This is a genomic window from Archangium sp., from assembly GCF_036277355.1.
Taxonomy (GTDB): domain Bacteria; phylum Myxococcota; class Myxococcia; order Myxococcales; family Myxococcaceae; genus Archangium.
The window spans coordinates 1-57,671 of sequence record NZ_DASUNC010000048.1; the positions used below are offsets into that span (position 1 = coordinate 1).

Below are 57,671 nucleotides of genomic sequence, written 5' to 3' on the forward strand. Positions count from 1 at the left end.
GTGCTCGGGGTTGCTGGCCGTCATGGGCTCGGGGGAGAGCACGAGGAGCCAGCCCAGCTTTCCCACCGGCTCGATGCGCACGGGCGCGGGCAGCGGCGGCAGCTTCCCCAGGCGGCGCGACAGGTACGTCAGCCAGCCCACCCGGACCTCTCTCTTCCTCTTCTTGATGAGGCGAACCATCTCGGTCGAACTGGCCATGGCGTAGTCGGGATCCCACGCCGTGACCGCACTGGTGAGCACCTCGGCCAGCACGGGCGAGCGGACCAATCGCTCCCAGACCGTGCTCTTGCAGAGTGGGGCGAACAGGCACGAATTGCCCCCCCACGGGGAGTATTCGCCACAATTCAGGTGGACGTGGATGGCATCCTTCTTGGCATTCCACACCATCTGATGGAAGCCCAGTTCCTCGATGACTTCCTTGCCGACGTCGGTGCGGTTCCCGCCCTTGAGGAAGAATGCCTCCAACTCCTTCATCTCCGGGCGCACGGGCCAGCCCGGCAGCTCGCGGGGAAAGCCCCGGCCCGCCCGGTACCATTGAGCGAACGCCGGGTCACACCGCGCCAACATGTGGAAGAAGAGCTCCGCGCGACGGGCGCACTCCAGCGCCGTCTCCTTGCGCGGTCCCCAGTACGCCCCGGCATAGAAGTCCTCCTGCATGCGCGCTCCTCCCTACTGCGCTGGCCGTGTATGGCGGACGGTGATGTTGGCCAATTTGTCATCTCTCTCGAAGAGCTTGCGAAGGAACTCCGCGACCTTGGCATCGGCAACGTGCCAGGTCACCGGCATCCCCACCTGCTGGGCCATCTGCGATTGTCTCCTGGCCTGATCCATCATCTGCTTGAACTTGCCGGAATTCATGTACCAGGTCTTGGGCGAGCCATCCGCCTCGAAGAAGGAGCAGTAGCCGGGGCCCTTGGCCTCCAGCAATTCCCCCAGCTTGATGCCATCGAACTCCAGGTTGCCCACCAGGTACACCCACCACGCGGGCCGCCCCGTCACCTGCTCCTGGTAGTCCTGGGAGCGCTTGGACTCGTTGGTGGGCTTCTTGTACGTCCACCTGCCGGGGCTCCGCGCCGGAGCCTTCTGGGACGCCTTCCCCGACTTGCCGCTCGCGCCGCCAGTGTTGCCGCCCCGGCCCTTCCCCGCCATGTGGAGGATGGAGAAGGCACTCAGGTCCACGCCCACCGTGCCCGCCGCGCCCGCCACCACGGCTTCGCCCAACACCAGCTCTCCCCTGGCCGTGAGCGACAGTCCTGGCAGGTCCGCTCCCAGTCCGCCCATGCGGCCCACCGTGGCCCGTGCGCCTCCGAGCAGCAGGAGCAGGTGCGTGGACAGGCGCGCTGCCTCGCGTATCTGGTCCTCCCTCGACATGGCGCCGTAACGCGCGAAGTACTCGGGCGAGGTGGCCATCAGGTACGCCACCGTCGTGGGCAACTGGCCCAGGTCCTCCAGCGTGCGGATGGGGTTGAGGACGGAGTGCGCCAGCGCCAGCGTCATCTCTCCCAAGGCGTCCTGGGCCCCATCCAACGCGGCGTTGAGTGGATCCCTCCCCAGGCCCAGCTCCGCCAGGGGCTCGCTGTCCTCGCGCCGCAGCGCCTCGGTCACCGGGTAGTAGAGTCCCCCGTGTGAGAAGTAGAAACCGCCCACCACGAGGCGGCCCACCGTCCACTCGCCCTCCACCAGTTGCAGAGGGCCCCGGCGTTGAAGGGGCGTGCCATCGAGCGCGGCCACCAGGTAGCCGTCCGGACGCACCATCACCAGCCGCTCGAAGCGCTCGGCGCGCCACTTCAAGTCGGCGTACTCCACGCGCTCGCCCCCCTCGAGCACCTCGCGCAGCAGCCAGCTCAGCGCCAGGCGCGGGGCGAAGCTCCGCTGTGTCACGGGCGTCTTCGCCAACCGGCCCAGGAGTTGGCGCGCCTGCTCCAGGTAGAGCGCCGCGCCCGCCGGGTGCCGCGCCTCTTCCCCGAGGCCGCTGGCCTCCTGCACCACCTGGAAGAAGTCCTTCGTCTGGAAGAACTCCTCCGTCTGCTCGGGGAATCCCCCCGCGGAGCCCTCCGGCGCTCCAGGCGCGGCAGTGGCAGCGAGTTGCCGGGGTTCGGAATCGCTACGCAGCGCGGTGGGCCGCGAGTGGAGCCCGAAGCCGCTCGTCAGGCTCGCGCGCGGAGGGGCCGTGGCGCACCCGCCGACCAGGACGAGTACAGCCACATGCAGGAGCACCGTGGCGCTCCAGCGGCCCGGCCCACCGCTCGCCCAGTGGTAGACGTCTATCATTGATATACTCCAATGTACGCACACATGAAACCTGACTGGTAGACGTCTACCAGTGAAGTCCCCAGAGACGACCTTTCACACCTCGGCTGGGCCCGGCTCAACACAGGCCGGCGCACCGCGGAGCCGATGCAGCTGGAGGATCCAGCCTCAGCGCGACAGGGGCTGACGCACCACGCGGTGCTCGCCGCGCAGCAGCGCCAACCACCGCTCCCCGGCCTCCACCGAGGGCCCTCCCGGCTCGGTCACGGCGAGCGGCAGGTGCGTCTCCCGGGTGACGGGGTCCAACGAGGTGGGATCCAGATCCAACGTGCCGCCTCCCGCGAGCCCCACGCGCACCCAGGCATGAGGCCGGCCCGGGCCTCCGTCCACGACGAGCAGCCCGTGCACCAGCGCCACCTTCCGTCCCCGCGCCGCCGCCCGGGCCGCGAAACGCAGCGCATGGGCCAGACACCCGCCCGCCTCGCCCTCGCCCCGCTCGCTCCAGTCCGCGGCCCCCGGGCCCTTCTCCGGAAACGCCGCGTGCACCGCCTCCGCGAGCGCCCGCGCCTCCGCCGCTCGCCAGTCCGTCAGCCAACCCGGCCGCACCACGAGGGGCCAGGACGGTGAGAAGGCGAGCGGGCCCGACGTCCCCTCCACGGGCACGCCGTCCGCGAAGAGCTCCGGTGGCGCCCTCAGCCGCACACCCGGTGCCACCGCGGTGAAGCGCGACTCGCCCACCTCCAACGCCGCCATCCGCCCGCGCTCGTCGTAGCGCGCGGTGAAGGGCTGGCCGAACATCGTCCCCTCCACCCTGTCTCCCCGCACGGCCGTGACGCAGTGCGGCCCCTCGCGGCCCGACAGCTCCTCCCGCCCCGTCACGCAGCCGGGGGCACGGGGGCCGCGCCACAGCCACAGCGCCTGCGGGATGCTCGCACGCCCCACCACCGTCTCCCCCGGCCCCACCTCCAGGGAGACCTCCTTCACCCGCTCGCCCACGTGCTCGCCCCGGGTGTGCAGGTGACGCGAGGTATAGGTGAAGCGCTTCACCTCCGGTGCCAGGGAGAGGGTGACGGTGCCCACCGGCACCCCCTTCCAGGCGAAGACGAAACGCGCGGTCTCCCGGGGAGGGAGCGGCGGAGCGCCCCCCGCTGGCAGGGCGAGCAGGAGAGCGGAGACGAGCGAGAGCACGCCCCCAGTCTGCGCCGATTTGAGGACCCCGGCGAGAATGCACGATACGGTGGGACTCCGTTCACCCATGGTCGCCAAAAAGTATCTCCTCACTTTCATGGTCGTCGGGGGGCTCACGCTCGCCATCGGCCAGGGCACCCTCCTCAAGCTCGTCACCGGCCAGCCCGCGGACTGGAGGGGCTGGGCGGTGCTGCTGCTGGGCACCCCGCCGCTGCTGCTCCTGGCGAGCTACTTCTTCTGGTACAAGTGGGCCGGAGAGCGCGCCGCGCAGCGCACCCGGCTGCTCACCCGGTTGGCCGAGGGAGACCTCACCAACAACGCCTACAGCGGCGTGGAGGATCAGCGCGAGGTGCGCCGGCTGCTCTTCTCGCTGCGCCGCGCGCTCAGCCAGGTGCAGCGGGTGACGAGCAACGTGCGCCGCACCTGCCAGGGCGTGTCCGAGGAGGTGCGGGTGCTGCTGGAGGCCGCGCGCCGCCAGGGCGGAGCCGTGGAGCGCTCGCAGGAGTCGGTGAACAGCATGGGCCAGAGCCTCCACGCCGCGGGCAAGCGCGTGGCCCAGCTGGAGACCTTCGCCCAGGAGACGAACAGCTCGCTGGTGGAGATGACCGAGCGGCTCGGGCAGGTGGCCGAGGCGCTGCTCTCGCTGGACGAGTTCTCCCACCGCACCACGCAGCAGGTGCAGGCCATGAGCGAGCGGCTGCACCACATCGCCTCGTCGGGTGACGAGCTGGCGCGCTTCGCCAGCGAGGCGGAGGCCTTCGTCCAGGTGGTGCACACGGGCATCGACGCGGTGCGCCACCGCGCCTCGGAGACCAACCAGATGGCGCACGCGGTGACGGCCACCGCCGAGCGGGGCGAGCTGCTCGTCAACGACTGCGTGCAGGGCATGTACCGGGTGGAGGAGACGGTCCGCAAGGCCGCCGAGCTGGTGGACTCGCTCGGCGTCCGCTCCACGCAGATCGGCCGCATCGTGGACGTCATCCAGGAGATCGCGGACCAGACGAACCTGCTGGCGCTCAACGCGGCCATCATCGCCGCGCAGGCCGGTGAGCAGGGCCGCCCCTTCGGCGTGGTGGCCGATGAGATCCGCGGACTGGCCGAGCGCACCGCGCGCTCCACGCGGGAGATCGCCACCATGGTGGGTGGCATCCGGCGGGAGGTGGACACGACGGTGTCCCTGGTGAAGGAAGGGCGCGAGCAGGCCAGCACGGGCGTGCAGCTGGGAGACCGGGCGGCCGAGGCGCTGAGGGAGATCCGCACCATCACCCAGCGCACCTTCTCGGCGGTGGAGGCGACGCTGGCCGAGACGAAGCGGCTGGAGGCGCAGGGCTCCACGGTGGTGGAGGCCAGCCACCGGGTGGCGCGGCGCGTGGACGACGTGACGCGGGCGGCCATGGAGCAGTCGGGGCACGGGCGCGAGCTGGTGCACCAGACGCAGCAGATGGCGAAGCTGGCGCAGGAGGCCTCGCAGAAGGCGGAGGGCCAGGCGCGCACGGGCCGGGACTTGTCCAGCGCGGTGGTGCGGTTGAGCACGGCCATCGAGGAGATCCGCGCGGCGCACAACGTGCTGATGCGCGGGGACGCGGCCATCGGCGAGGAGGTGGCGCGGGTGCGCGAGGACGCGCTGCAGGTCATCCGCATCGGCGACGGACTGAGCCGCACGGTGGAGCAGCTGGCGCACGAGGCGGCCAGCCTGGATGGCGAGGTGTTCCGCTTCCGCCTCCCGGAGCCGAAGGCGGGCGGCACGCTGCACGTGGGCGTCCACCAGACGTCCCTGCTCAACGCGGTGGGGCGGTTGGATCCCCTCTTCAGCGTGGAGATCCAACTCGCGGAGCTGTGCGCCTGCGTCTTCTCCAACCTGCTGCGGCTGGAGGACGGCGTGCTGGTGCCGGAGCTGGCCGAGCGCTGGGAGACGGACCCCTCGGCGCGCCGCTACCGCTTCCACCTGCGCCAGGACGTCACCTTCCATGACGGGACGCCCCTGACGGCCCGCATCGTGAAGCGCCACCTCGAGCGGCTCCTGGACCCGGCGGAGAAGTCGCCGGACCTCGGGCTGCTGGGAGACGTGGAGGGCGCCCGCGCGTTCGCGGAGGGCCACATCCGCGAGGTGGCGGGCCTCGAGGTGCTGAACGACCAGACGCTGGAGATCCGGCTGGAGGAGCCCAAGGCCTTCTTCCTCCAGCTGCTGGCGCAGTCCTCCACGGGCGTGGCGAAGCTGGACTCCCACGGACAGGTGGTGGGAACGGGTCCCTTCCGGCAGGTGGAGATCGGACAGGAGCGCATCGTGCTCGAGCGCAACCCCACCTACTGGCGCGAGGGGCTGCCGCTGCTGGACCGGCTGGAGTTCCACCTTCTGGACTCGCGCGAGGACTGCATCACCGCGCTGCGCCAGGAGAAGGTGGAGTTCGTCTCCTACCTGCACGCCACGCACGTGAGGGAGCCCGAGCAGGAGGGGCTCCAGGTGGCCACGGGTGTCACGCCGTCCACGTCCCTGCTGGGCTTCGGCCTGCACGAGCCGCCGTTCAACGACGCGCGGGTGCGCAAGGCGCTCCGGGCGGGGCTGGACGTACAGGCCCTGGTGGACCACTTCTACAAGGGGGCCCGGCTGGCGAACACGCTGACCCCCCCGGAGCTGCTGGGCGAAGGAGTCGTGCTGCCCGAGCCGCACCAGAACCTCGATCTGGCCGAGCGGCTGCTGCACGAGGCCGGGGTGCGGCGGTTGCGCGTGACGCTGTACCAGACGGCGGGGCGGGACACGTCGGCCGAGGACAAGCTCCTCTTCCGGCCGATGGTGGAGGCGGGGCTGGTGGAGCTCGAGCACGTGGACCTGGAGGCGGAGGCGTTCTCGGCCCGGCGGCGCGAGGGGCGGCTGCCCGTCTTCCGGTTGCACTGGATCTCCGACTTCCCGGACCCGGACAACTTCCTCTACTTCCTGCTCAACTCGCGGGCGCAGAAGCTGTACGTGCTGAACTACCGCAACGAGGAGCTGGACAAGCTCACGGCGGAGGCGCGCATCACCATCGACCCCGAGCGGCGCAAGCAGCTCTACCGGCGCGCGGAGAAGCTCACCCACGAGGACTGTGCCGTCATTCCCCTCTTCCACCCGCGCGTGCACGCGGCGGCGAGCGGCCGGGTGCAGGGACTGCGGCTGCACCAGACGCCGCCCCAGGTGCGCTACGAGGAGCTGTGGCTGGACAAGTCGGGGGAGGCGGACCCGGAATGAACCTCCCGGCCCGCGGGGCCGGCTCAGAGCACCTTGCGGAAGGCGTACAGGAACCGCTCGAAGAGCTTCTGCCAGAGGGGGCGGCGGCGGAACTCGGCCAGGTCCACCTCGCGGCAGCTCCGGCAGTCGCCGCGGAAGGACTCCTCCAGGCTGCGCCCCAGCCGCGGGTCCGCGAAGACGGCGTTCACCTCGTGGTTGAAGAGCAGCGAGCGCCGCTCGAGGTTGAACGAGCCGATGGTGCCCCACACCCCGTCCACCACGGCCGTCTTCGCGTGGAGCACGCAACGCTCCCACTCGAAGATGCGGACGCCCGCGGTGAGCAGCTTCTCGTAGAAGGCGCGCGTGGCGTGCACCAGCCAGGGATGGTCGCTCTTCGCGTTGAGCAGCAGGCTCACCTCCACCCCGCGCTGGGCCGCCTCGCGCAGCACGGCCACCAGCTTCCGGTCCGGAATGAAGTAGGCCGCCGCCACCAGCACGCTGCGCCGCGCGCGGGAGATGGCATGCAGGTAGGCGCGGTGGATGCCGCGGCGGCTGGAGAGCACCGCCAGGCTCACGTCTCCGCGCCGGCGCAACCTGGCCGCGCGCCTCTGCCTCCGCGTCTCCCGCCAGGAGCGGAACCTGTCCTGGAAGGCCATGCGCCAGGTGGCCACGAAGCGGCGCTCCAGCTCGTACACCGCCGGCCCTTCCACGCGCAGCACGTCGTCGCGCCACGCACCGCCCTCCCCCTCGGGCGCCCAGTGCGCGGAGATGTTCACCCCGCCGATGAAGGCCACCTCGCCGTCCACCGCGAGAATCTTCCGGTGATCCCTCCGCAACAGGTGGCGCAGGCCACGGCCAAAACTGCTGATGGGCTTGAAGGGGCGGATGTCCACGCCGCGCGCGCGCAGGGCCTCGAAGAAACCGCGCCGGCTCGTCCAGGAGCCCAGCGCGTCGTAGAGCACCTTCACGTGCACGCCCCGCTCGGCCGCCTCCGCCAGCGCCTCGCCGAACAGCTCCCCCACCGCGTCGGAGATGAACATGTACGTCTCGAGGTGGACGTAGCGGCGCGCGCTCCGGATGGCCGTCAGCATCGCCGGGTAGGCCTCCACCCCGTCGCGCAGCAGCTGGCAGCCATTGCCCCGGAGCACCGCGTGCGAGCGCGGCAGGTAGTACCGGGCGAGCAGCGCGGAGGAGACGTGGGGACTCCACACCGGCTCATGGGCGGGCAGGCAGCCAGCCTCCTGCCTGGGTGCTTCCTCCGCCGGGTCCTCTGACACCGAGCCGATGCCCACCTCCTGCTCACGCATGGTGGGCCAAGGGTGGGAATGACCCCGCCGTCCGGCAACCGGTCCGCCCGGGGCCCGGGGCAATCCCCCGAGCGCCCCGGACGTCACCCGCCGGACATGCGGCTACAGCCCCAGGTTCGCGCGGCGGACCTCCGCCATGCGGGCGCAGCGCTGGTCGTACTCACCCGGGAAGTACTCGCGCGTGTGGTCCAACGTGGCCGAGGCCGCCTGCCAGTTGTTCTGGTTGACGTACCCCTCCACCTCCAGCATCAGCTTGGCGCAGACACGGTCCAGCTCCGTCTGCGTGTCCTTCACGCGCTCGCGCGCCTCGTAATAGAGGTCCGGCTTGGGCTCGGGGTGGGCCTCCAGCAGCAGCCACGCCTCGCGGAAGGACTTCCACGCCTCGTAGCGGTTGCGCGCACCCACCTCCTTGTTCTCCATGTTCTTGGCGCCGCGCTTGTACGCCTTGCGCGCCTCCTCGACGAGCTGCTCGGGCGGCATCTCCGGCAACAGCACCTTCTCCAGCCAGATGTTCCAGATGCGCCACTCGTCCTCGCCGGGCGGGTTCTTCGTGTTGTCGAAGGTGATGCGGTTGACCTCGCCCTTCTTCAGCTGCGCCGAGGAGATCATCATCTCCAGCACGCGATCCTGGCTGGCCAGCGTGTCCGGAGGCACCTTGCCCAGGTCCACGCCGTTGATCGTCACCACCACCTCGCCCTCGGAGATGCCCTGCGCCTGGAAGTGCACGATGGCCAGGGCCCGGGTGGCGGCGGTGTACTCCCACTCGAAGATCTTCTGGTCCTTGTTCTCCCACATGACGCCATCGCCGTAACCGAAGGAGTCATCGATGGGCGCGGCGCCGATGACGGTGGGCTCGGGGCCGCGCGCCACCTTGGACTCGCCGCCGAGCACCAGCCAGTACACCAGGCCCACCAGGCCCAGCGCCGTCACCACCCCCAGGGCGATGATGCCGTTGCGCACGAGGAGACTCGCGTCCGCCCAGAAGAGCCGGGCCTGCGCCACCAGGCCCGGAGACTCACGCCGGATGCGGGCACGCTCGGCGGCGGACAGCCCGCCTCCCCCCTGACCCGCCGGAGCGGAACGGGCCACCGCGTTGGCCGTCGTGGGACGACGGGGCGGGGCCGCGGGAGCCGACGCCGGAGCACGCGCCAGGGCGCCGGGCCCGGCGGCCGGAGCATTGGGACGGGTGGAGGTGCGCAGGGCCTGGATGGGGCGGGTGGTGTTGAGCCGCGCCTCCTCCAGCTCCTCCTCGTTGGCGCCCTCGGGCGCCAGGGCGGCGCCCCGGTTGCGCTGGCGCGCCACGTTGTCCACGGACACGATGCGCGTGCTGTCGGCGCTCACCCCGCCCGCGTCCGTGACGATGTCCGCCGCCACCGGCCGGAAGACGAAGACCACCGGCCCGAGCGACAGCTGATCGCCCTCCGCCAGCGGCTGCTTCTCCTTCACCAGCTTGCCATTGAGCTGCGTGCCGTTGGAGCTGCCCAGGTCCTCGACGAAGTACTGGCCCCCTTCGACGAAGATGCGGCAGTGGCGGCGGGAGATGCCCGCGTCGTACAGGACGACGTCACACTCGGTGACGCGGCCGATGAGGACGGAGTCCTGCTCGAACTCGAACTCCTTCCCGGCCTCCTTGCCCTCGGCGATCGTCAGCTGAAAGCTCATGAAAACCTCAGACTCCTAGCACGGCCTTCGCCGCACGGGCCACGGCCGCACGGGCCGTAGCGGGCTCGAGCACCTCGGCCTCGCCGCCGAACGATAGCACCCACTGGGTCAACCAGCGCTCGTTGTCACCCGCCACCCGGACCTCGACGCCTCCATCCGCGAGCAGGCGAGCGTCCTCGCCGAAGCGCTCCCGGACGTACGGGGCCACCAGCTTGGAGAAGCGCACCCGGACGGCCGCGTTGGTCCGCGCCGGGTTGGGCACCTCGGCCCGGGCTCCCTCGCGCGGCTGGAAAGTTGCGTCGGTGACGGCCAGGTTCTGCATCCGGTCCACCCGGAAGAGCCGATCGTCCTGGCGGTTGAGGTCCCACGCCTGGAGGTACCACTGGCCCCGGTGGCTGAGCAGCTCGTGCGGCCGCACCCGGCGCGACTCGAGCCCGCCCCGGCCCGGGGTGGCGTAGTCGAAGGACACCTCGCGCCGCTCGTGGATGGCCATGGTCAGCGGCCCCAGCGCCTGCGGAGCCTCCAGCGCGGCGTCGATCTTCCGGTACATCTCCCGGAAGCGCTCGCCCGCGCCCGGAGGCAGCACGCCCTCCAGCTTCTCCACCGCGCTGCGCAGCGCATCGCCCGCCGCCGGACGCAGCAGCTCCGCCGAGGCGGCCAGCGCCGAGGCCTCGCCCACCGTCAGCCGCGGCGGCGCGGACAGGCGCTGGTCGAGGTCCACGTAGACGCGGTCGTTCTCGACGTAGATGTCGATGTAGTCGTCCGGGTTGAAGGGAGGCCGGCCCACGCAGGTGAGCAGATCCAGGTCCTCCAGCAGGTGCTCCCGGCTGACGTTGAGGGCGCGCGCCAGCTCCTCCACGGAGATGCCGGGGCGCGAGGAGACGAAGGGAACGAGGAACAGCAGACGGCGAAGACGCTCGTGCACGCTCATGCCGCCACCTCCTCACGGGGCGAGTGCTTCTCGAGAATCCGCGAGGCCATGTCCTTCACCCGCTGCCGGGCATCCTCGGGCGCCTCCACGCGGCACTCCGCCCCCAGCTGCAGGCAGAAGCGCAGCAGTCCATCCAGGAACGTCACCGGCAGCTCCACCCGCACGCCCTCGCCGTCCTCGGCCGGGGCCACGGTGGCACCCGGGAAGAGCGAGGGGCCACGGGTCAGCAGCTCGCCGGTGAGGCGCAGGCGCGCGTTCACGCTCTCGTGGAAGCGGTGCTGCCAGGGGTAGCTGGCCACGTGGTTGTCGAAGGCGAAGCCCTCGGGCACCTCGAAGTCCGGGGTGCGCGGCCGGGCGGTGTTCGCCTTGAGCGAGCGGATGCGGTGCACGTGGAAGGTGCGCACGCCCTGGCGCAGGTGGCAGTAGCCCACCAGCGTCCAGATGCCCCGGCGCAGCACCAGTCCATACGGGTCCACCTTGCGGTCCGTGAGGTCCGGCCGCTTGGGCGAGGCGTAGGACATCTGCACCCACTTGTGCGAGGCGCACGCCTCCCAGAGCGACTCCAGGTGCGCGGCGAGCTGCGGCCCGTCCTGCTCCGAGCCCAGCTCCATGCGCACGCGCGGGGTGGGCAGCGCGTTGCCCGCGAAGAAGCCGATCTTCCGCAGCGCGTGCGACAGGTCGTCGCGGCCGGGGAAGGCCCCGGACGTCAGCGCGGCGCTGCCCGCGGCGTAGAGGACGGCCAGCTCCTCCTTGGTGAGGTCCACCTCGGGCAGGTAGTAGGCGTCGCGGTCGACGATGTAGCCGTCCTTCCGCTCGTCATCTCCCTGGGTGTAGGTGAGGGGGAAGCCCAGCTCGAGCAGCTCCGCCTTGTCGCGCTCGAACTTGCGTTCGGCGGCGTCATCGGAGATGCCCATGTAGTCGGCGGGGAAGTGCTCACGCAGCTCCGCCCAGGAGATCGGTTCCCGAGCATCCAGGAACAGCGCGACGAGATCGAGGAGGCGTTCGGTACGGTCCATCGGAAGGTTTTCGACAATGCGCAAAAGCGTCAGGCCGGGTCAAGGCAGGGAGCCGTGACAACGGACGAACGTCCGCTCACGCTCCGTGTGATCGTGGATCTACCCGGAGGAACAGGACCTGAACAGCTTTTTGCTGAACGCACGTCCAGGTGTGCTCATGAACGAGCGGAACCGACCCGTGGGTGGGCGAGCAGGCGTTCGCGGCAACCGGGCTCGCGAACGGCGGGCAACTGGGATATTCCTTGGAATCGACGGCGTTATGCCTGATCGGGGCGGGCTCGTCTGGCCGCACGCACTGCGAGGACCCACATGACGCGCTCCACCCTCATCAAGAAGGCATGGCTCGGGCTGGCGCTGGTGGGACTGGCCTGCATCGCGGCGGTGCCCACGCAGGCGCAGGCCGAGCCGCTGTACTTCGCCCTGGAGGTCCGGCGCGAGGGACGGCTGGTGGCCCAGCCCAAGCTGCTCGGAGAGACGGGCCGCACGGTGCGCGCCGAGCGCCGCAAGCCGGGCGCGAGCCAGCCGGACTACCGCCTGGTGCTCACCCCCACGGCCGAGGGGGAGACGTTCCACCTGGAGCTGGACTTGATGCTGCCGGAGCTCAAGGGGCACTCGGAGCTGGCGCTGCTGCACGGGCAGGAGCGCCGGGTGCAGCTGGGCCGCTACCCGGGCGACCTGGAGGTCTCGCTGCTGCTCATGAAGGTGGACTCGCCCGAGTTCCGCGCGCTGATGGACCTGAGCGAGGACGCCGCCGTGGGTGGCTCCGGCCGTCCCATCTAGGCGGCCCCTACAGCACCGCCAGGTCATCGCGGTGCACGGCCTCGTCGAGGTACCGGTAGCCGAGCACGGACTCGATATCGGCGCTCTTGAGGCCAGCGATGCGCCGCAGCTCCCCATCCTCATAGGCGCTGAGGCCGCGGGCGAACACCTGCCCCTGCTCGTCGACGAGGTCCACGGGGTCCCCCCGGCCGAAGTCCCCCTCCACCCCGCGGATGCCCGAGGGCAGCAGGCTGCGCTTCCCACCGACCACGGCGTCGCGCGCCCCGGTGTCCACCACCAGCTTCCCCTTCGGCTTGAGCGCATGGGCGATCCACGCCATGCGGGCGCTGCGCCGGGAGCCGGAGGTCTCGAAGAGGGTGCCCACGGGCTCGCCGGACAGCACGGAGCGCAGGCGGCCGGGCACGGCCCCCGAGGTGATGAGGCAGCGCACGCCGAGCTCGGTGACGCGGGCGGCGGCGCGAATCTTGGTGGCCATCCCCCCGGTGCCCACGAGCGAGCCGGAGCCGCCGGCCAGGGCGAGCAGCTCGGGGGTGACGGCGTCCACCTGGGGGAGCAGGCGGGCGTTGGGGTCCTTGCGGGGGTCGGCGGTGTAGAGGCCCTCCACGTCCGAGAGGACGACGAGCACATCCGCCTCCACCACGCCCGCCACCAGGGCGGCCAGGGTGTCGTTGTCACCGAACTTGAGCTCGTCCACGGAGACGGTGTCGTTCTCGTTGATGACGGGCACCACCTGGGCCTCGATGAGGCGCTCCAGCGCGTGCTTCACGTTGAGGTAGCGCCGCCGGTCCTGCACGTCCCCATGGGTGAGGAGCACCTGGGCCACCCGCCGGTCCGCCTTGCCGAAGGCCTCCTCGTACGCCTGCATCAGCCGGCTCTGGCCCACCGCCGCGCAGGCCTGCTTGCCGGGAATGTCCTTGGGACGCGCGGGCAGCCCCAGCCGCTCCACCCCCAGGGCGATGGCCCCACTGGACACCACCACCAGCTCCCGGCCCTGGGCCGCCCACAACAGGTCCTCGCCCAGCGCCTCGAAGTGGGCCCGGTTGAAGCGCCCCGTGGCACTCGTGAGGGCGTTGGTCCCGATCTTCACCACCACGCGCCGAGCGGCGCGCACCGCGTCTCGTCCGGAAGAGGTCACACCTCCAGGTTATGCCATCCCAGGTGTCAGGAGGGACCCCCGAATCCGGTCCATCCCGGAAGGAGCCGCCGCCCAGGCGTGTTGTATGAGGTCGGGCATTCGGGAACCCCGGAGGTGAATCCGGAGCCGAAGGCACCTATCCTCAAGAAGTGACAAGGGACAGGTCGACGGCGTGGCGCGGGCGCCCTTCCCTCCGCGCGGGAGAAGGACACTTTTGAAGGAAATCTACGGAAACACCCTCGGACTCAAGGCCAGCGAGCAGAGCCGGTTGCGCAACACCTACCGCCGCCGCGTCTCGCCGCATGAGATCGTCTCCCCCGAGCTCGCCCGTCACCTCACCGAGCTCTCCCGCGAAACCCACCGCCAGATCGGCGTCCTGCTCAACCGCAAGGGCGAGATCGAGTACGTGGTGGTCGGCAACGCCCACAAGCTGGAGCTGCCCGACATCGGCCGTGCCCGCGCCGGACAGGTGCGTCTGCGCGGTCTGCGCCTGGTGCACACCCACCTCAAGAGCGAGCCGCTCACCAAGGACGACCTGACGGACCTCGCGCTGCTGCGCCTGGACATGGTCGCCGCCGTGGGCGTGGGCGACTCCGGTCTGCCCGGCGTGCTGCACTACGCGCACCTGGTGCCCGAGAACGGCACCGGGGACTTCTGGAGCGTCACCACCCTGCCGGACATCCACGACGGCCAGCCGGATGTGCTCGACACGCTGGAAGCCCTCGAGGAGGAGCTCAACCGCAAGGCCGCCGCGCGCACCGTCTCGGGCCGCGACAAGGCCATCCTCGTGGCCGTGTGCCTCAACGGCAACCGCGCCCAGGCCGAGGCCAGCCTCGCCGAGCTCAAGGAGCTCGCGCGCACCGCGGGCGTCGAGGTCATCGACAGCGTCCTCCAGATGCGCCGCGAGGCCGACCCCCGCTACCTCATCGGCCGCGGCAAGCTCGAGGACCTCAACCTGCGCTCCATGCAGGCCATGGCGGACGTCCTCATCTTCGACAAGGACCTCACCCCCTCCCAGGGCCGCCACATCAGCGAGGCCACCAGCCTCAAGGTGATCGACCGCAGCCAGCTCATCCTCGACATCTTCGCCCAGCGGGCGCAGAGCGCCGAGGGCAAGCTCCAGGTCGAGCTGGCCCAGCTCAAGTACCGCCTGCCCCGCCTGGTGCAGAGCGACACCTCCCTGAGCCGTCTGGCCGGTGGTATCGGCGGACGCGGCCCCGGTGAGACGAAGCTCGAAATCGACCGCCGCCGCGCGCGCGATCGCATCAACCACCTGGAGAAGCGCATCGACGCCCTCTCCCGGGAGCGCGAGGTCCGCCGGGCGCAGCGCAACCGCCGGGAGCTGCCCGTCATCTCCATCGTGGGCTACACCAACGCGGGCAAGTCCACGCTCCTCAACGCCATCACCGGCTCCGAGGTGCTCGCGGAGAACAAGCTGTTCGCCACGTTGGACCCCACCAGCCGCCGGCTGCGCTTCCCCCAGGAGCGCGAGGTCATCATCACCGACACGGTGGGTTTCATCCGGGATCTGCCCAAGGACCTGGTGGCCGCCTTCCGCGCCACGCTCGAGGAGCTGTACGACGCGGACCTGCTGCTGCACGTGGTGGACGCGAGCGATCCGTCCCGCGACGAGCAGGTGCAGGCCGTGGAGAACATCCTCGACTCGCTGGAGCTGCTGCAGAAGCCGCGCCTCATGGTGTGGAACAAGGCGGACCTGCTCGGCCCGGACCAGGTGGGCTCGCTGCTGCGCACCGCCGGGGGCGTGGCCATCAGCGCCGCGAGCCGCGAGGGCCTGGCCGCCCTGCTGGCCAAGGCGGACACCACCCTCTTCGCCGAGGGCGCCTCGCGCAACCTCGGCGTCGTCACCGAGGACGCGTCGCACACCCGTGGAACCCACGGGTTGGCCGTCCTCCCCTCGGAGGAGCCGCTCGAGGCCCCCGAGGAGGCCGAGGAGGCCGAGGAGGCCGAGCAGAACCTCGGGGCGGCGTAGCACCGGGGCCAGGGGTTGCGGGCAGGCACCGGGGCCTTCTACAGTCCCGGTGCCGTGCTCATGCCCTCCCTCTTGTCTTCGTCCCTGCTGGCGCAGGTCGTCATCCCCGGCGTCGGAGCGAGCCTCGAAAAGCCCGCCTCGTCGGTGGACCCCAACTACTTCGAGCTGCTCGAGCGCAACAGCCACATCGTCTACCCGGCCCTGGCCATGGTGGTGCTGGGGCTCATCACCGCCGCCATCCTCCAGGCCGCCAGGGCCCAGGACATGGATGGGGCCGTGAAGGCCGAGTTCAAGAAGCTCATCGTCGACGAGCTGCGCCGCTACCCGGCCGGCCTGGAGACGCCCGCCCTCGCGGCGGCCACCGGCCTGGACCGCAGCAAGCTGGTGCGGCTGTTGGACCAGATGCAGCAGGATGGCGTGCTCATCTCGCACACCACCACCCAGCGCCAGACCGTGTGGCGCGTGAAGGGCATCGGCGGCGCCGCCTCCTGAGCGCCGCCCCGCTCCCTCACACCAGCTCGGACTTGGGCTGGCGCGTCATCAGCTCCACCACCGCCGCGCGGGCGCTCTTGCCCTCGTAGGCGATGGCGTACACCTGATCGCAGATGGGCAGCTCCACCCCCACCTTGCGCGACAGGTCGCGCGCGCTCTTCGCCGTCTTCACGCCCTCGGCCACCTGCTTCATGTCGCCCAGAATCTCCTCGAGCGAGCGGCCCCGGCCCAGCTCCATGCCCACGTGCCGGTTGCGGCTGAGCTCGCCGGTGCAGGTGAGCACCAGGTCCCCCATGCCGGACAGCCCCGAGAGCGTGAGCGGATTGCCGCCCTTGCGCACCGCCAGGCGCGTAATCTCCGCCAGGCCGCGGGTGATGATGGCCGCGCGGGCGTTGTGGCCCATGCCCAGCCCATCCGCGATGCCGGCGGCGATGGCGATGACGTTCTTCAGCGCGCCGCCGTACTGCACCCCCACCACGTCATTGGAGGTGTAGGAGCGGAACGTCTCCGTCTGCAGCGCCTTCTGGCAGCGCACGGCCACCTTGTCCCAGTGCGAGGCGATGGTGACGACGGTGGGCATGCGCTGGGCCAGCTCCTTGGCGAAGCTGGGGCCGGAGAGCACGGCGATGTAGGGGTGGTGCTCCTCCGGCAGGCAGTCCTCGAGCAGCTCCGTCATGGTGAGGAGCGTCTCGTTTTCGATTCCCTTGGCCACCGTGACGATGGGCGCGTGCCTGGGCAGGTAGGGCAGCGCGTGGGAGACGACCTCGCGCGTGGCATGGCTGGGGGTGGCCAGCACCACCAGCTCCGCGCCCTCCAGCGCCGTCTTCAGGTCCGTGGTGGCCTGGACGCGAGGGGAGATGGGGATGCCGGGGAGGTAACCGGAATTCTCGTGGCGGGTGTTGATGGCGTCGGCGAGGGCGGCGTCCCGGCCCCACAGGCCCACCTGCTCGCAATTGACGGCGAGCACGTTGGCGAGGGCGGTACCGAAGGAGCCGGAGCCGATGACACTGGCGCGCATGGGACGATTCTCCCGGGGAACGAGGGGAGGCGCAGCTTAGACCACACCCCACCCGGGAACGAGGCCTCCCCTCAGGCAGGCGGGCGGCGCAGCGTCCGCCAGCGGGCAGGCCAGCACTTCCCCGTGGCCACGTGGGGGGCGGGCCTCTACCATCCGCCGCTTCACGGGTATGCGCACACAAGGGAGCCAGGGATGAGGGTCGGATGGGGCGCGGGAGTGGTGCTGGCACTGGCGCTCGGCGCATGCCGCTCACGGAGCGCGGGCACGCCGGACGCGGGCGCGCTGCCTCCCCCGGGCGCCCTCACCTGCGAGGGCCTCGTCACCCCCGAGATTCGCGACGCCCTGCCCGGCTTCACCTTCAAGGAGGAGCGGACGTGCCCCACCTGCGGGCCCCTCTGCACCTTCCGCTCCCCGGAGCCGGAGCAGAAGGACGTCACCGTCTCCATCGCCTACGACTGCCACCAGCTCCCCGACGAGCAGGACGTGCGCACCCTGCTCGCCCCCACCCTGCGCGCCGGGGGCATGGAGATCCCCGCGCTCGGCAAGGCCGCCGCCCGCCGCGAGCCCGTGCCCGGCATGATGCAAGTCGTGGCCTGGGACGATGACACCCCGTGCGGCGTCGTCGTCACCTGGCTGGGCAAGAACAGGGATCGCGCCCCCGAGCTCGCCCGCACCACGCTCTTCGGCATCACCCGCGAGCGCCTCGAGCAGGCCGCCACGCCGCCCGCCATCGGCGGCTCCACGCCGGACGCCGGCCCGGAGTCCGACGCGGGCGCCCCGTAACGCGCCGCGTCCCCCAACGAAGTCGAGCACCCGGCTCCCAGGGGAGGTAAAGGAGAGCGGCCGTGCCGAGCCCGCAACCCTCCGTCATCCTCAGCTTCCGGCGCACCTTCGCGCTGCTCATCGTCCTGGTGGTGCTGCCCTCGGCCGGACTCTCCGGCTTCGGCGTGGTGGCCATCATCAACGAGCGCGCCGCCGTGGAGAAGCGGCTGGAGGCCGCCTGGCAGGGCACGCTCGAGACGCTCACCGAGGACCTGCCCGCGATGCTGCGGGCCTCGCGCTTCGAGCTCGTGGACGGCCAGCCCCGCGTGATGGCCTCCCGGGGGCGGCTCCTGTCCACCCCCGTCTTCTTCCGCGTGGAGGGCAAGCAGGTGAGCTCCCCCGACACGGAGCTCGCCGCCGCCCTGCAGGCCACCCCGTTCTCCGCCGGAGACTTCCCCTCCGGCACCTCGTACTTCTCCCTCATGGTGGGCGGACGCGCCGCGCTCTTCGCCGCCGAGCGCCTGGGCGACGTGGTGTACGGCGTCCGGCTCTCCCAGGAGGCCCTGGAGTCCCTGCTCGCCGAGCGCGCCGAGGTCCAGGTGACGTCCAGCGAGCCCGTGCGCTTCGTCCTGCTCGCCCGCCAGGAGGCCACCGGCGAGGGCCTCATGGGCAAGCTCGCCCTGGAGGTGGCCCAGGCCCGCGCCAACGCGCTCGGGCCCCAGGTGCTCGCCGAGCAGGTGCTGCCCCCTCCCCTCCAGGACTTCCGGCTCGCCGTGGTGCCCACCGGGGAGGATCCCGTCGCCCGCGCCTCCACCCGCAACCGCGTGGTGTACGTGGTGCTGCTCGGCCTCTTCTACGTCACCCTCACCTTCGGCGTCGTCTACACCGGCCGCGTCCTCTACCGCGAGGCCCGGCTCTCGCGCATGAAGACGGACTTCGTCTCCCTGGTGAGCCACGAGCTGCGCACCCCCGTCACCTCCATCCGCATGTTCATCGAGACGCTCGCCCTGGGCCGCGTGAAGGACCCCGCCCAGACGCAGCAGGTGCTGCAGATGCTCACCCAGGAGACGGAGCGGCTGAGCACCCTCGTCGAGCGCGTGCTGGACTGGGCCCGCATCGAGAGCGGCCGCAAGGTGTACCACCCGGAAGTCCTGCCCGTGCCCACCGTGGTGGACGCCGCCGTGTCCGCCTTCCGCGCCCAGCGCCTGGAGGGCGATCTGCGGCTCTCCGTGGACCTGCCCGAGCAGCTCCCCCCGGTGCAGGTGGACAAGGAGGCCATCTCCGGTGCCCTGCTCAACCTCCTGCACAATGCCTACAAGTACAGCAAGGAGGACAAGCGCATCTCCCTCACCGTCCGCGCCCGCCGCAAGTGGGTGGACCTCACCGTGGAGGACCACGGCGTGGGCATCGCGCCGCGGGACAGGCGGCGCATCTTCGAGCGCTTCTATCGAGTCGACAATCTGCTCACCCGCGAGACGGAGGGCAGTGGGTTGGGACTGGCCATCGCCAAGCACATCGTGGAGGCTCACGGCGGGCGCATCACCCTGAAGAGCGCGCTGGGCAAGGGCAGCCGCTTCACCATCCACCTCCCGGTGGGGAAGTCATGAGCGACAAGCCAACACGCATCCTGGTGGTGGAGGACGACCTGGCCATCCTCACCGGCCTGTCCATGAACCTCAACTTCGAGGGCTACGAGGTCCTCCAGGCCCAGGACGGCCGCCAGGGTCTGGCCCGCGCCCTCGACGAGTCGCCGGACCTGTTGGTGCTCGACGTCATGCTGCCCGAGCTCAACGGCTTCGAGCTCCTCAAGGAGCTGCGCCAGCGCGGCCGCGACATCCCCGTGGTGGTGCTCAGCGCCAAGGGCGCGGAGATGGATAAAATCCTCGGCCTCAACCTGGGCGCGGACGACTACGTGGTGAAGCCCTTCGGCCTCCAGGAGCTGCTCGCGCGCATCAAGGCCGTGCTGCGCCGCCGCTACCCCGCCCAGGGACAGCCCCCCACCGTGGGCTTCGGCGACGTGCAGGTGGACCTGAGCGCCAAGACCGTCACCCGCGGCGGACAGCCCGTGGAGCTCACCGCCCAGGAGTTCAAGCTGCTGGCCCACTTCCTCGCGCACCCCGGCCGCACCTTCAGCCGCGAGGAGCTGCTCAGCGCCGCCTGGGGCTACGGCTACGAGGGCAGCGCCCGCACCGTGGACAACTTCATGCGCCAGCTCCGGCTCAAGCTGGAGCCGGACCCCGAGGAGCCCAGGCACTTCCTCACCGTGCGCGGGCTCGGCTACCGCTTCGAGCGCTGAGGCCCCCCATGCTCCGCCGACGCTCCCTCTTGCCGTGGCGGGCCTGGCTCGGCGCCCTGGGCTTGTGGGCCGCCCTCCCGGGAAGCGCCCGCGCGACGGAGACGGATCAGTACTTCGCCATCGACAAGCCGCCTCGCGACTCCCTGGACGTCCTCAACGAGAAGATCAACCGGGACATCCTCGGCGCCCTGGCGCTCGTCAACCGGCGCGCGAGCTGGGACCAGTACTCGTGCCAGGACGTCGCCCACCGCGTCTACCAGCGCTTCCGCATCTCGGGCCTCCATAAAATCGAGCTCTGGGCGGAGAACTCCCCCCGCATCGACCGCGTGCCCTCCAAGAAGGACCATGCGCGCTTCGAGAAGCACTTCTCCCTCTACCGCAACGAGCGCCTCTGGGACTGGGGCCTCTCCTTCGGCATCAAGGCGACCTTCACCGTCGCCGGTGTCCACATGGGCGCCGACAAGCTCTCCCACTTCTTCCAGTCCGGATGGAAGTACCACCAGCGCTACCGTGAGCTGATGCGGGAGGGCGTCCCCGAACGCGAGGCGCTCGAGCAACTGGTCCGCTACGGCGCGCGGACGGAGCACGGCACCCTGGGCTTCGTGACGACGGGCGTCTTCTCGTTCGCCGATCTCGAGGCCAACTACCAGGGCTTCCTCTTCTACCGGAGCCTCTGCCAGGACGAGGACCCCCGGCTGCTGAAGACGCCCGAGGGATGGCGGCTGACGCGGCCCTTCGACTGGCGCGAGTACGTCTCGCCCCAGCTCGACGAGACCGTCAACAACTCCGCGTTCGTCCCCCAGCGCTGGGAAGAGGTCCGCGCCAACCTGCGGCGGGACTACTGCCCCCGGCTCGACAGCGAGAGCTTCCTGGAGCACTACCGCGCCTCCGCGCGCTACCCGCGGAAACCCGATGACTTCAACCTCCGCTACGTCCGGGAGTTGATCGCCCGGGGAGAGCTCCCTCGTCAGCAGGACTTCTCCATCTGGGCGGCCTGTGGCCGGAGCCCGCCGGACTTCTCCCCGCTGGCTCCAGAGCGCACGCCGGAGGCGCTCCCCGTCCCAGCACCCCGCTACGAGGCCCCGCGTTTCGACGAGGCCCTCCTGCGGCCCGTGTTCGAGCTCGGCGGAGGTGGATTCCGGAACGTCGGCTCCGCGTGGAACGCCCTGCTCCGCACCCGCTTCCTGCTCCACGAGACCGTGGTGCCGGAGGATACGTGGGACGCCGTGCGGACCCCGGAGTACCTGCTCTGGGCCTCGCTCGACGGGCACCTCGCCCTGGGCTCCGGCCCGGCGGGCGTCACCATTCCGTATGCCGACCTCCGCTTCACCCCCGTCCAACGCCGCTTCGAGCTGAACAACGCGGCCACCGGCGAGGAGCTGGCCGTCGGGGTGGTCCTGCTCCCCATGCGTTTCACGCGCTTTCTCGCGCTCGACCGGAGCTTCGGCGCCGAGTCCTCCGTCATCGGCGTGCGCGGACGGCTGGGACGGCGCTTCGGTGAACGGCAGCGGGCGGGCGTGTTCGCGGCCCTCGCCCTGAATTCGCCCGGCTACAAGGCGGCGCTCCACCCGTCCGACGGGCACGCCTTCCAGGGAGTGCATGCCACCACCCTGGCGGTGGAGACCGGCGCGGAGCTGCGGCTCGGAACGCAGCTCCGGCTCGGACTCGTCCTCGGCGGCAGCGCGGGGCTCGGCCTCGGGTGGGACCTCGGCGGCGATGGGTTCTCCGCCCCCTCGGACCTCGGGGCCTACGCCGAGGCCCAGGTGGACGTGACGCGCTTCTCCCGCTTCTTCGTCCGCGGCCAGCTCGAGGCCTTCCACGAGCCCGGGCGGGACCGGCTCCTGTCCACCCCCATGCTGCTCGGCGGCGCCACCTTCAGGTACTGAGCCTCACCCCTCCACCACGCCGATGTGCCGCGCGTCCTCGGGGTCGAACGGCTTGCCGTCGAAGCGGCCGTACCGCTCGCGGGGCGTGAGCCCACAGGCCTGCATCGCCGCGTCCAGCTCCTCGGCGGTGAAGGGCCTCAGCTTGAGACGGCGGATGCCGAGCGGCGCCCCGGGCTGCCGGCGCTCGCGCAGGTGGAAGGCGAACACCGGCCGGCGCGGCTCGAGCGCGGCACCGGGCTCCTCGTCCTCGCGGGGAGCGGCGGGCTCGGGCGCCGGGTTGAGCACGTCGTAGACGAAGATGCCTCCCGGCAGCAGGTGGTGGCGCACCGTGGACAGGAAGGCCTCGAGGTCCTCCCGCGAGCCCATCATCCCCAGGGCATGTTGGGGAGCGAGCACCACGGGGAAGCGCTCGGGCAGGCGCAGCGAGCGCGGGTCGGCGTGGAGGAAGCGCACGCGGGCGGCCACCTCCGGCGTCTCCGAGCCCCGGAGCTCCTCGGCGGCCTGCACCATGCGCTCGGACGGGTCCACGCCGAGCACGGACAGGCCCGCCCCGGCCAGCGCCCAGGCCACGCGCCCATTGGCCGCGCCCAGCACCAGCACGGGGCCCCCGTGCTCGGCCGCCTGGCGCGTGTAGAAGGGAATGTCGGGTTCCTGCCCGACGAGGGAGAGCGGCGTGCGGCCGCGCGTGTCGTTTCCGGCCATCATCTCCCGGACTAGCACGGTTGGAGGCGCAGCGGGGTCAGGACGCTGCCATTCCTGGGCACCCGCGTACCCAGGGGCTGTCCGGGAGCCGACGCATGGCCCCGTCTCCGAGTCGGACCGGGCTGGCACCCGGCTTGCGATGGCTCGGGACGAGGGGTGCCGCGTGGGTACCCGGATTCCTCGGAACAGGTGGGCAGCGACATGAAGGGCGGATGGCGGTGGGCGGCGGCGCTCGTCGTGACGAGCGCGATGTGGACGGGCTGCACGCAGACGACCAGCGGACATGACGAGTCCGAGCGGAACAACCCCGGACTGGACTCGCCCCGGGAGGACGAGAATGGCTCGACGCCACCCGCTGGCCCGGGCACGGGTGGCGGAGGAAGCCCCGGCACGGGCACCCCGACACCCGACCCGGTTCCGACGACTCCGCCGGGTCCGGTGACTCCGCCGGGTCCGGTGACTCCGCCGGGCCCGGTGACTCCACCGGCGCCAACGCCCGCGCCCGAGGAGGCCATCCAGTTCACCTCCCCCCCGGGCTGGCGCTTCTACGGCACCCAGCACGGCGGGCCCCGGCGCGTCTACGGCATCTCCGCGGACGAGGGCGGCAACGTCTGGGTCGCTGGCGGCGAGGACGGCCTCTTCATGCTCCGTCCAGGCGCCGACACGCTCCAGCGCTTCACCATGGCCGACGGGCTGCGCCCCTACGGCTTCATGCCGGACGGCAGCGAGCCCCCGGGCGAGAAGTACCTGAAGGTCATCTCCGTGGCGGGCGGCCCCGCCGGCACCGTCTTCGTGGGCTACGAGGGCCGGCCCGGCACGGGCAACAACCACTGCGAGAGCAACTGGGACGGCCCCAGCCCGGACCCCTCCCGCTACAAGAGCGGTGACGCGGACAAGGTGACGCTGCGCGCGGACGGCACGCTCGAGGTCGTCCACTACGACATCTTCTCCGGCCCCGGCGTGGTGCGCGACGAGCTGCGCGGCCGCGAGAAGATCTGCAACATCCTCCGCATCGCCTACGACAAGAACACGAACAGCGTCTGGTTCGGCGGCAACCACGGCTTCTCCCGCGGCGACGCCCGCTACACCGGCAACAACACCTGCAACGGCCAGCTCTCCTGCTCGGGCGTCATGGAGCACGTGCACCCGCACATCAACGCGCTCAACGAGCAGGGCAACGTCGTCCTCCTCACCGACGCCTACTACGGCGTGGCCGTCCACCCCAGCGGGGATGTCTTCTTCGGCGGCTCCAACCGCTCCACCCGCTTCCGCTACGGCTCCAACGGCAACAACTACTGGCGCGCCCAGAGCATGAGCGAGGACCATGCCTATGCCTGGAACCGCTTCGACCTCTGGCCGGACAAGGTGGGCGAGCCCAACATGTCCCGCCCCGCCGACCGCGTGGACGACCACGTGTCCGGCATGGCCGTGGCCGGCGATGACACCGTCTGGGTCAGCTCCTTCACCAAGGGGCTCGCGCGGATGAACGCCGAGGGCGGTGACGTCCAGTACCTCAACGTCGGCGTGCCGCACCTGTCCACCGTGGCCGTGGACCCCACTGATGGCAGCGTGTGGACCGGCGCCCGCTGGCTCGGCTCCGTCTTCCGCGTGAAGGACGGCAAGGTGCTCACCTACGGCTGCTCCGACTTCGGACGCCGGCTGTGCATGAGCACCGTCGCCGACATCCAGGTGGACCGGAGCAACGGGCGCCGCATCCTCGTCGGCTTCATGGGCAGCGACGAGTACCACGTCCCCGGTGCCATCGGCATCTACTCGGGGAATTGAGGCACCGGGTGGGAGCACGGTTCCCCTCCTGGAGCACGGAGGGGAACCTGGTGTCTTCGATACCCTCACCCCGGGGGGCTTGCCCCCCCTTTGAACGACGGGGGGCTCCTCTCCCGGGGGGAGAGGGGAAGTTGGAGGGGAAGTGGGGGGGTTCAGATCAGGCGCAGGTGAACGACCAGCGGCAGTTGTTGGAGAGGCACTCCCGGTCGTACGCGCACGCCGCTCCACGCGACTTCTTGTTCTGGCACTTGCCCGAGTTCGTTCCCCAACCGCAGTACTGGTTGCTCGCGCAGTGGGAATCGCTGTCACACAGGCACGAGCCCGTGGGGTTGATGTAGCAGTCCGCGCTGCACCGGTCCGTCGTGCACTCGTTGTCCGACTTGCAGCTCTGCCCATACGTCTTGGACCGCGGCGTGAAGCACCACCCCACCGCGTCCGCGCAGCCGCCGCACGCCCCCGACAAGCACTGCCCATCCCGGCTGCACGAGTCCCAGTTGCCCTTCTTCGGCACGCAGTCGTTGTCACCCGGGTTGGCCGGAATCTCGTCCTGGCAGTAGCTCGTCGCGCCGCAGTCCCCATCATCGTTGCACACGCAGCGCCCATCGAACGTCGAGCACAGCACCGAGGTGCACTGGTCGCTGATGCACTCCGCGTCGAAACGGCAGCCCTCGTTCAGCGTCTTCGAGTCCGGCGCGTACGCCATGCCGCACACCGTGGGGTAGCGCGCCTCGCGCACGGACTTGTCCTCGTAGGGGGCAATCCCGCTCGTGTCGATGTCCGAGGCCGGATCCGCCATGCCCGCGCGCGGCCCGTTCGCCCGCTCCCACATCCGCAGGAACGTCTCCGCCGAGCTCGACAGCCCCGCCGTGTTCGCCCCCAGCCGACCCAGGTCCCTCAACAGGTCCGGCAGCAGGCCCACGTGCGCCAGGCCGTACTCGTCGAAGTCCGTGCCCAGCCGCCCCGGCCCGTACACCTCCTGCTGGTGCGCCTGATCATCCGCCTCGGCCTGGAAGCCCGCCGAGCACGCTCCGTGCGGCCCGAAGCGCGGCCGCGTCTGCTGGATGAAGCCGTTGAAGTCCGCGCCAAACGCCATGGGCACCTTCAATCCCTGGCGGCCATACTCGTACGCCTGCGCCACCGAGCGGCTCGAGCCCTGGCAGTTGTTGGCGATGCCGGACTTCGTGTACGCGCGCGTCTCGTCATGCGCCGTGCGCAGGCCGAACATGCCGCCCGTCTGCCGCACGTACTGCACCGCCCACGCCGGCGTCGTCTTCTCGTCCTCCGCCAGCTTCGGGTTCATCACCTCGCGGAAGTGACCGTGCGAGATGTACATGGGGTAGTAGTTGTTCGCCTGGGCGATGGCGAAGGCGTCCCGGGTGCTCTTCTCGGACAGGTGCGCCATGTCCACGAGCATCCCCTTGTTCATCATCGCCTGCACCAGCGCCTTGCCCTCGTCCGTGAGGCCCTTGGTGTTGCGGCAGTTGCCCGCCGCGTCCCGCGCCACGTCGAAGCCGAGCGTGAACGAGCCCGTCGTCACGCCGCAGTCGTAGTCGATGTGGCAGTTCTCGATGAACTGGGCCGCCTGGAAGATGGCGTTGTGCAGCGCCGCGCCACCGAAGCGGTTGTCCAGCTGGTGCACCGGTTGGATGGAGCGCACCCCGAGCGCGTGGAAGCGGTCCAGCTCGCCGCGCCAGTCCTTGGTGCCGAAGAGCTTGCTCGTCTCGATGGAGAGCACCATCGCCAGCTTGCCGGCCCCGATGATCTGCCGGGCATGCGCGGGCGACAGGGCGATCTCCGCCCAGTCCGTGCGCGCGTCGAAGTCACGGGCCATCTGCAGCTGCACCTCGACGTCCGCCATCTCGTCGCAGGGGCGGTCGAGGTTCTGGTACGGCAGCGCCCGGCACAGGAAGCCGTTGCTCACCAGCGACACCACCACCAGCGACATGCCGCCCTGGTGCGCCTGCCGCAGCCAGCCCTCCCAGGACTGCTGGTGCGCGATGGTGTCCCAGCGGGGCCACTCGGTGCCCACCTCGCGCCGGCCCAGGTGCAGGCCCGTGTCTCCCTCCGTGCCCTCCATCTTGCCGATGAACTCCGAGCCCACCGCGCCCGCGAGGCCGAAGAGATCCGAGAGGATGGGGACGCCGCTCAGGTCCACGCTGCCCGAGTTGGGGCACAGGTTGAGCAGCTCGCTCAGGTCCATGCGCACGCGGGCATGGTCGCTCTCGGGAGCGCCTCCATCACAGCGCGTCAGCGCACCGGTGTGGCCGCCGTGGAACCAGCCACCACCGAAGGCCTGCTCGGCGAACATGTGGTGGTGCAGCTCCGCGAAGCCGTTCACCACCCGCTGCTGGTTCTTCCCCAGCTGGGGCGCCTCGACGGGCTCCGGCTGCACGGGACTGCAGCCCTGGGCCAGCACGAGCGCCAACGACAGCACGAGCACTGCTCCGCAATGAGACAGGGATTTCATGAAGGGCTCCCTTTTCAGGAAGCTTCCCTGATACCGCCCGTACCTCTGGAAATGAAGGGAGGGGGTGAAAAAATCCGCCCCGGTTTGTTTCTCCATTTCGGACAGGAATGACCCGCCTCCGCTACGCAGTGCGGCGCTCGGAGAGGAGTCCGAAGTGGCTCCGGACGCGCTCGGCGGGCTCCAGGAGGCCCGCCCGTTCCAGCTGTCCCGCGGCCCACGACAGCGCGGCGGGGAGCGAGGCGGCGACGTAGAACGGCGTGGGCATGGGCTTGAGGTGGATGAGGATCCTCGCCCCCAGCGCCACCAGGGGCGAGGTGACGATGCCCACCGTCCCGAGCGAGCACTGGCGGAACAGGGCCTCGTGCTCCTGGATGAAGTTCGCCTGCCGCTGACGCTGCTCGGAGGACGGGTTCTTCAACAGGCGCGTGTCCATGATTCCGACGTACCGCTCCCCCCGGCGCAGATAGGTGAGCAGCTGGCCCAGGTACTGCTCCTGCTGCGCGTTCGTGAACTCGCTCGGGAACCTCACCTGCAGCAGCGGCCAGAGGGAGTCGTCGATGGTGATGGAGGCCGAGGGGTCCATACGACACGAGGGGCAGAGGGACCCCTCCATCCTACTTCAACAGCGTGCGGTACTTCTCGTACAACGCGTGCTGACCACGGGGGTCCTCCGGCGGCGCATCCAGGCCACGGGTCCTGCCCCATCACACATCGGGAACCGTCCCATGTCCCCACTCTCGCGGATGATGCTCGTCCCCCTCCTGCTCTTCCTCGGGGTCGCCGACAGCGCGGCATCGAGTGGAGGCCAACTCCCGCGGATTGGATGGGTCTACAGGCTCGAGGGCCATCTGAATGGCCAGACCGTTATCTATGTGGGGTCCGCAGCGGACCTCAAGCAGCGCCTGACGAACAATCACAAATGGGCCAGGCTTCTCCAGCAGGAAGGCACGAAGGTCTATGCGAAGGAGGTCTTCGCGAATCTCGATGTGCCATCCTCCAACAGGCAGACCCTGCTCAGCGCGAGAACCGAGGCGCTACGTGCCGCGGAGCAACGCGTGCTGGAGCAAGCAAGGGAGCAAATCGAAAGAGCCAACCGGCGACTGGCGACAAGTGAGAAGGAAACGCGGCTCCTCAACGAACTGAATGCCTCGACGGATGCAACCGCATGGGCGGCCAGACACAAGGTGACCACCAGCGACAGGTGGCAACTGGTCGAAAGGCGTGTTGCAGGCACTGCACCCAAGGCACTCATGGCACTGACACTCCTGGACGCTTGGCTGCTCTATCGTGATGCGCGGATGTCCCAGTACGTCATGGCACCTTATGTACTGGGTGACGAACGAGGGTTCTTCACACTGGAGCAAAGTACCTCGCTGCTGCCGTCACGGCATTACAAGGCCTACCTGAGCGGCAGCGAGGAAGGGCAGAAGATCGAAATATCCGCCTCGGAGTTCCGCAGTCTGAGGGATGAGGCCGAGGCTCTGTGGGGGACGACGGACTGGAAGGGTGACTTCGTTCCGGGTCTTTTGAACAGGGAACTTCCAGTCATCCAGCAGCCAGATGCCGTACCGATGGAGTAGCGCCCGCCCTACATCGCGAAGGAGACTCATCCGCATGAACGCCGAGCAGTTCTGGAAGCTCATCGAGTCATCCCGGAACGGGTTCGACCCAGACCGGATTGACGGAAACATGGAGCGGCAGCGCGAGGAACTCCGACGCCTGCTGTTGCAACTGCCACCCGAGGAGATCCTGGACTTCCGCAACCAGTTCCTGGAGCGGATGGCCGCGGCATTTCACTGGGACCTGTGGGGGGCCGCCTACCTCATCGCGGGCGGCTGCTCGGATGATGGCTTCGCGGACTTCCGGAGCTGGTTGATCTCCATGGGCCGCCGCGTCTTCGAATCCGCCTTATCGGACGCGGAATCACTCATTGAGGTCGCCGATGCGCCTGGAGTCGAAGACGTCTTCTTCGAGGAGTTCCAGTATGTGCCGGCTCAAGTCTACGAGGAGCTGACAGGACGGGAGCCCCCCGAGTACGCAAGACCGTCCCCCATGGAGCCCGCTGGAGAGCGGTGGAATGAAGACGAGGAGAACCTCGCGCGGAGGTTCCCCAGGCTCTGGGCCAGGTACCGCCGGGAATGAACCGGCGTCCCCGCCCTACTTCGCCAGCGTGCGGTACTTCTCGTACAGCGCCTGCTGGCGGCTGGTGAGCGGCACCTGCCTTCCTCCCAGCCACATGCCCACCGGGCGGCTGCTCACCTCCAGCGGCTCCCCGTTCCACAGCACCAGGTCCGCCACCTGCCCCGGTGCCACCTGCCCGCCCTCGAGCCCGAAGGACTCCGTCACGTTCGAGGTCATCGCCCGCAGCGCCTCCTCGTACGGCAGACCCCACGCCACCGCGTTGCCCGCCTCCTGTGCCAGCGTGCGCACCATGTGCGGCTCGCCCATGGTGGAGATGAGCACCTTCACCCCCGCCCCGCTCAGCAGCGCCGCCGAGTCCATCCGGCTGTTCAACCCGTCGAAGCTCGACGGCAGGTTCTGCGTGGGCTGCACGATGACGGGCACCTTCGCCGCCGCCAGCTCCGGCGCCACCATCCACGCCTCGCGGCCTCCAGCAATCAACAGCTTCAGCCCGTACTCGCGCCCGAGCGCCAGCGCCGCCCGGATGTCCGACACCCGGTTCGCCGTCACCACCACCGGCAGCGCTCCCGCCAGCACCGGCTGCAACGCCTCCAGGTCCAACCGGCTCGCCGCCAGCTCACGCATCCGGTTCTGCTCGAAGTCCCCCTTGCGCCTGGTGTACTCGCGCGCGTCCGACAGCAGCTCCCGCAGGCGCTCCAGCACCAGCGCCCTCGGGCCGGACACCGCGTTACGGCCCGTCACCCCCAGCTGGATGTGCAGCGCCAGCGGCGCCCGGCGCACCGTGCCGTCCGTCCCCACCCACGCGCTCTGCCCCGACACCAGCCCGCCCACCGGCACCACGCCCGCCGTCGTCACGCCTCCCAGCCTCGCCACCGGGAACGTCTCCGCCGCCGGGTTGAGGCTGTCCACCGCTCGCAGCGAGGCGCGGATGGGCTCCTTCGCCGCCTCGCCCCGCAGCGTGTCATCCACCGTGGTGTCCTCCATCCCCACCTCCACCACCCCCAGGCTGGTGAGCGGATCCACCAGGCCCGGCGTCAGCACCCGGCCCTTGCCGTCCACCCCGCGGCACCCCGCGGGCACCGCGCTCAGCGCCCCCGCCTGCACCCGCGTCACCTTCCCGCCCTCCACCAGTACCGAGGCGTGGGCCTGCCACGTCCCCCGCGAGAGCACGGCCACGTCCTGGAACACCGTGCACGCGCCGTCCTTGACCTCCAGCGGCCGCGCGCACCCGTCCTCCTTCGAGGGCTCGCAGCGTGCCTCCAGCCCCATGTCCTTCAGCGCCGGAGCCGCCGCCGGCCGCGCCACCAGCTTCGCCGAGCCCCCGGCCCGCTCGCCCAGCTCGAAGTCGCTCGCCTCCACCGCGCCGGTGTCCGCGTCATACGTCACGACACCGTCCGCCCAGACCCGCTGCGCGCGGGCGTAGACGGACAGCGGGTGGTTCTTCCACAGCACCACGTCCGCCATCTTCCCCGGCTCCAGCGAGCCCGTCCGGTCCTCCACCCCCATCACCCACGCGGCGTGCAGCGTCACCCAGCGCAGCGCCTCCTCCTCCGTCAGCGGGATACCGGACTCGCGCGCCCGCCACAGCGCCTTGCCCGCCTCCTGGTTGAGCCGCTGAATCCCCAGCGCCGAGTCCGAGTGGATGACGGTGCGCCCGCCCGCCTGCGACACCAGGCCCGCGTTCTCCGGAATCCCGTCCCAGGCCTCCATCTTGAAGCCCCACCAGTCCGCCCACGTCGCCACCGCCACGCCCTTGTCCGCCAGCCGGTCTCTCAGCTTGTAGGCCTCCAGCGCGTGGTGGAAGGCGCGGATGGTGTAGCCGAACTCCTCGGCCACCTGCAGCATCACCGCCATCTCGTCCGCCCGGTAGCAGTGGTTCTGCACGAGGATGTTGCCGCGCATCACCTCCACCAGCGTCTCCAGCTGCAAGTCCCTCAGCGGCGCGGGCCCGGCCTCCTCGGCCTTCTTCGCGTGCTTCTTCTCCCAGGCCTCCCAGCGCTCCTGGTACTCGCGCGCCCGGGCGAAGGCCTGCCGGTAGCCCGCCACGTTGCCCATGCGCGTGGCCGGCGCGCGGCGCTGCGCGGCCCCGTAGCTCCGGCGCGGGTTCTCCCCGCACGCCATCTTCAGCCCGTCCCTGGCCCCCGGAAAGCGCATCTCCGCCGCCGAGCGGCCAAAGTGCAGCTTCACCGGGAAGGCCCGCCCGCCCATCAGGTTGGCGCTGCCCGGCAGCACCAGCATCGAGGTGATGCCACCCGCCGCCGCACGGCGCAGGGCCGGATCCTGCGGCCAGAAGGAGTGCTCGGCGGACACCTCGGCCGTCACCGGGGCCGTGGCCTCGTTGCCGTCACTGGTGGAGGTGGTCTCCGGCGAGCCGTACACGCCCAGGTGGCTGTGCGCGTCGATGATACCGGGTGTCACATACAGCCCTGTTCCATCCACCTCCTCGGCGCCCGGCGGGGTGGCCACCTCCGCGTTGCGTCCCACCGCCAGCAGCTTCCCGTCCGCGAAGGCCACCGCCCCGTCCTCGATGGCCGGGCCCGAGGCGGGCATCACCGTCGCATGACGCACCACGACCGCGCGTGTCTGGTTCCACACCCGTGCTGGCACGCCCGGTGAGGTAGCAACCTTTGCAGGAGGGTGGGTGGGAGCAAGTGTGCTGGGGGGAACGGTTGCGCAGGCGGTCAACAACAGCAGAGGTAGGTGGCGGTAGCGCATGCCGGCCCTCGTATCACGGTAGAATCCCGGGTGCCCATGTCCTCCGCCCCTCCCTCCCCCCTCCCCACGCCCTCCGCCCCCGGCGCGCAGGATCGCGGAGGCCGGCTCGCGGCATGGCACCCCCCCGGGTGCTGGCGGAGACACCGAGCGCGCTGGCACGCTCTACCCACCCGGTAGCCCTCTCTCCCCCACCGCTTCACCCTGAGCCCATGACCGCCTCCATTCCCATCCAGTTCCCAAATCAGTTCCGGGGCATGTTCCAGCGCGTGGAGTCCACCTACCGCCCCCTCCTGGTGGATGCGCTGAAGAAGGTCCACGAAGCCCCCATCCCCACGGAGCTCCGGCCCTTCTTCGACCATGTCACCGTGGAGAGCCCCCAGCCCTCCTTCATGCTCATCCCGCTGATGTTCCTCGCCGCCGCCGAGGCGTCCGGAGGCATCACCCCGCGGCACATCGATGCGCTGCCCGCCATGCTGCTGAGCATGGAGGTGACGGCCATCGCGGATGACACCGTGGACCGCACCCCCATGCGCTCCGGACGGATGAGCTTCCCCCGGCGCTTCGGCGAGGCGAGCGCCACGCCCTTCACCGGCGCGCTGCTCATGCTCATGGCCCAGCATGCCCGGCGCTGCTCGCCCGAGTTCAGCGACGCCCTGCTCCAGTACGTCCTGCGCATCTTCTCCATGTTCCTCTGGGAGCGGCAGAACACCTACCCGGAGCAGGCCACCTTCGAGCACTGGCTCTCCCAGCGCTACGCCGCCACCGGCGTGGCCACCGCGTTCGCCATCGACAGCGCCCTGGCCCTCAACGGCCGCGCGCCCCTGCCTGGCACCGTGGTGGACCGCTTCAGCTACATCTTCCAGGACGTGGATGACGTCGTCGGTCTGCTCGAGCGCCGCGACGAGCAGGGCGAGAACGATGACCTGCAGATGGGCATCGTCACCCGGCCCCTGCTCCTCTCCATCGGCCAACGGCCGGAGCTCGGCGCGCTCGTCGAGCAGCTCTGGAAGGAGTACCGCCCGCTCCACGGCGCCTCGCTCATGGAGTTCCAGCAGCAGCACGCGGAGATCTGCGACCGCACCCGCTTCCTCCATGATCGCCTGCGCCAGGCCATGCTGGAGATCGGCGTCCCGGCGGCGGCCCGCTGCATGCTCGAGGACCTGCGCGTGTGCCTGGAGGAGACCCCCGCCGCCATCCGTCCCTTCCTGCGCGAGCTGACGCTCTCCATCATCGACCGCCTGCACCGCTGCGAGGATCCGGAGCTCAACCGCATCCTCGAGGAGTGCTTCCGCGAGGAGCCGCGGGACGAGGCCGCCCGCTCCACCCAGGGCCCCACGCCCGCCCGGCAGCCGCGGACCCTCTGCGTCTACTGTTCCTCGAGCGGCATCGTGGAGCCGGCGTGGTTCGAGCTGGCCGCGGCGCTGGGGGCGGAGATCGGCAAGCGCGGAGACAGGCTCGTCTTCGGCGGCGGCAACACGGGGTTGATGGGGGCGGTGGCCCACGCCACGCGCGAGCACGGCGGCGACGTCATCAGCGTCATCCCGGAGGTGATGCGCGGCACGCCCTACGTCTTCGAGCAGTCCACCGAGCTCATCGCCACGAAGGACCTGCGCGGCCGCAAGGCGGTCATGGAGATGCGGGCCGATGCGTTCGTGGTGCTCCCCGGCGGCTTCGGCACGCTGGACGAGGCGCTGGAGATCATCGCGTCCAAGCAGCTGCACATGCACCGCAAGCCCATCGTCTTCGTGAACGCGAAGGGCTTCTGGGAGCCGCTGACGGCCCTCTTCGAGCACCTCTTCCAGGAGCGCTTCGCCAGCGCGCAGCACCACCGCCACATCTACCATCTGGCCGAGGATCTGCCGGGCGTCTTCGCCTATCTTGACTCCTACGTCCCCCCGCCCTTCCCCGCCAAATGGTTCTGAGCGCCAACGCCGCCCGAGGAGCAGCAGCAGTGAAGAAGATCACGTTCGTGAGCACCAACCGCGGCAAGGCGAAGGTGCTGGAGAAGTGCCTCGCGGCGGTGGGCTACGAGCTCGAGCGCCTCGAGCTGCCCATCATCGAGCCCCAGGGCAGCACGCTGGAGGCGGTGGCCCTGGACAAGGCGAGGCAGGCGTTCGCGTACTTCGAGGAGCCGCTGGTGGTGGAGGACAGCGGCCTGTGCGTGGACTCGCTGGCCGGCTTCCCGGGCCCGGTGACGAAGTACATGCTGGAGACGATTGGCGTGGCCGGACTGCTGAGGCTCGCCCATGGGCAGGAGCCGCGGACGTGCCGCTTCGTGGGCGCGATGGTCTACGTGGACGAGGACGGCACGCCCCACACCTTCGTGGACAGGCAGGCCGTGGGAAGCCTCGCCCTGGAGGCGGACAGCACCCGCGCCCCCGACGCCTGGTCCTCGGTGTGGAACGTCTTCATTCCGGAGGGCGGCACGAGCCCCCTGTCCGCGCTGTCCCCCGCCGAGCGCGACGCGGTGTTCGGCCGGTGGCAGCACCAGTCGGTGTACGCGCAGTTCGCGCGGTGGCTGGTGCAGCGGGACGAAGCGGCTACCGGGAAGCGCGGCGGCGGCGTGCCCTGAGCGGGACGAGCGCCCCCAGCAGCAGCCAGGGCGCATCCGCCGCGAAGCCGGAAGTGCAACCACACCCGGAGTCCTCCGCTCCGCCTGGAGCGGCCACTACGCGCACGGTGAAGGTGCAGCTCGCCGTGTTGCCCGCGGCGTCGGACGCCGTGACGCGCACCGGGTGCTCCCCCGGAGGGAAGGTGGCGCCAGACGGCGTGCTGTAGCCGAGCGTGACGTCCGAGGCGGCGTCCGTCGCCCGCGCGGGCGCGTAGTGCACCACCGCGCCACCAGTGTCCGTGGCGGTGGCCTCCACGTCCGCCGGGCAGGTGAGCTCCGGCGGCGTACAGTCCCCGAAGAAGGCCGGGGACAGCGCGTACGGCTCCCGCCCCCGGGCCTCGTCCGTCGCGGAGTAGTAGAGGGTGCCGCCCGTGTACGTCAGCGCCTGGGGCGCACCGCCCGCCACCCCGGCGTCCACCGCCCGCGTCCCCGCTTCCGTCCCGTCGCTCACCCAGAGCGAGGCACCAGTGCCATCGTCCGCCGTGAAGAAGAGCCTCTCGTCCGCCGCCGTCAGGGCCTCGGGTGACGCGCCCACGCTTCCGGGGCGGACGTCCTTCACCCGCACCGTGCCCGCCTCCGTCCCATCGCTCTTCCACAGCTCGACACCCCCGAGGCCATCGTCCGCCGCGAAATAGAGCGTGTCCCCCACCGCCGTGAAGGAATGGGGGCTCGAGCCCGTGGCCCCCGCGTGGATGTCCCTGACGAGCCGCGTGCCCTCGGACGTCCCGTCGCTCACCCAGAGCTCGGAGCCATGCACCTCGTCGTCCAGGCGGAAGAAGAGCCTGCCGCCCACCGCCGTCAGCGCCTCGGGCGCCGGGTGCAACGGCTCGCCGAAGAGCGCCTGGACGCGCACCGTGCCCGCCTCCGTCCCGTCGCTCCGCCACAGGTCGTCATCGGTGGTGCCGTCGTTGGCCGTGAAGAAGAGCGTGTCCCCCACCCCCGTCAGCTGGCCGGGGTAGGCGCTGGCTCCCGCCGCGGCGATGTCCTTGACGAGCACCGTGCCCACCTCCGTCCCGTCGCTCTTCCACAGCTCGAAGCCATGGGTGCCATCATCGGCGGCGAAGTAGAGGGTGTTGCCCACGGCTCGCATGGACCGGGCGACGATGGAGGTGCTGGTGCCCGGGTGGATGTCCTTGACGAGCCGCGTGCCGTCGAACGTCCCGTCCGTCACCCAGAGCTCCCGGCCCGTCAGATGGTCGGCGGTGGCGAGCCAGGCCTTCCCGCCCATCACGACGAGGTCCGTGGCGTTGCCCCCCTCCCGCCCGGCGTTGAGCTCCCGCACCATCACCGTGCCCGCGGGCGTCCCATCGCTCCGCCACAGCTCGAAGCCGCGGGTGCCGTCGTTCGCGATGAAGAGCAGCACCCCGTTCAGCCCGGTCAGCAGTCCGGGATTCGCGCCGGCCAGTCCGGGCTGGATGTCCTTGACGAGCATCGTGCCCGCCTCCGTCCCATCGCTCTTCCACAGCTCGGCGCCGTGCGCCCCATCGTCCGCGACGAAGTAGACCGTCTCGCCGATGCGCAGGAAGGAGCCCGGCGACGCACTGCCCACGCCCGGAGCCACGTCCCCGAGCACGGCGGGAGGACGGCACCCCGGGTGTGGCGTGCCCTCCGCCCGCGCCGGCAAGGTGCTCCCCACCGCCAACGCGAGCACCAGGCGCCACACCGCCGCCATGGACCGATGAACCATCCGCTCCCTCGCTTCCCCAAAGACACAGGGGGCACGGGGCCCGGGAATCTCCCGGAAGCCTCGCGCCCCCCGCATGAAAGCCCGCTACACCAGGGATTGCATCACCTCTACAGCTCGTCCAGGTCGTAGTACTCGGCCGACGCCTGGTCGTGGTTGCTCACGCCGCCCACCGCGAGCACCGTGCCGTTGTCGAGCAACGTGGCGGTGTGCTTGTAGCGGTCCACGTTCATGACGGCCGTCTTGCTCCACGTGCCCGTGGCCGGGTCGTAGAGATCCGACGCCGTCTGGATACCGGTGAACGGGTGGTAACCACCGGCCACCAGCACGCGGCCATCCGGCAGCAGGGTGGCGGTGTGGAACCGGCGCGGCGAGAGCATGCTGCCCGTGGCCGCCCAGCTGTCGGTGGCCGGGTCATACAGCTCGGCGGACGCGCTCAGCGCGATGTCCAGGCCCGAGCCACCCGCGACCAGCACCTTGCCATCGGGCAGCAGGGTGGCGGTGTGCGAGGAGCGGCCCGTGCCCATGGAGGCCACGGGGGTCCACCTGCCGGTGGCCGGGTCGTACAGCTCCGCGGAGGTGATGAGGCCGTCGGAGGCATCGCTGCCACCCGTCACCAGCACCTTGCCGCCGGGCAGCAGGGTCATGGTGTGGAAGGCGCGGGCCGTGTTGAGGCTGCCGGTATAGGACCAGGTATTGGTGGCCGGGTCATACAGCTCGGCGGAGGCCAGCGTGTCGCCATCGAACTCACCGGCGCGGCCACCGGCCACGAGCACCTTGCCATTGGGCAGCAGGACGGCGGTGTGGTGGTAGCGCTGGGTGTTGAGGATGCCCGCGGGCTTCCACCTGCCCAGGTCCGGCACGTACACCTCGGCGGTGGCGCTGGTGATGGGGCACACGCCGCCGCCCGCGATGAGCACCCGGCCATCCAGCAGCTTCGTGGCGGTGTGACCGCGGTGCGCGCCCAGGGTGTTGCCCGTGGCGGACCAGGTCTTCGTCACCGGGTCATACAGCTCCGAGGTGGTGTTGAAGCCACCGGCCACCAGCACCCGGCCATCGTCCAGCTTCGTGGCGGTGTGCAGCATCCTCGGCAGGGCCATGCTGCCCGTGAGGATCCACCCGCCATGCCGGTCCTCGCACAGGCCGGAGGCACCCGGGACGACCCGGACCGTGCGGGTGGCGGTGCCCACGTTGCCGGCCGCGTCCTTCGCCGTATAGGTGAGCGTGTACGTGCCCGGCACGCGGATGTTGACGGAGCCGGACACCGTCACCGTGTGGCTCAAGTCACCGGCGCAGCTGTCGAAGGCCGCCGCGCCCGTCTCGACGTAGGGCTTGCCGCACTCGAGCGTCACCGAGTCATAGCCCACCACCGCCACCTCGGGAGCCCGGGTGTCGGTCACCCTCACGCGGCTGGTGCAGGTCGCGACGTTGCCGGAGGGGTCCCGGCCCGTGTGCGTCACGGTGGTGCTGCCCACCGGGAAGCTGCCGGCCCCCGGGCTGCGCGAATACGTCACACCGCCGCAGTTGTCGGTTCCGGACGCCACGCCCGGATCCACGTTCGCCCCGCCCTCGACGCACTCGGCCACCACGTTCTCCGGGCAGAAGATGGACGGAGCCGTGATGTCGACGACGGTCACCTTCGACGTGCAGGAGGACTCCAGGCCCGTCAGGTCCGTGCAGCGGAGCGTCGCGGTGGTCTCGCCCTGTCCGAAGCCGAGCGGCGTCTGGATGCAGCCCGCCAGGTCTCCATCCGGGTCATACGAGCCGTCATCGATGGAGCCCGTGGCGGAACAGACGGTGCTGCCGGCCGTCAGGGTCAGGTCCTTGCACTTCGCCACCGGAGCACGGCTGACGGCCACGGAGCGGCAGGAAGCACTGCACGCGCCGGTGCCATTGGCCGCGCCGGTGTCGCACTGCTCGCCTGGATCCACCGTGCCATCACCGCACCAGTGCAGACGGCACACGGACGAGCAGGCCGTGCCCGGCACGCCGTTGCGCTCGCCGGTGTCACACTCCTCGGGGTACTGCACCACGCCGTCGCCGCAGCGCACGGGGACGGCCCCCCGGGCGAGGATGTAGGGCACACCGCGCGAGCCGTCCGCGAAGTCCCTCGAGCCCGGCAGACGCGAGCCGTACACCGGATCCCTCGCGATGACGAGCGGGGTGAAGTTGGCGGCCGGGTAGCTGTCGAAGGCCTCGTGCACCGAGCAGACCCAGCTGGAGAGCAGGCCGTCCGTCATGCCCGACAGGGCCTCATGCGTGGCGACGATATGGGCGTCGTCGTAGCAGCCCACGCCCGCCACGGTGAAGGCGCCGAACGGCTCCAGCACCGCCACCGGCGTCCCGGGCCTGGTGTCGTGGTAGTAGCAGCTCAGGTTGATATAGGCGCCCGTCTTGCCTTCCTGCGCGGCGGCGAACCGGATGGCGTTCTTCGTGACCTGGTCCTTGCCGTGGAACACCGGGTCCGTGCCCATGATGAGGACGTTGCCGTCCACCACCGGCCCCCAGGTGCCGCGGCTGCTCACCGCCGCGGTGATGAGGGCCTGGCTGCTGCTGCACGTGGGATCTCCCAGGATGATGGCGCGATAGCCCGCGAAGTCCGCCGAGCCCTTCGCGGCCCACGCGGCGTCGGAGACGACGTCCACCGTGTAACCCAGGCTCCGCGCGGCCACCGCCTCCACGCTGTTGATGCCCGACGTCACCGTGCTGGCCAGGATGAGCACCTTGTTCGTACTGCCCACGCCTTGCGGCCGCGTGCTCACCACCGTGGGCGTCACGGGCGGGCTCGCGCTCTCCGACTCCGGCGGCGGCTCGCCACCGCACGCCGCCACCCACAGCGCGCTCAACGCCATCAGCACCCGGTTGCGGATGCCACGCCCCATTCTCGTATGGCAATACGAATACATTGACACCCCATCCCCTCTGCTCAGACGAATGGCCAGCACTCCCGCTCCTGAACTCAGACGTCCAGGGCAAGACGGGCAAACGTGTTTTTCCAACGGGAGTGCCTGGATAATAAAAACAGGCTTTCAAGGTGCCATCCGGGGAGCACCGGACTATCGCCTTGATGACGCGCTGGAATGCGGGAGTGTGGGGTGCCGTTCAGGGCTGGGTGCGCGAGCCTTCCAGAAAGGCGCCCAAGGTATGTGCGTAGTCCACCCCCATGCGCTGGGGGACGGTGTCGTGGTCCGCGCCCTCCACGAGGACGAGCTGCTTGGGCTCGTGGGCCACGGAGTAGAGGTGCTGGGAAAATTCAGGGCGGATGAAGTCGTCCGCGGTGCCGTGCAGCAGCAACAGGGGCACGCCCTGGAGCGAGGCCACCCGGCCCTCGGTGTCCCAGGAGCCCTTGGCGAAGAAGCCGCCGGGGAGGTCCATGTTGCTGGAGTCGCGCACCAACCCCTGCACGGAGCTGAAGGGAGACTCGAGGATGAGCGCCGCGGGCGGCGCGTGGACGGCGAGCTGGGAGGCCACCGCCGTGCCGAAGGAGCGCCCGTAATAGACGATGCGCTCCGCCGGCACGCCGGCCCGCGCGGAGAGCCACGCGAGCGCCGCCCGGCTGTCCTCGAGCAGACCCGGCTCGCTGGGCTCCAGGTCGGTGGAGGTACCCCAGCCGCGGTAGTCGAAGACGAGCACGTCGTAGCCGAGGTTGGCCAGGCCCTTGGGCCGGGAGATGTGTTGGTTCAGATTGCAGCAGATGCCATGGAAATAGAGGACGTAGGCGCGGGGCGGCTGCTGCGTGGCCTTCACATACGCGGCCCCCAGCCGGACCTGGCCGTCCACCACGAGCTCCACCGGCTCTATCTGTTCGGGAGACACCGTCTCCTCGGGCGTCTCGCCCTCGGCGGGCAGCGTGTACTGGTCCACGCGCGTGCGGCTGTAGAGGAAGGGGTCCAGCTCATAACAGGCCCCCACGCCCACCCCGGCGCACAACAACCCGACTGCCAGCAGACGGCGGCTCATGGCTCGTCACCTCCGAAGCGGTAGCGCACTCCCAGCAGGGCGCCCAGTGCGCCCATGCCGCCCACCCCCTGCCAGTTGGCCGCGTTGAAGCGGGTGGCGTAATCCGGCTGGTACCAGCGCATCTCCAGCTGCACACCCCACGAGGCCAACCGCACCTCCTCGCCCACGGCCAGAGACAGCAGGGGCGGCCCGCCCGCCAGCTGCACCAAGCCGGTGGCCGAGGCATAGGAGAGGAAGCGCCCGCCCAGGAGGTAGCTGACGGTGGGCGACACCTCGAGGTAGGCGCGCGGGGGGGCCTGCCGCGAGGCCAGCACACTGGTGAAGCCATAGAGGCGGCCCCCCAGGGAGAGGGCCGGCACCGCGCCGTCCTGCGCGAGCGCCAGCCAGCTGCCGCCCACGTCCAGGCCCGCCACGCCAAAGGAGAGCGAGGTCAGGTGGACATGGGCCGCCACGTCGGCGCGCTCGGCCACGCCATAGCGGGCCCCCACGGTGCTCAGCGGCACGGGAATCACGGGCCCCAGTCGCACGAGGGGTCCGCCAATGGCCCCCTCGAGCTGCACGGCGCCGCGGGGCACCGGGCGCACCTGGGTGGTCAACCCACACCCCGTGGCGAGCAGGACGGGCAGCAGCAACAGGACGGTTCTCATCACGTCCCGCCCCATAGCGGAAGTCGGGCCGGGTTGCCCAGCCCCCCACCCCCTCAGTCCCACGTCACCTCGTACTCGTTCTCGGTCGGGCTCAGCGGGCGAGAGCTCACCTTGGCGCCCTTCACCTTCGCCACCTCGCACATGGCCTGCAGCCCGCCCTCGGTGTGCTGCCGGGGCAGCACCTCGTGCTTGACGATGATGCCGCTGCGGGGCCCCGTCAGCGTCACCTTGAGCTCCACGTGCTTGGACGCCGTCTGCATGCCCGTGGGGATGTTGCTCAGCAGCCGCCTCGGGTCCCCCTGCGCCATCAGGATGAGCACCTTGCCCGCCGCGGACGCATAGAAGGACTTCCCTCCCTCGAAACCAATCTCCCACATGGCCCGCTCGAAACCGCCGAACCGCGCACTCAACCGCCGGGCCGACGCGTAGAGCAGCTTGATGTACGTGGGGTGGGCGTAGTTGAAGAAGTCCAGGAAGCGCGCCTCGCCACACACCTCCAGACACTGCTTGACCGCCTCGTCCCCCTCCAGCCGCCGCACCATGCCCAACAGGCTGTTGTGGAAGAGCCCCCGCATGAGGTCGTCCGGAGACACCAGCGACAGGCGCCACTTCAGCTCCTCGTCTGTACCGAACTGAAAAGGCAGAGCGGTGACAGGCGTGTCCATGAACTCCCTTCCGGCACCGGGTGGGCGAGGTGAGGGCCATCAGGGTAACCCGGTACGGCGGGCGAAGGTAGGGGAAGCAAACGCCCCGGAGGGATTCCTCGAGGGCTCGCGCACCCTGGGAAAAGGGCCTCACGCCCGGAGAGCGTCCGGTGCGGTGGCCCGGGAGGCTCTGTTACGGTGGGGCCATGTCCACGCTGCTCATGCTGGGAGGCTCGGCGGTCGTCCCCTCCCTGCTGTTGCTCTGGTACATCTACGCCCGGGACAGGAATCCGGAGCCGCGAGGGCTCCTGCTCAAGACCTTCCTGCTGGGGGCGGCCATCTGCGCGCCGGTGGTGCCGGTGGCCATGTGGCTGGAGTCGTTGGGCCGGGAGTGGGAGACGGGCGCGTGGAGCACCGCGCTGGTGCGGGCCTTCCTCGGCGCGGCCATCCCCGAGGAGCTCTTCAAGTACCTGGTGCTGCGCCGGTACGTGTGGAACGAGCCCGCCTTCGACGAGCCGCTGGACGGCGTGGTGTACGGCGCCACCGCGTCCCTCGGTTTCGCCACGCTGGAGAACATCCTCTACGTGGGAGACGGGGGCCTGGGCGTGGCGATGCTGCGCGCCCTCACCGCCGTGCCACAACATGCCTTCACCGGCGTCATCATGGGCGCCTTCCTGGGCCGGGCGCGGTTCGCCGCGGACGGGGCCCAGCGCTTCGGCCTGCTGGCGGCCGGACTGGGGTGGGCCATCCTCCTGCACGGCGCCTATGACGCCTTCCTGATGACGGAGACGGGCTTCGCCCTGCTCGCGCTGCCGGCGCTGCTGACGTCGGTGGGCTGGGGCCGGGGCCTCTACAAGGGGCTGCAGCGGGAGCAGATCCTCCTGGGCACCTCGCTGGTGACCCGGCGGTTCGCGGTGGAGGAGCCGTTGCTGGCGGAGGAGCCCGCCCCCCTGGCCGTGGGAGGCCTGGGCCCCACCCCCCTCTCCGCGGAGCTGGGCGTGGCGCAGGTGCGGCTGTCCACCCGTCCGCCTCGCGAGCCCCAGCGCACCTTCTTCTCCTGGCTCAAGCTGGGCCTGGGCGGCATCGGCTTGAGCGCCTGCGGGCTGGCATGGCTGTTCGTCGCCGCCCTCCTCCTCGGCGAGCCGGTGGGCGGCGAGGTCGCGGTGCCGGTGGTGGTCATCTGCGCCCTCCCCACCGTGCTCTTCCTGCTCCTCTTCCGCTCGGGACTGCGCGGCCCGTTCGAGACGGGGCCGGCGTGAGGCGGCTCACGCGTGCCAGATGGCCTCGACGCGGGCGCGCACCAGGCGCCGCCCCTCGGCGAAACCCGGCAACGGCCGGAGGGACGCGAGCGCCGGGCAGCGGTCGATCCACTCCAGGTCGATGAGCGACGTCTCCGCGGCCCGCCGGAAGTACTTCAGCCCCACCTCCGGCTGACCACAGAGGCCCATGACCTCGGCGGTGAGCTGGCACAACAGGGAGGCGAACCGCCGGCTGGTCGTCTGGGAGAGCGCCTCGTCGAACATGGGGAGCAGCTCGAGCGCATCCACCTCGCCCAGCACCGCGCTGGCGTAGCGGCCCACCATGGTGAAGATGGAGTCCGGATCCGCGGCGGTCTCGGCCTTGCTGCGCCGCAGCTCCTCCACGTTCCGGGTCCACCCGGCGACGCGCACGCGCAGCGCCTCCGCCGCGGTCCGGTGGAGCGGCGACGCGGTCAGCCGCTCCAGCGCCCACCGGTAGTCCTCCATCTGTCCGCGCAGCGCGCTGCAACGGGCGAGCTCGAACAGCGACGACACCAGCGTGGGCGACAAGTCATGGGCCAGACGCAGCCGCACGAGCCCCTCGTCCGCGCGGCCCGCCTCGCACTGGAGGCTGCCCAGGTACTGCACCGTGGGGGCATGGCAGGGCGCGATGTCCAGGGCCGTGCGCACGGACATCACCGCCGTGCGCCAGTCATCCGACTGGGCGGCGAGCATCGCCCGGGCCAGATGCGTCTCGGCCTGCTCCGGCGCCAGCCGCAGGGCCCGGTCCACGCTGGCCCGTGCGAGCGCGGCGGAATCCCTCTGGGCATCCTTCATGCCCATGAACATCACCCGCAGGCTCGCGATGGCATGGAGCGCCACGGCCGGCAGGAAGTCCGGCGCCAGCTCCAGGCACGAGTCGAGCATCGTCAGGGGGCCTCCGTCATGGCCTCCCCGGAAGGCCCCGTGGAGCAGGGAATCCGCCTGACGGTACAGCGCCACGGCCTCGCCCGGAGTGCTGGTGCGCCAGGCCGAGAGGACCGCCTCGCACCGCAGCTCCTCGGCGATGCGCGGCACCAGCCGGTCCTGCAGCTCGAAGGCGTCGGTGGAGGCGAACTCGAACCGGCCACTCCAGACCTGGGTGCCGGACTGCGCCTCCAGCAGCCGGACGGAGACGCGCACCGAGGGACCCGCGCTCTGCACCGTCCCCTCCACCACCAGCTCCACCCCGAGCTCGCGCCCCACGGTCCGCGGGTCACGCTCGCTGCGGAAGCGCGCCGTCACCCCGGTGCCGGGCACGCGCAGCCCGCGCACCCGGGACAGCTGATCGATGAGGGCCTCGGTGAGCGAGTCGCCCAGGAACTCGGAATCCCGAGGACCCTGGAAGCGCAGGGGGAGGATGGCCACGCCCTGCTTGGGCACCGGGGTGGTGGTCCGGAGCGTGTGGCGCGTGGCGGACGTCGAGGTGAGGGGCGCGGGGGTGTGTCCCCCCGTCACCGGCCCCGGGGTGGGCGGACCCGACAGGGTGGGCTCCCCCACGCTGACGAGCCAGTCCCGCAGCGCCCCGGCCACCTCGAGCGCGCTCGACGGCCGATCCTCGGGAGCACGGCCGAGGCAACGGTGCACCAGCTCGGCGAGGGGCGGGGGGAGGGTGGCGCGCTGCCGCAGGTCCGGAGGGGCCTGGCGCAGGCGGGCCATGGCGGCGGCCCACGGGGTGTCGCCGGAGAAGGGCACCTCGCCGGTGAGCAGCTCGTACAGCAGCAGCCCCACCGCGTAGAGGTCCGCGCGCGCGTCCACGGGCTCGCCGGACACCTGCTCCGGCGCCATGTACATGGGCGTGCCCACGGTGCCCATGGTGCGCGAGGCGGCCTCTCCCGCCACCGCCCGGGCAATGCCGAAGTCGGTGAGGACGACGCGGCCGCCGGACTCGATGAGGATGTTGGCCGGCTTGAGGTCGCGGTGCACCACCCCGGCGGCATGGGCCGCGGCCAGTCCCTCGCAGATGGCCAGGGCGAAGCGGGCGGCACGGGAGGCGGCCAGCGGACGCTCCCGGGCGAGCAGCGCGCGCAGGTCCTCGCCCTCGACGAATTCCATGGTGAGGAAGGCCTGGCCCTCGTGGGTGCCCAGGTCGTGCATGCGCGCCACGTGGGGGTGGGTGATGCGGCGGGCGAGGCGGACCTCGCGGGTGAAGCGCTCGAGGGCGTCCGGGCCGGCGTCCTTGCCGAGCTCCAGCGTCTTGAGGGCCACCACGTCGCCCACGAGGCTGTCGCGGGCCTGGTACACCGTGCCCATGCCTCCCCGGCCGAGCATGCGCACGAGGGCATAGCGCCCGGCGAAGAGCGGCCCGGAGGGGGGCTCCTGGGGGGAGGAGGCCGCGGGGCGGATGACGGTGTTGTCGCCCCCATCGAGGGCGGAATCGGGGGGCGCGGAGTTCTCGGGCACGGCGGCCGCAATCTAACCCGGGGCCCCTCTGCCCGCCATTCACGCCGGGTACAAAACCCGGTCTACCCAGGGAGGGATCCCCCAGCGGCCTCGCGGGGTGTGCATACACTCGGACCCGTGACCATCCGCGACTTGTGAGGAGCATCAAAAGCCCGATGAGACGAATGCCTGGAGAGGCCTCCCACGGTGCGGCCGAGAGCAAGGGCAATGACACGGTACTTCAGGCTCGTCGATGACAAATCCGTGCCCGAACGCTGGCACCTGAAAAACCCGGTGGATGCGAAGGGAGCCAAAATTGACCCCTGGCAGTTCGATGCCGGGCGAACCTTGAACGTACAGGGAAGACTCCTCTTCCGGATGAGCGTTCCAGGCAACCCCCTCGATTTCACCGAGGCAGGCTTCGCCATCCCCGTCATCCACGAGCGGGTCAAGACACTCCTCGAGCGCCTGTACGTGCCAGAGGTCCAGTTCCTCGTGGCCGAGGTCGAGTCACGGCCCGAGCCCTACTTCGTGTTGAATCCAACCCGGCTCATCCCATGCATCGACGAGGCCAGATGCGAGCGGGTCACCCGTTGGAGACCCGAGGATGGAAGACCCGACAGGGTCGGTGAGTACCGGGTCGTGGACGGCCTTCGAATCGACCCGGCAAAGGTCGGAGGTGCCCGCCTCTTCCGCATCTGGGGCTGGCCCATGCTCATCGTCTCGGAGGACATCAAAGAGGCCCTGGAGCATGAAGGCGTCACGGGCACGGAGTTCATCGAGGTGTCCTGAGCATCCCAAAACCCATCGGCAGGAGCAGGTTCATGCACCAGCCACCTGAACGAGCGTGCATACTCGGTGCTCACTCACCCCGAAGAGGCCCTCGATGACGGACACCTGCATCCGCGATTGTCACGCGCTCGTCCCGGACGCCAGCGGCGCGCTCACCATCGCCCGTAACCAGGACATCCTGGTGCGCGGCGGGCGCATCGCGGAGATCCGTCCCACCGGTGGACCCCTGGAGCCGGGAGTCACGGTGCTCGAGGGGCAGCGGATGCTCGCCATGCCCGGGCTCATCAACACCCACGCCCACGTGCCCATGGTGCTCTTCCGCGGCCTGGCCGAGGACGTCCCCATCGAGCGCTGGTTCAACGAGTTCATCTGGCCCCTGGAGAGCAACCTCACCGAGGCGGACGTCTACTGGGGCGCGCAGCTGGGCCTGCTGGAGATGATCGAAGGGGGCGTCACCACGGTGGCGGACCACTACTTCCACATGGACCGGGTGGCCCAGGCGGTGGAGGAGGCCGGCACCCGGGCGCACCTGGGCTGGGCGGTGTTCGGCAGCAATGGGTTCAAGGTGCTCGCGGAGACCGCCGCCTTCGCCGAGCGCTGGAGGGGTGGCGCGGGGGGCCGCATCACCACCTGCATGGCGCCGCACGCGCCCTACACCTGCGATGACGGCTTCCTGCGGGCCTCCGCCGGACACGCCCACCGGCTCGGCATTGGCATCCACATTCACGCCGCCGAGGAGATGAACCAGACGAACGCCAGCCTGGAGAAGCGGGGCCTGACGCCCATCCAGGTGCTCAAGGACACTGGGGTGCTCGGCGTGCCCACGCTCATCGCCCATGGCTGTGGCCTGCTGCCCCAGGACATTGAACTGCTGGAGAAACACCGTGCGAGCGTGGGGATTGCCCACGCGCCGAAGACGTATCTCAAGCTGGCGATGGGAATGACGCCCATCCGGGCCTTGCGCAAGGCCGGAATCGCGGTGGGCCTGGCGACGGATGGCGCGGTAAGCAACAACACGCTCGATGTCTTCGAGAGCCTGCGCCTCATGACGATGATGCAGAAGCACGAGGCGATGGACCCCGAGGTGCTGCCCATTCCCGAGGCGCTCGACATCGCGACGCGGGGCAGCGCGGCGGTGTTGGGGCTGGGAGAGCGGATTGGCACGCTCGCGCCCGGCTACCAGGCGGACCTCATCCTCGTGGACACGAGGGGTGCGCACTGGCAGCCGCCCCACAACCTCGCGGCCGGACTGGTGTACAGCGCGCGAGCCAGCGACGTGCACACCGTCATGGTGGAGGGCCGCGTCCTCATGAGGGAGCGCCGCCACCTCACGCTCGACAAGGAGCGCATCCTCAACGAGGTGGCCGGCACCATGGAGCGCCTGGCCAGACGCGTGCCCGAGTCACGGATTCAGAGTTACAAACCGTGAGACGTCTTGCCCTCGGCCTCGACGAACCGCGACAGTCGAGTCACGAGCTCATGAGGCGCGTGAAGGCGACAATGCGCTCCTGAAGCGTGGAAGAAGGCGGTCGTTGAAGGGATTCGTGGAGCGATAGCGCCTGGCGAAGCATGATTCCCATGGTCCGCGCGAAAGCAGCCGGAATTCTCTCGAACAAGGGCCAGAGAATATCAAGGGCCTCGCTCATCGCCTCCAGCGCCTCCTGCCTTCGTCCCAGCTCGCTCAACATGGTCCCCAGGTTGTTGAGGCTTCCAGCGAGGTCGGGCCGGAAGGCGTCCGGGTTGCGCTCCGCCAGGGCTCTCCGCAGTTCCACCGCCTCGCTCGCCGCCTCCAGCGCCTCCTCCCTTCGTCCCAGCTCGATCAACCTGATGCCCAGGTTGTTGAGGCTCATCGCGAGGTCGGGCCGGAAGGCGTCCGGGTTGCGCTCCGCCAGGACCCGGTGGACGCCCACCGCCTCGCTCGCCGCCTCCAGCGCCTCCTCCCTTCGTCCCAGCCCGCTCAATATGCCGCCCAGGTTGTTGAGGCTCATCGCGAAGTCGGGCCGGAAGGCGTCCGGGTCGCGCTCCGCCAGGGCTCGCCGCAATTCCACCGCCTCGCTCACCGCCTCCAGCGCCTCCTCCCTTCCTCCCAACTCGCTCACCCTGCCGCCCAGGTTGTTGAGGCATCCAGCGAGGTAGGGCCGGAATGCCTCCGGGTCGCGCTCCGCCAGGACTCGGTAGACGCCCACCACCTCGCTCGTCGCCTCCAGCGCCTCCTCCCTTCTTCCCAGCTCGCCCAACCTGCAGCCCAGGTTGTTGAGGCTCATCGCGAGGTCGGGCCGGAAGGCGTCCGGGTCGCGCTCCGCCAGGACCTGGTAGACGCCCACCGCCTCGCTCGCCGCCTCCAGCGCCTCCTCCCTTCGTCCCAGCTCGCTCAACCTGTTGCCCAGGTTGTTGAGAAGCCGTGCTCTCTCGACGAGAACCTCCTGCTCCTCCGAAACCGGTAGAGCACGCAAGAGCGTTCGGGTCGCCCACTCGGCGACCCTCCGCAGTGAAACCGTGGACGCGGGGATACCAGCTCCCTCCATCTCGAGGGCCAACGCCACGTCGCCTTTTCGCTCGAGCCGGTCGGCCAATACGTCGCCGATAACGGACAAGGCCGTACGCCGGCCAACAGCCTTCGCGGATTCCAGTGCAAGGAGCGCACGAGGCTGTAGCGGACCCGCAAGCAGCCGCTCGAGCCATGGCCGAGCGACATCGGCGCTAACGGCGGAGACTCGGCCCAGCACGTCAAAACCCGTGCGGACCCCCTGGGACTCCTCGTCCGGAGGAAAGACCCGGTCGATCCAATCGTCTGGAGGACGTTCACCCTGAAGCTCCGGCGAAGCAACTCGGAGAACCATCCCCTCGCCCAGGAGATCCGGCTCCAAGGCAGGAAGGAACATGGGAGCCGTGTCGATGCGCTGCTGGTAGATCCTCTGAAGCAGGAGGAGCAGTTCCCTTTCATTCGTGGAAAGGCCATGACCGAGAAGCCGCCTGGCGACCGCCGTTGCAGCGGAAGCGTCCGCCAATCCCCCGCGAAGCGTGGCTGCGGCAACCATCTGGCGAGCCAAGGAACGCTGGAGTGAAACCGATACACCCTCTTGCCGGGCGCGTACCTGCCAGAAGCGCTCCTCATGGTCGAGGATCACTCCCATCAACGTGTTCGCCTCGAATCGGAGCCCCTCCACCGTGGCAAGCGCGGCCATGTGCAGGTAGAGCACCCGCTTGAAGCGCTCGTCGCGTGTTGAGAGCGCGACCGGCGTGTGCTTCGCATACACCTTGCCTCGCTTCGTGGCGAACCGCTCCGCGGCTTCGTGGAACACCCCCTCGTACTCAGCCGGCGTCATGGCCAGTGCTGGCAATTCACACGGCGGCGTCGCATCGAGCAGTGCCATCAAGGACGTGTCGGCATTGCGCAGGTCCGTCCACCAATCGCCCTTGTTACGGGCCAGGAGCAAGAACCGCATCCGGCGGAGTGCTCCCATGCCTTCCTGCTTCGAGTAGCGAAGAACGCGCAAGAGCAGCTCACGCAACTCGGAAAAGCTCTCCGCGTAATCGATCACCACCAACACCGGCTGTTCGAGCGACCACAACCGCTCGAACCAGTCGATTGGAACACCCTTCGGCAGGAAGCCAGCGCTCCACCGCATGGCCCTCCGGCGGCGTATCCACTCCATCGCGAGCCGCGTCTTGCCCACACCGCCCTCGGCGTGGAGCAACCGCACCGCGACGGGCGGTCCTTCGTCGCACCAGCGCTCGAGCTCCGAGAGGATCTCCTCTCTTCCCCGCTCGCGGAAGGGAACCACCTCGTAGCGAGCATTGAGGAGCATGGAGGGGGGCGGATTCTCCGGCAATGCGCTCTCGGTTCCCGGCACCAGGATATCGTCAACGCCAGGCACCACCTCCACGTCGAGGTTCTCGCGAAGGAACGCCAACAGACACTCGGCCGAAGCCCGGGCGGCGAACTCCTTGAAGTGGTCGTCGCGCCCAGGGTTGGCGAAGTCCATCACCCCCTTCATCACCAGCGTGTCGAGCTTCCAATCCCGCTGGGCGTGAGCCAGCGCACCGATGGCCGCGGCTTCCATCTCCAGGCCCAGCGTCTTGCGCATGGACTCGGAGAGGGTGCCCCAAACCGCCTCGTCCTCGACGACCTGGCTACCGCTGCCCATGGGTGCGACATGGACCTTGAAGGGCAGCAGTGCACCCGAGGGGGACGTGTCAGGGAGACTGTTGCCGTGCTTGATCAGGAGCCGATTGATGCGCTTGCGCCCCTCGCCCGTGAGCGTGAGTGTGCCGTCCTCCACATGGCCAGAAGCCCAGAGCGCCTCGATGACCTTTTCCCACTGCGGGCAACGCTCGATGCGCTCGGGAAGTGATGCGGGGTCCTCAACCCCCTCTCGCAGCTTCGCGAGCACCCAGTTCTCCTGCCACTCGTAGGGTACAGGCCGGCTCTTCCACCACACCTCCGACCGAAAGCGCGCGGCGAAATCCAAGTGCTCGAGCGCGATCTTCCAATCGTCGCGAAGATTGTAGGTCTTGAGATCCTGCTGCACGCGCTCGGGGAGCTGCTTGCCGGTGTCGTGGGAGAACAACCGCTCCGCGGCGATCACATCACCCAGCCGAGTCTTGCCGGGATGTCCCGCGCACACGCCACACATCGCGATGCATCGTGGACGGTAGACTTCCACCAGGCGCAGCAACGTATTCGTCGCCGCGACGGCGCCCATGTCCCCCGCCTGAGCAACCCCGACACGGAGCGGCCGTCCGCCCTTGCCGGAAAAACCACGGAGCGCCACCGGAAGACCCGTGGGACCCGTCTCTTCCCTCCACCGAAGTCCATCCGCGTCACTGGAGCCCACCTGAAGCACCGCCTGGTACTCCAGCGTCAACGCGGTCAGGATCAACACGTCCGCCCGGCGCACACGACCCCCTCGCAGATACGCATGGAGCGTAGCGAGACCGCGTGCGTCACAACAAGTGGAGCCGATACGAGCTGGATGCCGATGGGGCGACTCAACAGCGTGGGCTCCAGGAGAATCCCGGAGCCCAGGCCTGGTCAGCACCGGCCTCCGCCCCGAGCACGAGGACGGGGCGAGCAACCTCTCCTCACGCCACGGAGCGCACGGGCTGAGGCTGGAAGCCATCCAGGAGCGCTTCCATGAGCCGCTCCACCTGCGCCAGTGGCACGCCCTGGATGGTGAGGAGCGTCTCGCCTCCCTGGATGCTCGTCTTGAGCTGCACTCGGCCCCCCTGGGCGAAATGCCGTGAGAAGCTGTCACGCAGGAACTCGAGGCGGGCCGCATCCGTGGCGGGCATGGTGGCCCGGGACGGCTTGCGCTTGTGCTTCGCCGCCTGCCTCATCTCCTCCAGGCTGCAATCGGCGAAGGACTTCCGCTCCACCTTCCCGCCCTCCCGGGGCACCTCGATGGGCGTGAGGCCCGGGTCTCCCGCCGTGGGCTGGATGTTGGCATCCTTCGCGTAGGAGCGCAGCGTGTAGAGCTTCATCACGCCGTGCGTCCTGCACGCCTCCTCGGTGAACTCCCGGGCCACGGCGCCGTAGCGGGACAGGGTGGACTGCGAGAGCTCCTGGATGTGCTCGTTGAAGTACGCCAGGGCACTCTCGTACTTCTTCTGCTCCGCCAGCTTGTTGTCCACGACGTAGTTGTAGAGGCGGCCGATGTTGTAGTGCCCGGCGTTCCCCTCCTTCAGGTGCGTGAGGATGGCATCCCGCGCCTGCTCGAGCGTCAACGTCAGGAGATTGCTGCTTGCGTTCGTTCCCATGATTCCCCCCAAAAATGGAGAAGAGGTGAAGACGCCGCGGTTCACCACGGCAGGCCGGACACATGGCACTTTCCGGGCCAGGGGAATGGCTCCAGGAATTCGCCTACTTGCGTGAGCGGTCCTCATACGAGAGTCCCAGTTCCCGGAGAAAACCGTCCACGAGACGGGACTCCTCTCATTCCACTTGTCACCGGTGACAAGTGAAACGGAGCGGGTGCATTCCACTTGTCACCGGTGACAAGTGAAACGAGGCAGGCGCATTCCACTTGTCACCGGTGACAAGTGAAACGAAGCGACCTCCCCCTCCGCGCCCCAGGGAGGTACAACGGCGGGATGACGGAGGAGTCCACGCGTGGCTGAAAAGAAGACCTGGAAGGGCGGACGCCTGGGACCGTTCCACCTCGGCAAACGGTACAAGAATGTGGGAACGGACCTGGGCCGGCTCTACGCGGCGCATGATGTCGACACGGGCAACGCGGCCCTGGTCGTCATGCCCTCGGACAACGCGGACCTGGAGTCCTGGCGCGTCCGCGCCACCTCACAGGCCGAGCCTCCCTATTTCGCGCTGGAGGTAGAGCAGGCGCCCGCCTCGGGCCGGCTTCCAGAGTTGTCCAACATGCTCGACCTCCTCACCTCCGCCGTGGAGCGGCTGGAGAAGAACGAAGAGGCCCGAGCCCATCTCACGGGCGGCGCGGTGAGCACCTGGAAGCGATGGGTGGGGCGCATGAAGCGGCTGTTGCGCTCACCCCGCGGACCCCTGCTCGCGGGCCTCGCCGCCCTCATCCTCGGAGGGCTCCTCTGGTCACGTCTCGGGGGGGATTCCACAGGGTCTGATGGCAAGGCGCGGGGCAACACCGGTGCCGGCGCATTGGCCATGACCGACCCCCAGGCGCCCACGCTGGTGGACCTCGACCCCTCGGACGTGCCGGCCATCACCTATCCGCTGCCCGCCAGGCCTTTCAGTGACCAGGCCAAGGTTCCCTGCTTCCCCAAGTCGGGCGAGGTGGAGATCAACGGTGGATGCTGGGTGGCACTCGAGAAGCGCCCTCCCTGCTTCGAGAACCAGGCCGAATACCAGGGCAAGTGCTACATGCCGGTCTCGGCGAAATCCCACGAGAAGAAGCGACGCGAGCCGCACTCCGTACAACCGTGACCGGAGTCCCCAGCGGCATGCGCTATGGTGCGCTCCCCTTCCTGGAGCGGAACAACGCATGAGAGGACGCCTCTGCCTGCTGCTGGGTGGTTTGCTGCTGCTCGCCGGTTGTCATCGAAGCACGAGGTCCGACGAGGCCACCTCCGGCTGTCGGCACTCCGAGTCCATCTGCGGCCCAGGCACCTCCTGCGCCGCCAGCGGCCAGTGTCTGATGGACTGCCGGGAGAACCTCGCCGAGGCCTGCGGCCCGGGGATGCTCTGCAACCAGGGCACCGGGGCGTGCGTGGCCGCCCAGAAGCTCGACTGCAACGCGGTGCCCGGCCTGTGCTGGGAGAACCAGGTCTGCGACGCCCCCACCGGCTACTGCCGCGAGGCCTCCATCGACACCGCGTTGGCCTATGACGTCCAGCTCTACGACTACACGCTGCACGTGGACACCGCCGCGAGCACCTTCACCGGCCAGGTGAGCATCTTCCTCGTGGCCACGCGCGGCGGCACGGGCACCCTCACCCTCGACGTGGGCAAGACGGTGGAGGTCCCCGTCAAGGGAGGCTCGGCCCCGTACACGCCGTACACGGTCACCTCGGTGAAGAGCCGCTCCGGCGCAGCGCTGGCCTTCACCCAGGACTCCACCGCGGGCACCCTCACCGTGACGCTCGGGACTCCGCTCGAGGCCAACGCCTCCGAGGTCCTCACGGTCGCCTACCACGGGCCGCTCAACCCCATCTCCGACAGGAAGCACGACCTCTACTTCACGGGCCTCATGAGGCGGGAGGGCAAGCTGGGGCATTCGCTCGTGCAGACCTTTGGATGGCCCAACCACACGCGCCGCTGGCTGCCCAGCCATGACCATCCTCGCGACATCGCTCGCGCCATCGCCCGCGTCAGCATCGACAACGGCCACCCCGTCCAGGCCAACGGCGTGCTCGTCCAGGAGTCCGAGGGCACGCCCCAGCGCCGCACTTTCCTCCTGCGCCAGCCGGTGCCCACCTATGCCCTGAACTTCATCGCCTCGGACTACACCCGCGTCCCGCTCGGCAACGTGGAGGGTGTCCAGGTGGACGCGTACATGTACCCGGTGGCCGCGGAGCGCGCGGTTCCCCCGCTGTGGTGGACCGGAACGCTCGGAGCCATGAAGTACCTCAACGAGGCGCTCGGGCCCTTCCCCTTCGAGCGCTACGCGATGATGCAGGTGCCCTCGGCTCTCGGCGGCATGGAGCACGCCACGGTGGTGTCCATCGCCGACACCCGCACCGAGGGCCCTGATGAGGAGGGCCACGGGAACAAGCTCGTCATCCACGAGATGCTGCACCACTGGTGGGGGGACAGCGCCCACCAGGCGAGCTGGGAGGAGTTCTGGCTCAACGAGAGCCTCGCGTCCTTCTACACCGCCGAGGCGCTCGGGGTGCTCGGGGGCCGGAGCGCGTTCCAGGCGGAGCTGGACCGGATGAAGGCGGCGATCTTCAAGGCGCCCGCCCGCTACGATGACGACGCGCTCCGCTGGTCACGCCAGCCCGAGGAGGTCCCTGGCGAGACCACCAAGGCCTCCTTCGGAGCGCCCTACGTCAAGGGGCCCTGGGTCTGGCAAATGATCCGCCTCCAGCTCGGTGAGTCCGCCTTCGCCGCGTTCATGAAGAAGTTCTACACGGCCACGCGCTTCAAGCCGTACAGCACCACCCAGCTGATCTCCATGCTCAACGCCGAGAGCGCGGTGGACTTCACTCCCTTCTTCAAGGAGTGGGTGTACGGCAGGGGCTGGCCGAAGCTCGCGAGCACGTGGAGCTACGACAGCGCCCGCCGGGTCATCCGCCTCACGGTCCGGCAGACCCAGGATGTGGCGCGGTACGGCAGCTACACCTTCAGCGGGCCCCTGGCACTGAAGTACGTCTTCGACGACGCGGATGCGGCGACGGCCTCCTGCACCGGCGAGGTGACCTTCACCGGGGGCGCGCTCGAGTCCACGGTGGACATCCCGTGCACCCGAGCGCCCACCACGATGAGCCAGCCGTTCACCCGGGACCTGCTCGTCGAGCTCGTCCCGTAGCTGGGCATGGGCCGGAGATGGCGGACCCCGTGAAAACCGAAGAGTTCCTCGCGGACGCATCGCAATTCACCTCGCCCCGATGGAGGGCTGCCAGGACCAGGGGTCGAGCAGAGGAAAAGGAACTCTGGGACTACCTTTACGAGCTTCCATCCTTCATCCGGGAAACAGGTCAGGTCTATCGGTTCGAAGAACATCTCGAGGGGCTCCCTCCCACCACTCGTCCCAGCCCAAGCGCCGCTCTGCATGCGCGCACGAAGGGGAGCGCGCGACAAGCGATGGAGCTTCTCCTGAAGGTGTGGGACAAAACGGCCGAGCCTGGACAGAGGCAGCCCGTACTCGTTCTCATCGGCCTCCTCGACTTCATCGCCGACACGGGACAGGCCGATGCATTCGACGACTATGTCAAGAACCGGCTGGAGTATGCCCCGCTCGCCATGGCGTGCTTCGCGACCCGCGATGAAGCGGAAACCTGGCTGAAGGGACTCGCGGAGCCGCCGAGCCCTGCCCGAATCATCATCGGCGACGCGTACCACTGGCTCTGGAGCTCTCGCGAAGACGACACCCGCGCCATCACTCGCGATTACGTCATCGAGCCCTATCTCGAAGCGCTCACCGCGCGAGGAATCCCACCCGCGGTGCCAGCCTTCGAGAGCCGCGAGGACGCAGCGGCCTGGCTCTCGAACCACCCGATGTCTCCCTTTGGCTTCGTTTCCATCGCAGGGGAGAGCCACCTCGCGGTGCACCACAAGAGACTGAAGCGCCATACGCTTCACCCCGTGGCCTCCGCGTTGAGTGAATGGGAGGAGGAGAAGAAGCGAAGGGCCGGGGGATGACCCCGGCCCTCTCTCACTTCAGTTCTCCACGGCGCCGGAGAGGAACACCCAGTTCTCGATGGACTGGCGCTCCGCCTCGGGCAGCGGCGAGTTGCCGTTGAGCGGGTTGATGGGCATGCGGCTCCCCACGATGCTGCCGTCACCCGTGAGCTTGAGCACCAGGTAGCTCTTGTCCAGGCTGCCCGGCTGGATGAGGTTCATCGTGGGCTTCTGCACGGAGGGCTTGAGCACCAGGCGCTGGTACACCTCGCGCGAGGTGCCGAGCAGGTTCAGCCCGCCCTGCGGGTTCTCGCCACCGTGGCAGCCACCGCAGTTGGACTGGAGGATGGGCAGCACGCGCGCGCTCCACGTGTCTCCGGAGCCCGCCAGGCTCAGGGCCGACGGGTTCGCCGAGTACGAGCACTTGTTGTAGTCGATGGCCGAGCTCAGGCTCCACTGCGTGGCGTTCGGGTCGAGCCCCTCGATGAAGCACATCAGCGCCAGCATGTCCTGCACGTTGGGCGGCTGGTTGGCCAGCGGCATGCGCGTGCCGGGCACCGGCTCCTGCTCCCCGCCCCTCTTCATGTACCCGCGCAGGCGCGCCACCAGGTAGCTCTCCTCGGGCTTGCCCGGCTTGATGAGCGGCACCGTGTTGCCCACGATGCGCGCCCCATACGTGCCGTTGCGGTTCTGGTCTCCCTGGACGATGCCGCTCGCCACCAGGCCTTCCACCGTGTCGCGCTGGTTCTCGCGCACCTCGGCGAAGAGGTGCCGCCGGTCACCGAGCACCCACCACCGCGTCTCGTAGCTGGCGAAGGCCAGCTCCTGCACGTCACCCTGGTCGTTGATGAAGTTGCGGATGAACGTGCCCGTGGCGTTGATGCGCTCACTGGTCACGGGCACGGGGTCATGCAGGTGCAGGTGCAGGCCCGGCGTGGACTCGTCCGGCCGCGTCCCCCTCGGGTCCAGCTCCGGCGTCTCTCCGCGGACGAGCTCGAACCAGCCGATCTCCACCTCCTTGAAGGCCGGCTCGGTGAAGCGGAAGCGGTCTCCCAGGCGCTCGCACCGGTCGAACACGCCCGTCGCGGTTCCCGACTGCACGTTGCACGGAGCGTTGATGGAGGCCACGAAGGTGGCCGGCGTGTGCAGGTCCGGGTACTCCTTCTGGTTGTGGCACACGCCGTTGGTGCCGCTGCAGGTGCGCATCACCAGCTTGCGGTGCAGATCAATCCCCGTGGGGTAGATGAGCTGGGCCCCCAGCACATCCACGTCCGAGCCCGTGTACGCCGTCACATCCGAGGTACCGGCCGACGTGGGGCGCTTCGGGTCGAACGGGATGGTGCCCGGGTCGCCCGGGTTGGGGTTGGTGGGGCCGCAGGCCAGCGCCAGGGCGCCAAGGGAGACGGCGAGAAGAGAGCGCTTCATGCGAAGAAGTCCTGGATGGGGGCGTCGGCGGGGAAGATGCCCTGGTGGTCGGCACCGAGCAGGTCCAACATCGTCTTGAGCACGGAACGGTACGAGTACACCTGGCCGGTGGCCTTGAGGTTGGAGCGGTTCACCGAGCCGAGGCTCTTGCCGCCCTTGCCGGCGGCGGTGATGACGCCGCCCATGAAGGGCATGGACATCCACCGGGTGGCCAGGTCGCTGCCATGGTCACTGCCGTTGGCGGAGTTGTAGCGGCTGCCGCCCGTGGTGCGGCCGAACTCGCTGCCGAGCACCACCAGCGTCTTGTCCCAGTACGTCCCGCCCTCGGGGTGCTGCATCTTCTGGAGGGCCGTGCGCAGGCCGCTCACCAGCCGGTTGGCCGCGTCCATCTCGCCCGGCAGCTCCATGTCCTCGCGCGAGTGGAAGTCGTAGCCGCCCTGGTTGAGGAACACCGCCGGGCAGCCGAAGTGGAAGAGGCGCAGCGCGAGCGCCGCCCGCTGGCCCGTGGTGTCCGTGCCCAGCAGCGTGCGCAGCTCGCGGTTGCTGATGCCGTCCACCTGCTCCTGCGAGTCGGTGTTCACCCGCAGCAGCGGATCGCGGAAGATCTTCCCGTAGTCGCTCGTGGCCTTGCGCGTCTGCTGGTACGTCTCCACGCCGCCGCGCAGCGCCGTGTGCAGCCGCGCGTGGAAGCGGGCGTCCATCTTGCCGGGAAGCGGCCTGGCCCACGCCGGCAGCGTCGAGTCCGGGTCCACGC

The 57,671-nt window shown here is 69.8% G+C and carries 42 protein-coding genes (1 of these 42 running past the window's edge); 19 read left to right on the forward strand and 23 right to left on the reverse strand.

Annotation, left to right across the window (positions count from 1 at the left end):
* The 3 genes from VFZ09_RS12700 to VFZ09_RS12710 all read right to left on the reverse strand — a co-directional run.
* A partial coding sequence (locus VFZ09_RS12700; RefSeq protein ID WP_329727803.1) for an Imm52 family immunity protein occupies positions 1–657 on the reverse strand: 657 nt, incomplete at its 3' end.
* A gap of 12 nt (positions 658–669) precedes the next feature.
* Entirely contained in the window at positions 670–2,271 is a 1,602-nt protein-coding gene (locus tag VFZ09_RS12705; RefSeq protein WP_329727804.1) for a Tox-REase-5 domain-containing protein, read from the reverse strand.
* 147 nt (positions 2,272–2,418) lie between these two features.
* Positions 2,419–3,438: a transglutaminase domain-containing protein gene (locus VFZ09_RS12710; RefSeq protein ID WP_329727805.1), complete on the reverse strand. Its 1,020-nt coding sequence runs from the start codon at positions 3,436–3,438 to the stop codon at positions 2,419–2,421.
* A 67-nt stretch (positions 3,439–3,505) separates the two neighbouring features.
* Here VFZ09_RS12710 and VFZ09_RS12715 point away from each other — a divergent pair, with 67 nt between their 5' ends.
* The gene (locus tag VFZ09_RS12715; protein WP_329727806.1) at positions 3,506–6,661 is read left to right on the forward strand and encodes an ABC transporter substrate-binding protein; all 3,156 of its coding nucleotides are present in this window, start codon (positions 3,506–3,508) and stop codon (positions 6,659–6,661) included.
* Positions 6,662–6,684: 23 nt separating this feature from the next.
* Here VFZ09_RS12715 and VFZ09_RS12720 read toward each other — a convergent pair whose 3' ends face one another.
* The 4 genes from VFZ09_RS12720 to VFZ09_RS12735 form a co-directional block, all read right to left on the reverse strand.
* Positions 6,685–7,947, reverse strand: a complete 1,263-nt coding sequence (locus VFZ09_RS12720; RefSeq protein WP_329727807.1) for a phospholipase D-like domain-containing protein — start codon at positions 7,945–7,947, stop codon at positions 6,685–6,687.
* Positions 7,948–8,049: 102 nt separating this feature from the next.
* On the reverse strand, positions 8,050–9,609 hold the full coding sequence (locus VFZ09_RS12725; RefSeq protein ID WP_329727808.1) for an FHA domain-containing protein: 1,560 nt from the start codon (positions 9,607–9,609) through the stop codon (positions 8,050–8,052).
* 7 nt (positions 9,610–9,616) lie between these two features.
* Positions 9,617–10,540 (reverse strand): WYL domain-containing protein, encoded by a 924-nt coding sequence (locus VFZ09_RS12730; protein WP_329727809.1) that lies wholly within the window; start codon positions 10,538–10,540, stop codon positions 9,617–9,619.
* The gene (locus VFZ09_RS12735; RefSeq protein WP_329727810.1) at positions 10,537–11,556 is read right to left on the reverse strand and encodes a helix-turn-helix transcriptional regulator; all 1,020 of its coding nucleotides are present in this window, start codon (positions 11,554–11,556) and stop codon (positions 10,537–10,539) included. The genes VFZ09_RS12730 and VFZ09_RS12735 overlap by 4 nt, the downstream gene beginning before the upstream one ends.
* 309 nt (positions 11,557–11,865) lie before the next feature.
* Between VFZ09_RS12735 and VFZ09_RS12740 the strand changes: the two genes are divergently transcribed.
* Positions 11,866–12,336: a hypothetical protein gene (locus VFZ09_RS12740; protein WP_329727811.1), complete on the forward strand. Its 471-nt coding sequence runs from the start codon at positions 11,866–11,868 to the stop codon at positions 12,334–12,336.
* Positions 12,337–12,343: 7 nt separating this feature from the next.
* On the opposite strand, the gene proB is transcribed toward VFZ09_RS12740, so the two are convergent.
* Positions 12,344–13,471, reverse strand: coding sequence for a glutamate 5-kinase (gene proB / locus VFZ09_RS12745; RefSeq protein WP_329727812.1), 1,128 nt, complete (start codon positions 13,469–13,471; stop codon positions 12,344–12,346).
* Positions 13,472–13,685: 214 nt separating this feature from the next.
* Here proB and hflX point away from each other — a divergent pair, with 214 nt between their 5' ends.
* Together hflX and VFZ09_RS12755 are read left to right on the forward strand one after the other, a co-directional pair.
* Entirely contained in the window at positions 13,686–15,461 is a 1,776-nt protein-coding gene (gene hflX / locus VFZ09_RS12750; RefSeq protein ID WP_329727813.1) for a GTPase HflX, read from the forward strand.
* A gap of 60 nt (positions 15,462–15,521) precedes the next feature.
* The gene (locus tag VFZ09_RS12755; protein WP_329727814.1) at positions 15,522–15,953 is read left to right on the forward strand and encodes a hypothetical protein; all 432 of its coding nucleotides are present in this window, start codon (positions 15,522–15,524) and stop codon (positions 15,951–15,953) included.
* 16 nt (positions 15,954–15,969) lie between these two features.
* On the opposite strand, the gene VFZ09_RS12760 is transcribed toward VFZ09_RS12755, so the two are convergent.
* Complete coding sequence (locus tag VFZ09_RS12760) at positions 15,970–16,971, reverse strand: NAD(P)H-dependent glycerol-3-phosphate dehydrogenase (protein WP_329727815.1); 1,002 nt, start codon at positions 16,969–16,971, stop codon at positions 15,970–15,972.
* 192 nt (positions 16,972–17,163) lie between these two features.
* Here VFZ09_RS12760 and VFZ09_RS12765 point away from each other — a divergent pair, with 192 nt between their 5' ends.
* The 4 genes from VFZ09_RS12765 (at position 17,164) to VFZ09_RS12780 (ending at position 21,915) form a co-directional block, all read left to right on the forward strand.
* A complete protein-coding gene (locus VFZ09_RS12765; RefSeq protein ID WP_329727816.1) occupies positions 17,164–17,754 on the forward strand; it encodes a hypothetical protein in 591 nt (196 codons plus the stop codon).
* Between the two features lie 62 nt (positions 17,755–17,816).
* Positions 17,817–19,340 (forward strand): sensor histidine kinase, encoded by a 1,524-nt coding sequence (locus VFZ09_RS12770; RefSeq protein WP_329727817.1) that lies wholly within the window; start codon positions 17,817–17,819, stop codon positions 19,338–19,340.
* Positions 19,337–20,029 (forward strand): response regulator transcription factor, encoded by a 693-nt coding sequence (locus VFZ09_RS12775; RefSeq protein WP_329727818.1) that lies wholly within the window; start codon positions 19,337–19,339, stop codon positions 20,027–20,029. Before VFZ09_RS12770 ends, VFZ09_RS12775 begins: the two co-directional genes overlap by 4 nt.
* A gap of 8 nt (positions 20,030–20,037) precedes the next feature.
* On the forward strand, positions 20,038–21,915 hold the full coding sequence (locus VFZ09_RS12780; RefSeq protein ID WP_329727819.1) for a hypothetical protein: 1,878 nt from the start codon (positions 20,038–20,040) through the stop codon (positions 21,913–21,915).
* 3 nt (positions 21,916–21,918) lie between these two features.
* Here VFZ09_RS12780 and VFZ09_RS12785 read toward each other — a convergent pair whose 3' ends face one another.
* Positions 21,919–22,617 (reverse strand): class I SAM-dependent methyltransferase, encoded by a 699-nt coding sequence (locus tag VFZ09_RS12785; RefSeq protein WP_329727865.1) that lies wholly within the window; start codon positions 22,615–22,617, stop codon positions 21,919–21,921.
* 201 nt (positions 22,618–22,818) lie between these two features.
* Here VFZ09_RS12785 and VFZ09_RS12790 point away from each other — a divergent pair, with 201 nt between their 5' ends.
* Entirely contained in the window at positions 22,819–24,402 is a 1,584-nt protein-coding gene (locus VFZ09_RS12790; protein WP_329727820.1) for a hypothetical protein, read from the forward strand.
* Between the two features lie 157 nt (positions 24,403–24,559).
* Here the strand turns inward: VFZ09_RS12790 and VFZ09_RS12795 are convergent, their stop codons facing one another.
* Both VFZ09_RS12795 and VFZ09_RS12800 read right to left on the reverse strand, forming a co-directional pair.
* Positions 24,560–26,869, reverse strand: a complete 2,310-nt coding sequence (locus VFZ09_RS12795) for a membrane dipeptidase (protein ID WP_329727821.1) — start codon at positions 26,867–26,869, stop codon at positions 24,560–24,562.
* 121 nt (positions 26,870–26,990) lie between these two features.
* Positions 26,991–27,452 (reverse strand): hypothetical protein, encoded by a 462-nt coding sequence (locus tag VFZ09_RS12800; RefSeq protein WP_329727822.1) that lies wholly within the window; start codon positions 27,450–27,452, stop codon positions 26,991–26,993.
* A 142-nt stretch (positions 27,453–27,594) separates the two neighbouring features.
* On the opposite strand from VFZ09_RS12800, the gene VFZ09_RS12805 reads away from it, so the two are divergent.
* Both VFZ09_RS12805 and VFZ09_RS12810 read left to right on the forward strand, forming a co-directional pair.
* Positions 27,595–28,449 carry a hypothetical protein gene (locus tag VFZ09_RS12805; RefSeq protein WP_329727823.1) on the forward strand — a complete coding sequence of 285 codons (855 nt, stop codon included), beginning with the start codon at positions 27,595–27,597 and terminating at the stop codon, positions 28,447–28,449.
* Positions 28,450–28,483: 34 nt separating this feature from the next.
* Complete coding sequence (locus VFZ09_RS12810; RefSeq protein WP_329727824.1) at positions 28,484–29,011, forward strand: DUF4240 domain-containing protein; 528 nt, start codon at positions 28,484–28,486, stop codon at positions 29,009–29,011.
* A 15-nt stretch (positions 29,012–29,026) separates the two neighbouring features.
* On the opposite strand, the gene VFZ09_RS12815 is transcribed toward VFZ09_RS12810, so the two are convergent.
* Positions 29,027–31,618 (reverse strand): amidohydrolase family protein, encoded by a 2,592-nt coding sequence (locus tag VFZ09_RS12815; protein WP_329727825.1) that lies wholly within the window; start codon positions 31,616–31,618, stop codon positions 29,027–29,029.
* A gap of 317 nt (positions 31,619–31,935) precedes the next feature.
* On the opposite strand from VFZ09_RS12815, the gene VFZ09_RS12820 reads away from it, so the two are divergent.
* Together VFZ09_RS12820 and VFZ09_RS12825 are read left to right on the forward strand one after the other, a co-directional pair.
* Positions 31,936–33,648, forward strand: a complete 1,713-nt coding sequence (locus tag VFZ09_RS12820) for a TIGR00730 family Rossman fold protein (protein ID WP_329727826.1) — start codon at positions 31,936–31,938, stop codon at positions 33,646–33,648.
* 29 nt (positions 33,649–33,677) lie between these two features.
* Positions 33,678–34,298, forward strand: coding sequence for a non-canonical purine NTP pyrophosphatase (locus VFZ09_RS12825; protein ID WP_329727827.1), 621 nt, complete (start codon positions 33,678–33,680; stop codon positions 34,296–34,298).
* Here the strand turns inward: VFZ09_RS12825 and VFZ09_RS12830 are convergent.
* The 5 genes from VFZ09_RS12830 to VFZ09_RS12850 form a co-directional block, all read right to left on the reverse strand.
* Positions 34,267–36,024, reverse strand: coding sequence for an ELWxxDGT repeat protein (locus VFZ09_RS12830; RefSeq protein WP_329727828.1), 1,758 nt, complete (start codon positions 36,022–36,024; stop codon positions 34,267–34,269). The two genes, VFZ09_RS12825 and VFZ09_RS12830, sit on opposite strands and share 32 nt — an antisense overlap.
* A 107-nt stretch (positions 36,025–36,131) precedes the next feature.
* On the reverse strand, positions 36,132–38,903 hold the full coding sequence (locus VFZ09_RS12835; protein ID WP_329727829.1) for a kelch repeat-containing protein: 2,772 nt from the start codon (positions 38,901–38,903) through the stop codon (positions 36,132–36,134).
* A 220-nt stretch (positions 38,904–39,123) separates the two neighbouring features.
* Positions 39,124–39,981 (reverse strand): alpha/beta hydrolase, encoded by an 858-nt coding sequence (locus tag VFZ09_RS12840; RefSeq protein WP_329727830.1) that lies wholly within the window; start codon positions 39,979–39,981, stop codon positions 39,124–39,126.
* Positions 39,978–40,631: a hypothetical protein gene (locus tag VFZ09_RS12845; protein WP_329727831.1), complete on the reverse strand. Its 654-nt coding sequence runs from the start codon at positions 40,629–40,631 to the stop codon at positions 39,978–39,980. The genes VFZ09_RS12840 and VFZ09_RS12845 overlap by 4 nt, the downstream gene beginning before the upstream one ends.
* A 50-nt stretch (positions 40,632–40,681) precedes the next feature.
* Positions 40,682–41,293, reverse strand: a complete 612-nt coding sequence (locus tag VFZ09_RS12850; RefSeq protein WP_329727832.1) for a TIGR02265 family protein — start codon at positions 41,291–41,293, stop codon at positions 40,682–40,684.
* Between the two features lie 185 nt (positions 41,294–41,478).
* On the opposite strand from VFZ09_RS12850, the gene VFZ09_RS12855 reads away from it, so the two are divergent.
* Positions 41,479–42,531 (forward strand): PrsW family intramembrane metalloprotease, encoded by a 1,053-nt coding sequence (locus VFZ09_RS12855; RefSeq protein ID WP_329727833.1) that lies wholly within the window; start codon positions 41,479–41,481, stop codon positions 42,529–42,531.
* 6 nt (positions 42,532–42,537) lie between these two features.
* Here VFZ09_RS12855 and VFZ09_RS12860 read toward each other — a convergent pair whose 3' ends face one another.
* Positions 42,538–44,952: a protein kinase domain-containing protein gene (locus VFZ09_RS12860; RefSeq protein WP_329727834.1), complete on the reverse strand. Its 2,415-nt coding sequence runs from the start codon at positions 44,950–44,952 to the stop codon at positions 42,538–42,540.
* Positions 44,953–45,138: 186 nt separating this feature from the next.
* Between VFZ09_RS12860 and VFZ09_RS12865 the strand changes: the two genes are divergently transcribed.
* Complete coding sequence (locus tag VFZ09_RS12865) at positions 45,139–45,723, forward strand: imm11 family protein (RefSeq protein WP_414640697.1); 585 nt, start codon at positions 45,139–45,141, stop codon at positions 45,721–45,723.
* 94 nt (positions 45,724–45,817) lie between these two features.
* On the forward strand, positions 45,818–47,152 hold the full coding sequence (locus VFZ09_RS12870; RefSeq protein ID WP_329727836.1) for an amidohydrolase: 1,335 nt from the start codon (positions 45,818–45,820) through the stop codon (positions 47,150–47,152).
* 40 nt (positions 47,153–47,192) lie between these two features.
* Here the strand turns inward: VFZ09_RS12870 and VFZ09_RS12875 are convergent, their stop codons facing one another.
* Both VFZ09_RS12875 and VFZ09_RS12880 read right to left on the reverse strand, forming a co-directional pair.
* On the reverse strand, positions 47,193–50,609 hold the full coding sequence (locus VFZ09_RS12875) for a tetratricopeptide repeat protein (RefSeq protein ID WP_329727837.1): 3,417 nt from the start codon (positions 50,607–50,609) through the stop codon (positions 47,193–47,195).
* 199 nt (positions 50,610–50,808) lie between these two features.
* Entirely contained in the window at positions 50,809–51,483 is a 675-nt protein-coding gene (locus VFZ09_RS12880) for a hypothetical protein (protein ID WP_329727838.1), read from the reverse strand.
* Between the two features lie 352 nt (positions 51,484–51,835).
* Here VFZ09_RS12880 and VFZ09_RS12885 point away from each other — a divergent pair, with 352 nt between their 5' ends.
* The 3 genes from VFZ09_RS12885 to VFZ09_RS12895 are packed head-to-tail and all read left to right on the forward strand — an operon-like array spanning position 51,836 to position 55,513.
* Positions 51,836–52,636 (forward strand): hypothetical protein, encoded by an 801-nt coding sequence (locus VFZ09_RS12885; protein ID WP_329727839.1) that lies wholly within the window; start codon positions 51,836–51,838, stop codon positions 52,634–52,636.
* 58 nt (positions 52,637–52,694) lie between these two features.
* Positions 52,695–54,680 (forward strand): M1 family metallopeptidase, encoded by a 1,986-nt coding sequence (locus tag VFZ09_RS12890; protein ID WP_329727840.1) that lies wholly within the window; start codon positions 52,695–52,697, stop codon positions 54,678–54,680.
* Positions 54,681–54,709: 29 nt separating this feature from the next.
* Positions 54,710–55,513 carry a hypothetical protein gene (locus tag VFZ09_RS12895; RefSeq protein WP_329727841.1) on the forward strand — a complete coding sequence of 268 codons (804 nt, stop codon included), beginning with the start codon at positions 54,710–54,712 and terminating at the stop codon, positions 55,511–55,513.
* Between the two features lie 18 nt (positions 55,514–55,531).
* Here VFZ09_RS12895 and VFZ09_RS12900 read toward each other — a convergent pair whose 3' ends face one another.
* Positions 55,532–56,917 (reverse strand): hypothetical protein, encoded by a 1,386-nt coding sequence (locus tag VFZ09_RS12900; RefSeq protein ID WP_329727842.1) that lies wholly within the window; start codon positions 56,915–56,917, stop codon positions 55,532–55,534.
* Positions 56,914–57,671, reverse strand: partial view of a DUF1501 domain-containing protein gene (locus VFZ09_RS12905; protein WP_329727843.1) — the 3' portion only. 655 nt of this gene lie beyond the right edge of the window; the window shows 758 of its 1,413 coding nt (coding positions 656–1,413); its start codon lies off the right edge, out of view; the stop codon is at positions 56,914–56,916. The genes VFZ09_RS12900 and VFZ09_RS12905 overlap by 4 nt, the downstream gene beginning before the upstream one ends.

Bases quoted from the DNA above. Each gene is read 5' to 3' on its own strand.
- VFZ09_RS12805 (WP_329727823.1), top strand. From the start codon at position 27,595: ATGTCCCCACTCTCGCGGATGATGCTCGTCCCCCTCCTGCTCTTCCTC.
- VFZ09_RS12775 (WP_329727818.1), top strand. From the start codon at position 19,337: ATGAGCGACAAGCCAACACGCATCCTGGTGGTGGAGGACGACCTGGCC.
- VFZ09_RS12800 (WP_329727822.1), bottom strand. From the start codon at position 27,452: ATGGACCCCTCGGCCTCCATCACCATCGACGACTCCCTCTGGCCGCTG.
- VFZ09_RS12705 (WP_329727804.1), bottom strand. From the start codon at position 2,271: ATGATAGACGTCTACCACTGGGCGAGCGGTGGGCCGGGCCGCTGGAGC.
- VFZ09_RS12790 (WP_329727820.1), top strand. From the start codon at position 22,819: ATGAAGGGCGGATGGCGGTGGGCGGCGGCGCTCGTCGTGACGAGCGCG.
- VFZ09_RS12725 (WP_329727808.1), bottom strand. From the start codon at position 9,609: ATGAGCTTTCAGCTGACGATCGCCGAGGGCAAGGAGGCCGGGAAGGAG.
- VFZ09_RS12720 (WP_329727807.1), bottom strand. From the start codon at position 7,947: ATGCGTGAGCAGGAGGTGGGCATCGGCTCGGTGTCAGAGGACCCGGCG.
- VFZ09_RS12890 (WP_329727840.1), top strand. From the start codon at position 52,695: ATGAGAGGACGCCTCTGCCTGCTGCTGGGTGGTTTGCTGCTGCTCGCC.
- VFZ09_RS12830 (WP_329727828.1), bottom strand. From the start codon at position 36,024: ATGGTTCATCGGTCCATGGCGGCGGTGTGGCGCCTGGTGCTCGCGTTG.
- VFZ09_RS12880 (WP_329727838.1), bottom strand. From the start codon at position 51,483: ATGGGAACGAACGCAAGCAGCAATCTCCTGACGTTGACGCTCGAGCAG.
- VFZ09_RS12760 (WP_329727815.1), bottom strand. From the start codon at position 16,971: ATGCGCGCCAGTGTCATCGGCTCCGGCTCCTTCGGTACCGCCCTCGCC.
- VFZ09_RS12820 (WP_329727826.1), top strand. From the start codon at position 31,936: ATGACCGCCTCCATTCCCATCCAGTTCCCAAATCAGTTCCGGGGCATG.
- VFZ09_RS12780 (WP_329727819.1), top strand. From the start codon at position 20,038: ATGCTCCGCCGACGCTCCCTCTTGCCGTGGCGGGCCTGGCTCGGCGCC.
- VFZ09_RS12730 (WP_329727809.1), bottom strand. From the start codon at position 10,540: ATGAGCGTGCACGAGCGTCTTCGCCGTCTGCTGTTCCTCGTTCCCTTC.
- VFZ09_RS12840 (WP_329727830.1), bottom strand. From the start codon at position 39,981: ATGAGCCGCCGTCTGCTGGCAGTCGGGTTGTTGTGCGCCGGGGTGGGC.
- VFZ09_RS12795 (WP_329727821.1), bottom strand. From the start codon at position 26,869: ATGAAATCCCTGTCTCATTGCGGAGCAGTGCTCGTGCTGTCGTTGGCG.
- VFZ09_RS12900 (WP_329727842.1), bottom strand. From the start codon at position 56,917: ATGAAGCGCTCTCTTCTCGCCGTCTCCCTTGGCGCCCTGGCGCTGGCC.
- VFZ09_RS12810 (WP_329727824.1), top strand. From the start codon at position 28,484: ATGAACGCCGAGCAGTTCTGGAAGCTCATCGAGTCATCCCGGAACGGG.
- VFZ09_RS12835 (WP_329727829.1), bottom strand. From the start codon at position 38,903: ATGGGGCGTGGCATCCGCAACCGGGTGCTGATGGCGTTGAGCGCGCTG.
- VFZ09_RS12870 (WP_329727836.1), top strand. From the start codon at position 45,818: ATGACGGACACCTGCATCCGCGATTGTCACGCGCTCGTCCCGGACGCC.
- VFZ09_RS12755 (WP_329727814.1), top strand. From the start codon at position 15,522: ATGCCCTCCCTCTTGTCTTCGTCCCTGCTGGCGCAGGTCGTCATCCCC.
- VFZ09_RS12740 (WP_329727811.1), top strand. From the start codon at position 11,866: ATGACGCGCTCCACCCTCATCAAGAAGGCATGGCTCGGGCTGGCGCTG.
- VFZ09_RS12735 (WP_329727810.1), bottom strand. From the start codon at position 11,556: ATGGACCGTACCGAACGCCTCCTCGATCTCGTCGCGCTGTTCCTGGAT.
- VFZ09_RS12855 (WP_329727833.1), top strand. From the start codon at position 41,479: ATGTCCACGCTGCTCATGCTGGGAGGCTCGGCGGTCGTCCCCTCCCTG.
- VFZ09_RS12715 (WP_329727806.1), top strand. From the start codon at position 3,506: ATGGTCGCCAAAAAGTATCTCCTCACTTTCATGGTCGTCGGGGGGCTC.
- VFZ09_RS12850 (WP_329727832.1), bottom strand. From the start codon at position 41,293: ATGGACACGCCTGTCACCGCTCTGCCTTTTCAGTTCGGTACAGACGAG.
- VFZ09_RS12785 (WP_329727865.1), bottom strand. From the start codon at position 22,617: ATGGCCGGAAACGACACGCGCGGCCGCACGCCGCTCTCCCTCGTCGGG.
- VFZ09_RS12765 (WP_329727816.1), top strand. From the start codon at position 17,164: ATGAGGGTCGGATGGGGCGCGGGAGTGGTGCTGGCACTGGCGCTCGGC.